The sequence below is a fragment of the Halorhabdus salina genome (assembly GCF_013839425.1).
Lineage (GTDB): Archaea > Halobacteriota > Halobacteria > Halobacteriales > Haloarculaceae > Halorhabdus > Halorhabdus salina.
In genome coordinates this window covers 1-56,381 of the sequence record NZ_JACDNP010000006.1, presented here as the reverse complement: position 1 = coordinate 56,381, position 56,381 = coordinate 1, and the positions used below count along the sequence as shown (strand labels likewise).

General features: G+C 61.8%; 58 protein-coding genes, 1 tRNA gene and 2 pseudogenes (1 of these 61 running past the window's edge). 36 read left to right on the top strand and 25 right to left on the bottom strand.

The window, feature by feature from the left end:
- The 11 genes and pseudogenes from HZR20_RS09545 to HZR20_RS09495 form a co-directional block, all read left to right on the top strand.
- Positions 1-587 carry the final stretch of an ABC transporter ATP-binding protein gene (locus HZR20_RS09545; RefSeq protein ID WP_181686362.1) on the top strand. It extends 751 nt beyond the left edge of the window, so the window shows 587 of its 1,338 coding nt (coding positions 752-1,338); its start codon lies beyond the left edge, outside the window; the stop codon is at positions 585-587.
- Complete coding sequence (locus HZR20_RS09540) at positions 577-984, top strand: DUF7555 family protein (RefSeq protein WP_181686361.1); 408 nt, start codon at positions 577-579, stop codon at positions 982-984. Before HZR20_RS09545 ends, HZR20_RS09540 begins: the two co-directional genes overlap by 11 nt.
- Before the next feature lie 51 nt (positions 985-1,035).
- On the top strand, positions 1,036-1,581 hold the full coding sequence (locus HZR20_RS09535) for a DUF7529 family protein (RefSeq protein WP_181686360.1): 546 nt from the start codon (positions 1,036-1,038) through the stop codon (positions 1,579-1,581).
- A 108-nt stretch (positions 1,582-1,689) separates the two neighbouring features.
- Positions 1,690-2,321 (top strand): annotated as a pseudogene (locus tag HZR20_RS09530) (aldo/keto reductase).
- A 44-nt stretch (positions 2,322-2,365) separates the two neighbouring features.
- Positions 2,366-2,641: a hypothetical protein gene (locus HZR20_RS09525; RefSeq protein ID WP_181686359.1), complete on the top strand. Its 276-nt coding sequence runs from the start codon at positions 2,366-2,368 to the stop codon at positions 2,639-2,641.
- Positions 2,642-2,738: 97 nt separating this feature from the next.
- On the top strand, positions 2,739-3,455 hold the full coding sequence (locus tag HZR20_RS09520) for an ABC transporter ATP-binding protein (protein ID WP_181686358.1): 717 nt from the start codon (positions 2,739-2,741) through the stop codon (positions 3,453-3,455).
- Positions 3,452-4,699, top strand: a complete 1,248-nt coding sequence (locus HZR20_RS09515; protein ID WP_181686357.1) for an ABC transporter permease — start codon at positions 3,452-3,454, stop codon at positions 4,697-4,699. Before HZR20_RS09520 ends, HZR20_RS09515 begins: the two co-directional genes overlap by 4 nt.
- Before the next feature lie 90 nt (positions 4,700-4,789).
- Entirely contained in the window at positions 4,790-5,350 is a 561-nt protein-coding gene (locus HZR20_RS09510) for a DUF1684 domain-containing protein (protein ID WP_181686356.1), read from the top strand.
- A gap of 80 nt (positions 5,351-5,430) precedes the next feature.
- Positions 5,431-5,727: a hypothetical protein gene (locus tag HZR20_RS09505; RefSeq protein WP_181686355.1), complete on the top strand. Its 297-nt coding sequence runs from the start codon at positions 5,431-5,433 to the stop codon at positions 5,725-5,727.
- 267 nt (positions 5,728-5,994) lie between these two features.
- The gene (locus tag HZR20_RS09500) at positions 5,995-6,162 is read left to right on the top strand and encodes a ferredoxin (protein ID WP_181686354.1); all 168 of its coding nucleotides are present in this window, start codon (positions 5,995-5,997) and stop codon (positions 6,160-6,162) included.
- A gap of 298 nt (positions 6,163-6,460) precedes the next feature.
- Positions 6,461-6,886, top strand: coding sequence for an FAD/NAD(P)-binding oxidoreductase (locus HZR20_RS09495; protein WP_181686353.1), 426 nt, complete (start codon positions 6,461-6,463; stop codon positions 6,884-6,886).
- Positions 6,887-6,916: 30 nt separating this feature from the next.
- Here the strand turns inward: HZR20_RS09495 and HZR20_RS09490 are convergent, their stop codons facing one another.
- Positions 6,917-7,759: a polyprenyl synthetase family protein gene (locus tag HZR20_RS09490; RefSeq protein ID WP_181686352.1), complete on the bottom strand. Its 843-nt coding sequence runs from the start codon at positions 7,757-7,759 to the stop codon at positions 6,917-6,919.
- A gap of 81 nt (positions 7,760-7,840) precedes the next feature.
- Positions 7,841-9,022, bottom strand: coding sequence for a helix-turn-helix transcriptional regulator (locus HZR20_RS09485; RefSeq protein WP_181686351.1), 1,182 nt, complete (start codon positions 9,020-9,022; stop codon positions 7,841-7,843).
- A gap of 186 nt (positions 9,023-9,208) precedes the next feature.
- Here HZR20_RS09485 and HZR20_RS09480 point away from each other — a divergent pair, with 186 nt between their 5' ends.
- Together HZR20_RS09480 and HZR20_RS09475 are read left to right on the top strand one after the other, a co-directional pair.
- Positions 9,209-10,426 (top strand): DUF7094 domain-containing protein, encoded by a 1,218-nt coding sequence (locus HZR20_RS09480; protein WP_181686350.1) that lies wholly within the window; start codon positions 9,209-9,211, stop codon positions 10,424-10,426.
- A gap of 62 nt (positions 10,427-10,488) precedes the next feature.
- Positions 10,489-10,953, top strand: coding sequence for a type IV pilin (locus HZR20_RS09475; RefSeq protein WP_181686349.1), 465 nt, complete (start codon positions 10,489-10,491; stop codon positions 10,951-10,953).
- Positions 10,954-10,996: 43 nt separating this feature from the next.
- Here the strand turns inward: HZR20_RS09475 and HZR20_RS09470 are convergent, their stop codons facing one another.
- Positions 10,997-11,617 carry a methyltransferase domain-containing protein gene (locus HZR20_RS09470; RefSeq protein WP_181686348.1) on the bottom strand — a complete coding sequence of 207 codons (621 nt, stop codon included), beginning with the start codon at positions 11,615-11,617 and terminating at the stop codon, positions 10,997-10,999.
- A gap of 132 nt (positions 11,618-11,749) precedes the next feature.
- Between HZR20_RS09470 and ahaH the strand changes: the two genes are divergently transcribed.
- From ahaH to HZR20_RS09410, 12 genes are all read left to right on the top strand, one after another.
- On the top strand, positions 11,750-12,082 hold the full coding sequence (gene ahaH / locus HZR20_RS09465; protein ID WP_181686347.1) for an ATP synthase archaeal subunit H: 333 nt from the start codon (positions 11,750-11,752) through the stop codon (positions 12,080-12,082).
- The gene (locus tag HZR20_RS09460) at positions 12,069-14,261 is read left to right on the top strand and encodes a V-type ATP synthase subunit I (RefSeq protein ID WP_181686346.1); all 2,193 of its coding nucleotides are present in this window, start codon (positions 12,069-12,071) and stop codon (positions 14,259-14,261) included. Before ahaH ends, HZR20_RS09460 begins: the two co-directional genes overlap by 14 nt.
- A 203-nt stretch (positions 14,262-14,464) precedes the next feature.
- On the top strand, positions 14,465-14,725 hold the full coding sequence (locus tag HZR20_RS09455; RefSeq protein WP_181686345.1) for a hypothetical protein: 261 nt from the start codon (positions 14,465-14,467) through the stop codon (positions 14,723-14,725).
- 18 nt (positions 14,726-14,743) lie between these two features.
- Complete coding sequence (locus HZR20_RS09450; RefSeq protein ID WP_181686344.1) at positions 14,744-15,346, top strand: V-type ATP synthase subunit E; 603 nt, start codon at positions 14,744-14,746, stop codon at positions 15,344-15,346.
- Complete coding sequence (locus HZR20_RS09445; RefSeq protein WP_181686343.1) at positions 15,343-16,416, top strand: V-type ATP synthase subunit C; 1,074 nt, start codon at positions 15,343-15,345, stop codon at positions 16,414-16,416. Before HZR20_RS09450 ends, HZR20_RS09445 begins: the two co-directional genes overlap by 4 nt.
- On the top strand, positions 16,413-16,745 hold the full coding sequence (locus HZR20_RS09440) for a V-type ATP synthase subunit F (protein ID WP_181686342.1): 333 nt from the start codon (positions 16,413-16,415) through the stop codon (positions 16,743-16,745). Before HZR20_RS09445 ends, HZR20_RS09440 begins: the two co-directional genes overlap by 4 nt.
- Positions 16,742-18,505 carry an ATP synthase subunit A gene (locus HZR20_RS09435; RefSeq protein WP_181686341.1) on the top strand — a complete coding sequence of 588 codons (1,764 nt, stop codon included), beginning with the start codon at positions 16,742-16,744 and terminating at the stop codon, positions 18,503-18,505. Before HZR20_RS09440 ends, HZR20_RS09435 begins: the two co-directional genes overlap by 4 nt.
- A complete protein-coding gene (locus HZR20_RS09430) occupies positions 18,502-19,917 on the top strand; it encodes a V-type ATP synthase subunit B (RefSeq protein ID WP_181686340.1) in 1,416 nt (471 codons plus the stop codon). The genes HZR20_RS09435 and HZR20_RS09430 overlap by 4 nt, the downstream gene beginning before the upstream one ends.
- Before the next feature lie 39 nt (positions 19,918-19,956).
- Positions 19,957-20,166, top strand: a complete 210-nt coding sequence (locus HZR20_RS09425; RefSeq protein WP_181686339.1) for a hypothetical protein — start codon at positions 19,957-19,959, stop codon at positions 20,164-20,166.
- Between the two features lie 372 nt (positions 20,167-20,538).
- Positions 20,539-21,573, top strand: coding sequence for a Brp/Blh family beta-carotene 15,15'-dioxygenase (locus tag HZR20_RS09420; protein WP_181686338.1), 1,035 nt, complete (start codon positions 20,539-20,541; stop codon positions 21,571-21,573).
- Between the two features lie 87 nt (positions 21,574-21,660).
- Positions 21,661-22,341: a V-type ATP synthase subunit D gene (locus HZR20_RS09415; protein WP_154550875.1), complete on the top strand. Its 681-nt coding sequence runs from the start codon at positions 21,661-21,663 to the stop codon at positions 22,339-22,341.
- A gap of 68 nt (positions 22,342-22,409) precedes the next feature.
- Entirely contained in the window at positions 22,410-22,802 is a 393-nt protein-coding gene (locus HZR20_RS09410; protein ID WP_181686337.1) for a DUF6276 family protein, read from the top strand.
- Positions 22,803-23,007: 205 nt separating this feature from the next.
- Here the strand turns inward: HZR20_RS09410 and prf1 are convergent, their stop codons facing one another.
- Complete coding sequence (gene prf1, locus HZR20_RS09405) at positions 23,008-24,261, bottom strand: peptide chain release factor aRF-1 (RefSeq protein WP_181686336.1); 1,254 nt, start codon at positions 24,259-24,261, stop codon at positions 23,008-23,010.
- A gap of 214 nt (positions 24,262-24,475) precedes the next feature.
- Between prf1 and HZR20_RS09400 the strand changes: the two genes are divergently transcribed.
- The gene (locus HZR20_RS09400) at positions 24,476-25,291 is read left to right on the top strand and encodes a MinD/ParA family ATP-binding protein (protein ID WP_181686335.1); all 816 of its coding nucleotides are present in this window, start codon (positions 24,476-24,478) and stop codon (positions 25,289-25,291) included.
- Positions 25,292-25,352: 61 nt separating this feature from the next.
- On the opposite strand, the gene argS is transcribed toward HZR20_RS09400, so the two are convergent.
- Positions 25,353-27,104, bottom strand: a complete 1,752-nt coding sequence (gene argS / locus HZR20_RS09395; RefSeq protein WP_181686334.1) for an arginine--tRNA ligase — start codon at positions 27,102-27,104, stop codon at positions 25,353-25,355.
- 151 nt (positions 27,105-27,255) lie between these two features.
- On the opposite strand from argS, the gene twy1 reads away from it, so the two are divergent.
- Positions 27,256-28,254 (top strand): 4-demethylwyosine synthase TYW1, encoded by a 999-nt coding sequence (gene twy1, locus HZR20_RS09390; protein ID WP_181686333.1) that lies wholly within the window; start codon positions 27,256-27,258, stop codon positions 28,252-28,254.
- 343 nt (positions 28,255-28,597) lie between these two features.
- Positions 28,598-29,299: a DUF120 domain-containing protein gene (locus HZR20_RS09385; RefSeq protein WP_181686332.1), complete on the top strand. Its 702-nt coding sequence runs from the start codon at positions 28,598-28,600 to the stop codon at positions 29,297-29,299.
- Between the two features lie 261 nt (positions 29,300-29,560).
- Here HZR20_RS09385 and fer read toward each other — a convergent pair whose 3' ends face one another.
- Positions 29,561-29,959 (bottom strand): ferredoxin Fer, encoded by a 399-nt coding sequence (fer, locus tag HZR20_RS09380; RefSeq protein ID WP_181686331.1) that lies wholly within the window; start codon positions 29,957-29,959, stop codon positions 29,561-29,563.
- 237 nt (positions 29,960-30,196) lie between these two features.
- Between fer and HZR20_RS09375 the strand changes: the two genes are divergently transcribed.
- Entirely contained in the window at positions 30,197-31,120 is a 924-nt protein-coding gene (locus HZR20_RS09375; protein ID WP_181686330.1) for a branched-chain amino acid transaminase, read from the top strand.
- 38 nt (positions 31,121-31,158) lie between these two features.
- On the opposite strand, the gene HZR20_RS09370 is transcribed toward HZR20_RS09375, so the two are convergent.
- Entirely contained in the window at positions 31,159-31,800 is a 642-nt protein-coding gene (locus tag HZR20_RS09370; protein WP_181686329.1) for a DUF502 domain-containing protein, read from the bottom strand.
- 130 nt (positions 31,801-31,930) lie between these two features.
- Here HZR20_RS09370 and HZR20_RS14805 point away from each other — a divergent pair.
- A pseudogene (locus HZR20_RS14805) lies at positions 31,931-32,265 on the top strand (hypothetical protein); the annotation flags it as partial.
- A 23-nt stretch (positions 32,266-32,288) separates the two neighbouring features.
- On the opposite strand, the gene HZR20_RS09360 reads toward HZR20_RS14805, so the two are convergent.
- From HZR20_RS09360 to HZR20_RS09345, 4 genes are all read right to left on the bottom strand, one after another.
- Positions 32,289-32,537: a hypothetical protein gene (locus tag HZR20_RS09360; protein WP_181686328.1), complete on the bottom strand. Its 249-nt coding sequence runs from the start codon at positions 32,535-32,537 to the stop codon at positions 32,289-32,291.
- Positions 32,538-32,782: 245 nt separating this feature from the next.
- Positions 32,783-33,256 carry a metal-dependent transcriptional regulator gene (locus HZR20_RS09355; protein WP_181686327.1) on the bottom strand — a complete coding sequence of 158 codons (474 nt, stop codon included), beginning with the start codon at positions 33,254-33,256 and terminating at the stop codon, positions 32,783-32,785.
- A gap of 103 nt (positions 33,257-33,359) precedes the next feature.
- Positions 33,360-34,058, bottom strand: coding sequence for a TMEM165/GDT1 family protein (locus HZR20_RS09350; protein WP_181686326.1), 699 nt, complete (start codon positions 34,056-34,058; stop codon positions 33,360-33,362).
- Positions 34,055-34,753, bottom strand: coding sequence for a metal-dependent transcriptional regulator (locus HZR20_RS09345; RefSeq protein WP_181686325.1), 699 nt, complete (start codon positions 34,751-34,753; stop codon positions 34,055-34,057). Before HZR20_RS09345 ends, HZR20_RS09350 begins: the two co-directional genes overlap by 4 nt.
- Positions 34,754-34,977: 224 nt before the next feature.
- Between HZR20_RS09345 and HZR20_RS09340 the strand changes: the two genes are divergently transcribed.
- Complete coding sequence (locus HZR20_RS09340) at positions 34,978-35,349, top strand: MarR family transcriptional regulator (RefSeq protein WP_181686324.1); 372 nt, start codon at positions 34,978-34,980, stop codon at positions 35,347-35,349.
- A gap of 95 nt (positions 35,350-35,444) precedes the next feature.
- Here the strand turns inward: HZR20_RS09340 and HZR20_RS09335 are convergent, their stop codons facing one another.
- The 4 genes from HZR20_RS09335 to HZR20_RS09320 form a co-directional block, all read right to left on the bottom strand.
- On the bottom strand, positions 35,445-36,266 hold the full coding sequence (locus HZR20_RS09335; RefSeq protein ID WP_181686323.1) for an Nmad3 family putative nucleotide modification protein: 822 nt from the start codon (positions 36,264-36,266) through the stop codon (positions 35,445-35,447).
- A 427-nt stretch (positions 36,267-36,693) separates the two neighbouring features.
- Positions 36,694-37,170: a 6,7-dimethyl-8-ribityllumazine synthase gene (gene ribH / locus HZR20_RS09330; protein WP_181686322.1), complete on the bottom strand. Its 477-nt coding sequence runs from the start codon at positions 37,168-37,170 to the stop codon at positions 36,694-36,696.
- A gap of 25 nt (positions 37,171-37,195) precedes the next feature.
- Positions 37,196-38,434: a 3,4-dihydroxy-2-butanone-4-phosphate synthase gene (ribB, locus tag HZR20_RS09325; protein ID WP_181686321.1), complete on the bottom strand. Its 1,239-nt coding sequence runs from the start codon at positions 38,432-38,434 to the stop codon at positions 37,196-37,198.
- Complete coding sequence (locus HZR20_RS09320) at positions 38,434-39,168, bottom strand: riboflavin synthase (RefSeq protein ID WP_309484921.1); 735 nt, start codon at positions 39,166-39,168, stop codon at positions 38,434-38,436. The genes ribB and HZR20_RS09320 overlap by 1 nt, the downstream gene beginning before the upstream one ends.
- A gap of 1,229 nt (positions 39,169-40,397) precedes the next feature.
- Here HZR20_RS09320 and HZR20_RS09315 point away from each other — a divergent pair.
- Positions 40,398-40,649, top strand: coding sequence for a hypothetical protein (locus tag HZR20_RS09315; RefSeq protein ID WP_181686320.1), 252 nt, complete (start codon positions 40,398-40,400; stop codon positions 40,647-40,649).
- 548 nt (positions 40,650-41,197) lie between these two features.
- Here HZR20_RS09315 and HZR20_RS14560 read toward each other — a convergent pair.
- Complete coding sequence (locus HZR20_RS14560) at positions 41,198-41,677, bottom strand: type IV pilin N-terminal domain-containing protein (RefSeq protein ID WP_258560412.1); 480 nt, start codon at positions 41,675-41,677, stop codon at positions 41,198-41,200.
- A 390-nt stretch (positions 41,678-42,067) separates the two neighbouring features.
- Here HZR20_RS14560 and HZR20_RS09305 point away from each other — a divergent pair, with 390 nt between their 5' ends.
- Positions 42,068-42,253, top strand: coding sequence for a hypothetical protein (locus tag HZR20_RS09305; RefSeq protein ID WP_181686319.1), 186 nt, complete (start codon positions 42,068-42,070; stop codon positions 42,251-42,253).
- A gap of 86 nt (positions 42,254-42,339) precedes the next feature.
- On the opposite strand, the gene HZR20_RS09300 is transcribed toward HZR20_RS09305, so the two are convergent.
- Both HZR20_RS09300 and HZR20_RS09295 read right to left on the bottom strand, forming a co-directional pair.
- Entirely contained in the window at positions 42,340-42,519 is a 180-nt protein-coding gene (locus HZR20_RS09300) for a hypothetical protein (protein WP_181686318.1), read from the bottom strand.
- Positions 42,520-42,895: 376 nt separating this feature from the next.
- Positions 42,896-43,030: transfer RNA gene (locus HZR20_RS09295), tRNA-Met, on the bottom strand.
- 177 nt (positions 43,031-43,207) lie between these two features.
- On the opposite strand from HZR20_RS09295, the gene HZR20_RS09290 reads away from it, so the two are divergent.
- A complete protein-coding gene (locus tag HZR20_RS09290; RefSeq protein WP_181686317.1) occupies positions 43,208-44,305 on the top strand; it encodes a DUF7115 domain-containing protein in 1,098 nt (365 codons plus the stop codon).
- 19 nt (positions 44,306-44,324) lie between these two features.
- On the opposite strand, the gene HZR20_RS09285 is transcribed toward HZR20_RS09290, so the two are convergent.
- Positions 44,325-44,654: a DUF5830 family protein gene (locus tag HZR20_RS09285; RefSeq protein WP_181686449.1), complete on the bottom strand. Its 330-nt coding sequence runs from the start codon at positions 44,652-44,654 to the stop codon at positions 44,325-44,327.
- A gap of 212 nt (positions 44,655-44,866) precedes the next feature.
- On the opposite strand from HZR20_RS09285, the gene HZR20_RS09280 reads away from it, so the two are divergent.
- Entirely contained in the window at positions 44,867-45,544 is a 678-nt protein-coding gene (locus tag HZR20_RS09280) for a TVP38/TMEM64 family protein (protein ID WP_181686316.1), read from the top strand.
- Positions 45,545-45,564: 20 nt separating this feature from the next.
- Here the strand turns inward: HZR20_RS09280 and HZR20_RS14730 are convergent, their stop codons facing one another.
- From HZR20_RS14730 to trpD, 6 genes are all read right to left on the bottom strand, one after another.
- Positions 45,565-45,684 carry an HVO_2523 family zinc finger protein gene (locus HZR20_RS14730; RefSeq protein ID WP_309484920.1) on the bottom strand — a complete coding sequence of 40 codons (120 nt, stop codon included), beginning with the start codon at positions 45,682-45,684 and terminating at the stop codon, positions 45,565-45,567.
- 90 nt (positions 45,685-45,774) lie between these two features.
- Complete coding sequence (locus HZR20_RS09275) at positions 45,775-50,022, bottom strand: LAGLIDADG family homing endonuclease (RefSeq protein WP_181686315.1); 4,248 nt, start codon at positions 50,020-50,022, stop codon at positions 45,775-45,777.
- Between the two features lie 318 nt (positions 50,023-50,340).
- The gene (trpG, locus tag HZR20_RS09270; RefSeq protein WP_181686314.1) at positions 50,341-50,967 is read right to left on the bottom strand and encodes an anthranilate synthase component II; all 627 of its coding nucleotides are present in this window, start codon (positions 50,965-50,967) and stop codon (positions 50,341-50,343) included.
- A complete protein-coding gene (trpE, locus tag HZR20_RS09265) occupies positions 50,964-52,577 on the bottom strand; it encodes an anthranilate synthase component I (RefSeq protein WP_181686313.1) in 1,614 nt (537 codons plus the stop codon). The genes trpG and trpE overlap by 4 nt, the downstream gene beginning before the upstream one ends.
- Positions 52,574-53,212 (bottom strand): phosphoribosylanthranilate isomerase, encoded by a 639-nt coding sequence (locus HZR20_RS09260; RefSeq protein WP_181686312.1) that lies wholly within the window; start codon positions 53,210-53,212, stop codon positions 52,574-52,576. Before HZR20_RS09260 ends, trpE begins: the two co-directional genes overlap by 4 nt.
- Complete coding sequence (gene trpD / locus HZR20_RS09255; RefSeq protein ID WP_181686311.1) at positions 53,209-54,219, bottom strand: anthranilate phosphoribosyltransferase; 1,011 nt, start codon at positions 54,217-54,219, stop codon at positions 53,209-53,211. Before trpD ends, HZR20_RS09260 begins: the two co-directional genes overlap by 4 nt.
- A gap of 135 nt (positions 54,220-54,354) precedes the next feature.
- On the opposite strand from trpD, the gene HZR20_RS09250 reads away from it, so the two are divergent.
- The gene (locus HZR20_RS09250) at positions 54,355-55,974 is read left to right on the top strand and encodes a S1C family serine protease (protein WP_181686310.1); all 1,620 of its coding nucleotides are present in this window, start codon (positions 54,355-54,357) and stop codon (positions 55,972-55,974) included.
- Positions 55,975-56,381 lie beyond the last annotated feature (407 nt).

Genomic DNA, 56,381 nt, shown 5'->3' with positions numbered 1-56,381 from the left:
AGGCGGTCTATGCAGACGCCCACAATCCCTATACGCGGTCGCTACTCTCAGCGATCCCACACCCGGATCCGTCAACATCCTCCCACCGGATCACGCTGCCGGGTACCCCACCCAGTCCCCGCGATCCACCGACTGGCTGTCAGTTCTCGACGCGGTGTCCAGCCAAGATCCGGCCGGAGGGCTACAAGCATGTCGACGAGGCAGTCTGGGACGCGATCGAACGCTTCCGGGAAGTCGTCCGTGAACGGTCACGAATGAGCCTCAGTACCGTCGATCGGCTCAAACGCCAACTCGGTAGCTTCTCGGCGTACGACGATATCGATGAGACAGTCACGGATCTCTTTGGCGACCTCGACGTCCCGACGGACGTCAGCGAGCACATCGAAACAGCTGCCGGACTGGTCAAAGAGGGACGGCCGGCGGATGCACGTGATCACCTGAACGACACGTTCAACGGCGCCTGTGATCTCAAGCGACCGGACTTTCACCCCGTTGGAGAGCACAATCACATGAGCTACTGTCACCGCCACGAGTCCGACTACGAGGACGTAACGCCAGTCATCACGCGTCGTACCAGTGACTCCTAACCGATTGCGGTACGTCGAGTTCGTGCTCTGGGTCGGGTACGTCTCGACAGCCGTGATCCTCATTCTGGCCATCCCGTCGCTGGCGTTTGGCAACGGGCTGGTGACACTCAAGTACGCGCTGTTCGTGGTCGGATTTCTGTTGTTCGGCGTTGGCACCTTCGCCATCCAACCGACACCACACGGACGCGGACCAGTCTCCCGGTTGTTCGGGATGAGCCTCGAAGGAGAGCAAGCATTCGGCTTCGAGCGACGGATCCGCACGCTGCCGCCGCTTGAGGGCAACCACGTTCCAGACGGAGGCCGCGTGAGCCGCGACGTGAAAGTGTTTGTCGCCAGCCTCGTCTTGCTGGGCGTTTCGATCCTGCTCGAAGTCGGACTCGGCGTTACCGTCAGGTGACGGTTCCAGTCGATGGGCACGCCTTAATGGTGTGGGGCTGTAACAGTGACCATGGTCAAACTCGGTCCCGGCGACGTGTCTCTGGACGACGGCGAACAATTGCTCGCGACTAGTGGAGAGGCCCACAGCGGGTGGGAACAGACCGTACAGGATGTCGAGGCGATGGCGAGAGACCGGGCCGCGGACGGCTTCGAGACGCTCATGCTCACGTCCGACGATACGACGCCGAAACCCCCCGACGCGGGCCAGGACGAAGAGTGGGGCCTGGTGTACATCGTCCCAAGCAACCAGGCCGAGGAGTTGCAACCGTTCGCTGATCGGGCGTCTTTCGAGGAGACGGTCGTCTATCAGGCAACGAGTACCGGACACGCCTTTATCGTCACTGAATGCCTCGACCTCGATAAACAGCTGGCACTGTTCGTGGCCGGAACCTACCGGATGCAACACGCCCCGCCGCTGGTCCGGGCGGCCATCGAGCACGGAAAGATGTTCACGCACGTCAAGCAACTCGATGGCACGCTGGTGAGAACGATCGAACACGACGACCCCGAGCAGTTCTTCCCCGATCCCGAACAGTTCTACGCCTACGAGGTGTAGCCCCTCAATCCACATATTCGTGAGGACATAATCATTCGCACGTGACGGATTTGATGCTGGACAGCAAACAACCACTGCACGGAGTACACGACACTCGGTTCGACCGGGATGGAAATCAGTGAGCTGTGCCTCGGCACGATGAGTTTTGGCGACGAGGAACCATGGATGTTAGACGAGGAAGACAGTCGGGAGATCATCGAACGGGCGATCGACCGGGGGGTGAACTTCTTCGATACCGCAAACTCCTATCAGCTGGCCGAACGCTTGGGCGTAAGCGAGCGCGAAGAGCTGGTCAACTATGAGACGATGCAAAACCACTACCACCTGGCCTATCGCGAGGAAGAGCGCGAAATGCTCCCACTGACCCAGGAAGTGAACATCGGCGTCATTCCGTGGGAGCCGCTGGGCGAAGGTTTCCTGACGCGCCCGTTTGACGAGCTCGAAGCGACCGATCGCGGCGACCCCGAGAACTCCCATAATCTGACCGACCAGTACACCCGCGGCGGCCGTGAAATCAACGAGCGCGTGCAGGAACTGGCCGCCGAGCACGGCGTACCATGGCCCAGATCGCCCTGGCCTGGCAGTACCAAAACGAGCACGTCACGGCCCCGATTGTCGGAATGACCAGCGTCGAGCACTTGGAAGACGCCGTCGAGGCCATGGAGATCGGTTTCAGCGAGTCGGACATCGAGTACCTCGAAGCACCCTACGAGCCCCAACCGATCATTGGTCACGAGTGAGCGCAACTCGGAGGCTTCAAGAGGAGAGGGCCGAACCCTCCGACGTGGACCGACAGCGCTTACAGGCCCGGCTGATCGAACGATTCGAGATCGATCCGGACGTTGCACGGATCGTCGCTCGGGAGGCGGCCGACCTAGCGGATCGAGGGGTGTACGCGGCCGATTTCGACGAGCCACTGCGCGTCGAGATCGTCATCACAAACCTGGCCGACGCGCCCGAGGGATCGACGCTCGTCGAACGCTGGAACTGGTGGCTTGGCGCACTGGAACTCTCCCACGGCGAGTATCAGCGCTTTCGCGTTCGGCCCGACGTAGTCTGAACTGGCTGCCAACCAGGGGCTCGTGTTTGCCAGCGGTCAATTCCGCCAGGATCGAAACGGTGATTTATCCGGTCTGAGACTGCCCCTACGAGCGACGATGAGTCCCACGGCAGTGCAGGTGACTGACCTGCAGAAACGATACGACGACGTACAGGCCCTCCGTAGTGTCTCTTTCAGCGTCGACCCCGGCGAGATCTTTGGATTGGTCGGCCCCAACGGCGCTGGCAAGACCACGACCCTGCGGACGCTCTCGACACTGTTGACCGTCGGTGGCGGAGAGGTATCCGTCTTCGGCGCGGACGTCGAGAGCGATCCCAACGAGGTACGCAAACGCATCCGGTATCTACCCGAAGATGCCGGATCCTACGACAACCTCACCGGCCGGCAATACCTGGAATTCGTCGCAGACTTTTACAGCGACTCGCCCCAGGAACTCGTCGAGCACGGTATCGAGATCGCCGATCTGGACGAGCGTATCGAGAGCAAGACCAGCGAGTATTCGAAGGGGATGACCCGGAAGCTCCTGCTGGCGAGTACGATCATGACCGAACCTGACCTGGCGATCTTAGACGAGCCCACGTCGGGATTAGACGTCGAAAACGCCCGGACGATCCGGGAGATCGTCAAGGAGTTTCCCGGCCAGGATCGCAGTGTCTTGCTGTCGAGCCACAACATGCTCGAAGTCGAATACCTGTGTGATCGGATCGGGCTACTCAACGAAGGCGAGATCGTCGCCGAGGGTACCCCCCCGGAATTGATCGATCAATACGACGCCGAGAATCTCGAAGAAGCCTTTCTGGAGGCGGTCGCATGAATCACTTCTGGCGGCTTCTCTGGAAGGAGACTCGCGAATTGCTCCGGCCACGATACCTCCTGCCGATCCTCTTGATCCCCGTGATGTTTATCGGGCTGGGCCAGGGGATCGGGGGCATCGACGACGCCGCGGCCGGGCAACCCGATATCGGCATCCTCAACGAGGACGACGGCGAATACGGCGAGCTGGTCAATGCCTCGCTCTCGCAGAACGCCGCAGTCGTCTATTACGCCGAATCCGGGGACCCCTCGGCCACCATCGAGGCAGTCTCGGAGGCAGGGGGGGACACACTGATCGTCATCCCCGACGGGTTCACCGAACGCATCCAGCAGCGGGCAGCCGGGAACATCGGGATTCACTCGGTCGTACGCTCGCTTTCCCTCTCGGGCATCACATCTTCGACCCAAATAAAGAGACAGGTCGATCAGGCCGGCACGGCCCTGACGCTGAACGTCACCGGAACGACGCCAGCAATGCTCAATCCGATCCGGCCGGAGTACACGACCTACCTGGAGGACAAAACCCTCGAAAACACCTCACCAGGGGCACTCTCGGGATCATTTGCCACGCAGTTCATCTTCATCCCCGTGGTCATCATGTTCGTGATTATCTTCTCTGGCCAGATGGTGATCAACTCGATGGGGGCCGAAAAAGAGAACAAAACTCTCGAAACCCTGTTGACGATGCCTGTGAAACGGTCGACGATCGTCGCGGCGAAACTCATCGGTAGCGCCTCGATCGGGCTGCTCGGGGCGGCCCTCTATACGGTCTCGATCTACTACTACCAGTCGTCGTTCACCGACGGGGCGGCGAGTGCCGCCCTCTCGCTGGGAATCGTCGACTACGCAATCGTCGGCGTCTCACTGTTCCTCTCACTGGTCGGCGTCCTCGCGCTTGCGCTCGTGTTGGGCATTTTCGCCGGCGACCGTCAGGGTGCCCAAATGCTACTGTTCCCAATCTCCATCCTGGCGATTGTTCCCATGTTCGCGACGATGTTTACGGACGTCGCCAAACTGTCACTACCGATTCGGGCGATCCTGCTCGCGATTCCGTTCACTCACCCCGCGATCGCCCCCAAACGGCTGCTGTTGAACGACACCACGATGGTTGTCGGCGGGATCATGTACGAGGCAATCTTCGCCATCGTGATGATCTGGCTCGCGATTCGGGTGTTCAACTCCGACCGACTCGTGACGGGCAGTTCCGGTCGGGTCGGTCAGTGGTTGAGTCGACTCCAACAGTAAGCGAAGACGATAAGATCGCGGGGGCTTCCCTCTCGGTGTTGATTGACTTGCGCAATACCGTTAACTATCCGGGGGCCGTATGAGAGCGTGATGAGTACCGAAGACTACAGCCAGCGAATTCGCGAGCAACGAGGGGAAAAAGAGACGTATTTCGCCGACAATCCGCGATCACCGATCCCAAATCACGCCGACTTCCCCGGACTCGACTACTACGACGTAGACCAGGCCTATCGCTTCGAGGTCCCGCTTGACGAACACGATGAGAAAGAGGAGATCACCGTCGAAACGACCGCCGACGGCAAGCAACGATACGTCCGCTACGGCGAGCTCACCGTCGAGATCGACGGCGAGCGCGTCACGCTACAGGCCTACCGGCCGGCATCGGGCGAGGACCGGTTCTGGGTACCGTTCCGCGACGAGACGAACGGCGCGGAAACGTATGGAGCTGGACGGTATCTCGACCTCGAACCCAAGCGCCAGCAGACCGACAACGGCGAGTGGATCCTTGACTTCAATCAGGCGTATAACCCGACTTGTGCGTACAATGGGGCCTACGAGTGCCCGCTCATTCCGATGGCAAACTGGCTCGATATCCGTGTTGAAGCTGGCGAGAAAGACTATCCGGGCCAAACTATCGGTCAGGACAACTGACGGGCAGGCAGACGTGACGAGCGAGTGCCGAGCGATCGGGACCGACAGTTCCTTTGAGCCTGGTCCCGCGATGGTATACCATGGACATCGATCGTTCCGAACTTGCGATATACGTCTACAACGTGGCCCTCGTCATGTCCGGTGCATTCCTCGTTGTGGAACTCGGAATCGAGGATCCGCTGGCGATGGGTGGAATGGCCGTCGTGGTCGGCCTCGTCTGGAGTGTCTACTACCATTTCAGTATGATGCCGCGGCTCGAAGCAATGCGTCAAGGCGTGTTCATCCCTGAAGACGAGGAGTTCCTCGACGAGGAAGACGACGACAGTCCGGACGAAGATGAAGATCACGACGGCGCCCAAGCGCCCTGGGAAAGCTAGTCTCGACGGTCCGGAACGATACAAACTTCGACCCACAGGTGTCTTGGATCGTACCCCAAGACCGCTCTTGTGGCCGAGTAAAGTAGCTCACAGCCACATCGCACGGAAGGTGACGCCCCACAGTAGCCGACACCATCGGACCGATATCGCGCTCTCCGTGCCGACTAGACAGAATTCTGCCTGGATGTTCACTTCCGTTTCCAGCACGTGGGAACACTCGTCTGAACTAAACAGCACGAGTAAAAAGACACAGTTGGAAGTGATACGATGGTAGAAGTCGATCAAAACCTCTGTACGGGCTGTGAGATCTGCGCGAGCGTCGCGCCAGAAACGTTCGAAATGGACGGCGGACTGGCCAAAGCCGTCAGCGACGAAGTGACGCCGGAGGCCGAACAGGCCGAACAGCAGTGTCCGGTTGACGCGATCACGCTGTAGCGGCACTCGGTATTTTCCCTTCGAGACACGACGTCGAGCGGCAAGACCGGAAACTGCTCAAGCTGTCCGATCAGAAGGCACGCCCGGACCGGAAGAACCACCTCGGCTCGTGCCACCATATCGTTGCCCGCACACGAGACTTGTCTATCCAGTCCAATACTTTCGCGTGGTCGGATCGAACACCCGAGATGGGTAAGACACTCGTAGGTGTGGGCGGCGACGCGGCCAGGATGAGGGCGGCGAGTAAGGCAAAGTGAGACGATCCAGCTCGTGAGATTGTGGTCCTCGAACGTGGCGAGTGAGTCCGCTACGGAGCTTGTGGTCCCCAGACTACGTCAGCGACGGGATCGATCGCCTCGAAGAGCTCGTGGCGATCCCGACCAACTGGTTCCCGAAAGAACGAGACATCGATCTCCGGACCGGCCCAAAGGCAACAGCAATCGACCCCGATCGACAGGAACTGACAGAGACGAGCGAAGACGGTGAGACGTACCAACGATCCTACGGCGATCTACTGGTATCGACGGGCGCGATGTCGACCGACGAGTACAGGCAAACGAATGTGGAAAACGCCCATCCCGCGGGCGATTGCGCCGAGATGACCCATGCAGTCACCAGTCAGCCCACATCCCGCTGGCACCGACAGCAAACCGGGCCGGCCGCGCCGTCGGGCCGACGTGGGATCCCGACCTCACGGTGGCGAATGTTCTCGGAAGAAACGTGAACGAGTGAACGAACGCGTCCGGCCGGCGACTCAGCGCTGTCGGGCTACAACAAACTTCGCCAGATCTCGTAAGTACTCCAGTGCCTGCTGGTTTTCAGCCGCGAGCGCATCGAGTTGATCGAGGGCTGCCTGTGACTCTCCACGAGCCCGTTCGTCGGCTTCTCCGGGCGACAGATCGGTCACCTGCACGATCGAAGGTCGTTCCATCGCGGCGTCGTGGCCAGCAGGTTTTCCCAGTTGTTCGGCATCGGCCGTCGCATCGAGGACATCGTCACGCATCTGAAAGGCGACGCCAACGCGTTCGGCATATTGCCCGAATGCCTCGACAGTGTGGGCATCCGCGTCAGCAGCAATCGCGCCCAGTTCAGCCGCGGCCCGAAACAGTGCTCCCGTCTTGCGGCGCGCGAGTTGACGATAGCCCGCTTCCGAGCCGGGCCTGGCAACGAGTTCGGTTGCTTCGCCTTCGCCGAGATTGACCATCGCCTCAGAAACCGCTCGCATTGCGCGTTCGTCGGTCGAAAACATGGCAAAGGCCTCACCGAGTAATCCGTCGCTGGCGACGATCGCCGGCCCGTGACCGAACGCCGACCACGCGCTAGGGGCGTCGCGTCGCAACTCGGATTCGTCGATGATGTCGTCGACAACCAGCGAGGCGTTGTGGACAAGTTCGACGCCGACGGCATAATCGACCGCGTCTTCCGGATCGCCACCGGCCGCCTCACAGACCAGCAGCGTCACCGTCGGTCGGACCCGTTTGCCGCCCGAAAGCACGACGTGTTCAAGTTCCGCCGAAAGCGTCTCGGGATCGACCCGTGACAGCACCGCTTCGAGTCGCTCTTCTACGAGGCCCCGTCGGCGCTCCAGGTACTCCATTGGGGGGTCTAGCGGGCTGGTTGACCAAGTACGTGACGAAGGCGTCTATCTTCCAGAAGCGATACGCACGGACCAAAGCAGCTACTCTTCGTTTCCGAAGTCCGGCAGCGAGATGAGATTTTCGCGACCGATCCGGAGTTTCTCGACGCGACCATCCTCGGCCATCGAAGAGAGCAATTGAGAGACCTTCGCGTTCGACCAGTCGGTCTCGGAGACGATGGCCGCCTGTTTCATCCGGCCGCCATTGTGCTCGAGTAACGCCTCGACGTACTCTTCGTCACTCAACAACTCGCGGTCCGGAAGTGAACCGGGGCCGGATTCGTCGTCAGTTTCGTCGGCCGGTTGCTCGTCAGTTTCGTCGGCCGGTTGCTCGTCAGTTTCGTCGGCCGACGCGCCTGCGGGTTCGTGAACAGATGCCTCGACCGCCTGGTCGTCGGTGGCGGTCGACGACGAACTAGCAGATGTATCGGTACGATCAGACAGCGGGAACTCGCCGCGGCGGAACACGTAGATAGCACCGGACCCCACGATCAACAGGAAAAAGACAATGGGCAGTGGACCGATGCTATCACCACTATCCACTGAGCCAGCAGTCGTTTCAGTCGCGGTTGGTGTGTTCGTCGTCGCGTCTAAATGATACGTGATCGATAGATACGACGGCTCGAATTCAGTCGGCCCGTCCCATCGGATTGTCTTGTTGGTAAACCCCTTGGGGGCGCTGGTAATCTCGAAGCTATCAGGTGCCTCGATTACGAGTTGCTGGTGGGCAGCCAGTCCATCGAACCACGTTCCGGTCGGCGATTCGAAAACGTCGTCGACATAGAGGTACGCCCCTTCGGCGCGCCCGAAGTTCGTCCAGGAGAACGATAACGCGAGCCGTCCGGTCGCATTGTCGACGCTCGCCTCGCGAGTGACGGTCTCGAGTCTCATCTCCCGATCGGTCGCCTGGCTGGCGAGCGAACTAAATTGCCGGAACGTCTCGATTGAGAGGACATCGCTGTCGCCGGCTTCGAACGTCTCACCCGTCTCCTGGAACGACTCGATAGCCGCCTGGTGTTGAAGGGGGACAGACAGTACCACGGTCCAGCGCGCGTCGCCGTCAGCCTGGAGATCGATCGTCATCGTCGTATTCCCGTCAACAGCACCATCAGCGACAGCGTATCCACTACTGGGGCTGAATACGGGCGCACCCGCGACGAGCCCGACCTGAAGGACGAAGACGGCACCCAGGGCCAGGACCGCCGCGCGGGACAGCGGGGCCATGTACTGCTCACCTATCCTGCCTGGTGGAAAACCCTTTCTATCTGTGAAACGTTAGCGGGCGGGATAAATAGTCTCGCGGCGTTAGACCGCGTCCCAAAGCGACCTCGGCATGCCGAAACGGCGACTGAACGAATGGTGACGTCGGTGTAGCTGGGTTTTTGTATCCCGCCGTATAATCGAACGCTGATGCGACGACGTTCGGTTCTCGTGACGCTTGGCCTGGTTGCCCTCCTACTGGTCGGCACTGTCGCTGCCGTCCCAACTCCCACAAGCACCGCGACGGCCAATTTCCAGACAGTCAGCGCCGAAAACGAGACCATCAACCGATTGCAACTCCAAAACGGTGCGACCAGCGGCCAACACACCGTTGACGCCGACCTTTCCGGCGCGCTGTCGAGCGAGCGTGAGCAGCTCCAGAGTCGTGTAGATAGCCGGACATTCCAGCGGCAGTTTGCAACCGCCGAGAGTCGATCTGCCCAGATCGATACGGTTCGGGAAATCGTCGAACGGTTGCGCACCCAGGGCCAAACATTACGAACGGCACGCATCGACGCGGTTCGGGCGTACAACCAGGGAGAGATGACCGCAACGAAACTGTTCCGTGAGCTCACGCGGATCGAAACAGCGGCTCACACCGTCAGAATGCGCGCAGATACCGTCAAGGGCGTCACACAACGACACGATGTCTCATTGCCACCGGCTCTGGCCGTCAGTCTCGCACGAGTCGATGCCGAGATCGTGTCGTTGACCGGGCCACTGATGGAAACCGTCGCCGGGGCGACGCAGGGGGATCGGGATCCGGCCCGTGTCGCGACCAGTACGGCTAATGGCGGGATCGTCCTAGCAACGATCGACGGCGGCGCGTACATCCGGGAAGCGACACGGTGGACAGCGCGCGCCGACAGCGGGACGAACGAGTTCGCAACGAACGGCTCTTCGCCGTTGGTCAGCGCCCATCAGCGCGCCCAAGAGATCTATCCGTGGGCGTTCGACAACCTGGTGTCGAACCCGAGCATCAGTGGATTCGGTGACTCGGCGATCTATCCGGTCAGACTCAGCCACGCCCACGGCACACTGGACGCCTACTTCGATGGCCGGACCACAGGCGTCTTCCACGAAGTCCATCGCCTCCAATTATCCCGATTGCCGACAACCACCGTCGCCGCCAACAAAACCGAGGTACTGGCGATCGAGATCAACCGAACGACGGTTGACGGACCCGCAAAGATCGTAGTCAGTACCCCCGATAGGAACGAGCCAGTGGCCGCGACCCTTTCAGTCGGAGAAGCGACCGTCGGGACAACTGGATCCGACGGACAATTGTGGCTCGCTCAACTCGACGGCCAGACAGTGACGGCGACAACAGGCGGCGACAGCATCTCAGTCACGGTAGGCAGCGGCTGACTGGCGACGTACATTCGGACAATCCTCTCGTTGAAGTACCAGAGTGGGGCCACCCCCCGCCAATGGCACAGCGTGCGATATCGCCGGTCGTCGGGACTGTGCTCTTATTGGCGATAACGATCGTGCTGGCGGGGACGATGAGTGCAGTCATCCTCACGCCGGACGTCGAACCCTCGATACCGACGACCCGGTTCAGCGCCACGGCGGACGCAAGTACTGACAGTATCACGCTCACACACGAGGGAGGCCAAGCATTAGATCCGGACTCCGTGGACGTCCAAATCAAAGTCGACGGTCAGTCGCTCGATCACCAGCCACCGATTCCGTTCTTTGCAGCCAAGGGGTTCAAAAGCGGGCCGACCGGACCGTTCAATAGCCAAACGCGCGGGAACTGGACCGCGGGCGAAGCCGGGACCGTCGAACTTGCGACCTCGAACACGCCGCTGCTCAGTGATGGCGCGACCGTCGAGATAACGATTAGTCGGGACGGGCGCGTGCTCACGGAACTCGAGCCCATCGCTGAGTAGCTGACAGGAGGGTGGCCACTCTGCTCGGACCGCAGGGGAGCTGTTACTCGGGAACGCGAGCGACGGTCGTAATCGCGATTTCCGGGTTATAGGAGGGGCCCATCGTCACGTGCTCGACCGACTGGAAGCCGGCTGCCTTGAACATCCGGTCTGCCTCCTCGGCATCGTAAAACAGCATGATCGCGTCGGCGAGTTTCTGGAAGATCGTCGAGCCGGGGTAGTTCGGGCCAACGATAAGTACTTGTCCGCCCGGGCGCGCGACGCGACGACACTCTTTGAGTGCATCGACGGGATTGGGCCAGTATTCGATCGAGCCCGACGACCAGACGAGGTCGAAGGTAGCCTCGGCGAACGGCAGCCGCTCGGCATCACCTAGACAGAACTGGACGGGCCCGCGGGTCCCGAACTTCTCGAAGGCTTCGTCGAGCTGGTGGGGACTCTGATCGAGCCCGTAGACGTTCTCGGTGTGTTCGAGGAGACCCTCCGTGGCGAATCCGGTCCCGCAGCCGACGTCGAGGACGCGGTCGTCAGCCTCGATGTCGAGCAGATCCAGCGCGTCGGTGCGCATCTCCTCGTTCCAGATGAATGGGTTGATCCGGTCATACACCGTCGAGAGGTACTTGTAGAACAGCCGCGCGCGGTCCTTATCTTCGAGCAGCCCCATTAGAGCGTAATTAGGGCCACATCGGGTTAATTCCCCGGATCGAACGAAGCAACCCTTGCCGGGAATCACCAGTGATCGAGACAGATACTTCGCAACGCCCATATAGGCGCTCTGGCAAACGACGACTGATAGATGCCCAGGCCCGAGGTTCTCGACCGTATCAAGGAGGCCGAGCGCGAGGCAACGGAGATCGTCACCGACGCCGAGACAGAACACGATCGGCGTCTCGAAGAGGCCCGCGAGGAGGCCGAACAGATCCGCGCCGACGCCAAGGCGGCGGCCGCGGAGTCGGCCGAACAGCGTCTCGAAGAAGCCCGCGAGGAGATCGATGCCGATCGCGAAGAGATCCTCGAGGAAGGGCGCGAGACGCGCGAGCGCCTCGAAGCCCACGCCGACGAACGCGTCGACGAGGTGGTCAACTACGTCGTCGAGTCGTTCGAGGAGGCGGTACATGCTCAGACCTGAGCAAATGAGCCGGATCTCGGTGACCGGCTCGAAGACCGTTATGGCCGACGTGATCGAAGCCGTCCACGACATCGACCTGCTACACATCACCGAGTACGATGGCTCCTTCGAGGGGTTCGAACCAGGAGATCCGACAGAAGGGGCCGACCAGGCATCGGATAAACTGGTCACCGTCCGCGCTCTGGAGTCGACACTCGAAATCGAACCCGAAGACGCCGGGCCGACCCGGCTCGTCACCGACGAGGCCCTCGAGGAGGAACTCGAAGAGATCCGCCAAGAGGTGACCGAACTCGACGACAGACGCGAGGAACTCCAACGTGACCTACGAGAGGTCGAAGACGGGATCGATCGCATGGAGTTTTTCGTCCGGCTCGGGATCGACCTTGACCTGCTGTCGGGTTATGACGCCCTGTCAGTCGCCGTCGGCGAAGGCGATCCGGACGCAGTTCGGGGGGCGCTCGCCGACGCCGACGCGGTCGAGGAATTTGAGGTCTTCGCCGAGGGAGCAGCGCTGGCTGCCTTCTCTTACCCTGCCGACAACCAGGCGCTTGACGACGCGATGGTCGGGGCGGAGTTCGCGGCCGTCGAGTTACCCGACGGAGAAGGCGACCCAGAGACGTACCTCGAAGAACTCCACCACCGTCGCCAGCAACTGGAGTCTCAGCTATCGACCGTCGAAAACGAGATCGAGGAGCTGAAACTCGACGTCGCGAGCTTCCTGCTTGCGGCCGAAGAGAAGCTCACGATCGAGGTCCAAAAGCGCGAGGCACCGCTGACCTTCGCGACCACCGAGAACGCCTTCGTCGCCGAGGGATGGATCCCCACCGACGAGGTTGAGGCCTTCGAGGCCGCGCTCCGGGACGCCGTTGGCGAGCACGTCGACATCGACGAACTCGAGCGTGCCGAGTACGACGAGGATGGCCATCCGACCGAGAGCGAACCAGTCGAGGCGACGCCCGGCGCAGACGAGGGTGACGCCACCGAGGTAGCCGCCGACGGTGGCGAATCAACGGCGGCCGCCGATGGAGGCACGAGCGGGATCCTCCCGATGAGCACGGGGATGCCGCCTGTGGTCCAGGAGAACCCTGGGCCGGCCCGTCCCTTCGAGTCGCTGGTCGAAGTCATCAACCGGCCGAAGTACACAGAACTGGACCCAACGGTGGCGCTGTTCCTGACGTTCCCGCTGTTCTTCGGGTTCATGATCGGTGACCTCGGGTACGGGCTTCTGTACGTCCTGCTGGGCTATGCCGTCTACTCGCGCATGGAAAACGACGTCTTGCGGAGCCTCGGTGGCGTCGGCATGTGGGCCGGGGGCTTCACGGCTCTGTTTGGCGTCCTCTATGGCGAGTTCTTCGGCCTCCACCAGCTCGGAGAACTCGTCTGGAACGGCCACCCGCCGATCCACAAGGGACTCCAACCACACTACATCGCGTTCGCCCAGGCGTGGCTGCTGGTCAGTATCATCGCCGGTGTCTTCCACTTGGCCGGTGGTCGGGCACTGGATTTCATCAACAACGTCAGACACGGCGTCGGCGAGGCATTCGTCGAGAGCGGTTCGTGGATTATGCTCACCGTGGGCCTCTGGGTGTGGGTCTTCAGCACGCACGTCAGTGGCCCCAAGCCGGACTTCATGTTCACCGTCCTCGACAGTGGCGGAGCGCTGCCGCTGGGCTTTGCTGGCTTCTCACCCATGGTCGGTAAAGTCGGTCTCGTCGTCGCTCTCATCGGGTTGGCCCTGGCAGTCTACGCGGAAGGGGGCATCGCCCTGATCGAAAGCATCACGCAGGCGTTCGGCCACGTCGTGTCCTATACGCGGCTGGCGGCTGTCCTGCTCGCCAAGGCCGGGATGGCCCTCGCGGTGAACCTGCTGGTGTTCGGTGCGTACATCCACGAAGGTGAGTTCCACCTCATCTTCTTCAATGGCTTTCCCGAACACGGCACGGTCATCTTTTCGGGGCTGGTCAACGGGAGCGGTCCCGTGATGCTCGCGCTGGGCTGGCTCGGCGGGATCGTCGTCCTCCTGCTTGGCCACTTACTCGTGCTGGTGCTCGGTATCTCCTCGGCGGGTCTGCAGGCGGTCCGTCTGGAGTACGTCGAGTTCTTCAGCAAGTTCTACGAGGGCGGTGGCAAAGCCTACAATCCGTTCGGGCAGGAACGGACGTACACGGCCGAAAGCTAAGTCACCGCTAGCGTCGCCGTCGGGGAGAGTTCTCGATCGCATACGTTACAGAGAGTCCCCGTTCGAGACAGTCTCGCTGGGCTGACCGGTAGATAGCAGCGATACCCAGAGATTACGACGGAATAGCGACGTGGTTTGAGAAGCTTTATGAACGTGCTGGGGCGAAGTCACGCCTGTTCGGATACACCATACGGAATCCAATCATGAGCGTACTACCAACCCTGACGGACGTGCTACTCCAGACGTACGAATCGGATCCTGCAATCCCGGCCCTGGCCGCGGCGGCACTCGCCGTCGGGCTGGCGTCGTTCGGTGCGGGCTACGCCGAGCGCGGAATCGGCTCGGCAGCCGTCGGCGCTATCGCGGAAGACGAGAGTCTGTTCGGTCGTGTTCTCATCCTGACGGTTATTCCCGAGACGATCGTCATCCTAGCACTGGTCGTCGTCTTCCTGACGTTGTCGTAGTAACGAGGTTCTCGAAGTATGAGCCTCGAAACGGTCGTCGAAGACATCCGAGAGGAAGCACGCACGCGCGCGGAAGAGATCCGTGCTGAGGCCGAGGAGGAGGCCGAAGGGATCCTCGCCGACGCCGAAAGCGACGCCGATGAGATCCGCGACGAGCGTGAGCAGGAGGTACAGCGCCAGATCGAACAGGAGCGCGAACAGCGCCTCTCCAGTGCGACCCTCAAGGCAAAACAGGAGCGCCTGAAGGCCCGGCGAACGGCACTGTCGACGGTCCGCGAGCAGGTCGAAGACGAACTGGTCGCGTTATCGGACGACCGCCGTGAATCACTCACCCGCGAGTTGCTGGAAGCTGCCCTCAGAGAGTTCGATGGCGGCGAGATCGAAGTGTACTGCCGACCTGGCGACGAAGCGTTAGTCGAGGAGATCCTCGAAGACTACGAGGCAACACATGCGGGACAGCGAGAGTGTCTTGGCGGCGTCGTCGTCGAGAGTACTGCTTCGCGGGTCCGGGTGAACAACACCTTCGACTCGCTGCTGGAAGCCGTCTGGGAGCAGGAGATTCGCGAGATTAGCGATCGCCTGTTCGCAGGCACCGACGTCGAGGGCGAACCCGAGCAATGAGTCCGACTACACGGACTTCCGGTGAGTCGAGCAACTACGAGTACGTCGTCGCGCGAGTCCGGGCCCGCCGAGCCGCGCTCTTTGACGAAGACGACTACCGCAAACTGGTCCGGATGGGGACCAGCGAGATCGCCCGCTTCATGGAGGAAACCGAGTACGAGCGGGAGATGAACGACCTCGGGGCCCGGTACTCGGGCGTCGACCTTATCGAGTATGCCCTCACCCGGAACATGGCCAAGCACTTCGAGGACCTGTTGCGGTGGGCCGAGGGCGGGCTATACGAGAACGTCGCCCGCTACCTGCGGCGCTTTGACGCCTGGAACGTCAAGACAATCCTGCGTGGCATTTACTCGGGTGCCGACGCCGAGGCCATCGAGTCGGACCTGATCAAAGCGGGGGAACTCACCGAAGCGACACTCGATCGGCTGGCCGCCAAAGAGTCGATCGAGGGCGTCATCGAGGGGCTTGACGGGACGATCTTCCACGAACCCCTAGAAGCGGCTCTCGACGATTTCGAGGTCGAGGAACTGCTCGTGCCCCTCGAAAACGCCGTCGACCGGACGTTCTACGAGAAACTGATGGAGGGGCTGCCCGACGCCCAGTCGGCAGACCGAGCCACCCAGCTGTATTTGGAGTTCCTTCGGGCCGAGATCGACTTCCGGAACCTCCGGAACGCCCTACGGATCGCCCGCAGCGGTGCGGACATTGACCCGTCAGAATACTATATCGAAGGAGGAACCCTCTTCGACGCCGAGGAAGTCAGACAACTGGCTGGTGATACGGATCAGCTCGTCGACCACGTCCGGGACAGCGAATACGGCGAGGATCTCGAGGCCGCGATCGACGACCTCGAGGCGGCCGCGGATCTGATCGGGTTCGAGCACGCGCTCGACGCTGCGTTGCTGGAATACGCCGATACGCTGTCTTACCGGTACCCAGTGTCGATCACCGCTGTGCTGTCGTACATTCTGGCCAAAGAGCGCGAGATCGACAATATCCGGGCGATCGCCCGTGGCCGTGAGAGCGGTCTCGGATTGGACGAGATCGAACGTGATCTGGTGATGCTATGAGCAAGGAGATCGCGGTCATCGGCAGCGGCGATTTCACGACTGGCTTCCGGCTGGCCGGCGTCCGCAAGTTCGCGAACGTCCCGGCCGAGCCGGACCGCGAGGAAATGGACGCGGCCGTCACGGAGCTACTCGAGGACAGCGAGGTCGGGATCATCGTCATGCACGAGCCGGACCTCGAACACCTGTCGCGTGAGGTGCGCGAGCGCGTCGAGACGAGCGTCGATCCCGTCCTGGTGACGCTGGGCGGCGGTGCCGGCAGCGGCGGGTTGCGCGACCAGATCAAACGCGCCATCGGCATCGACCTGATGGAGGAGGACGAACAATCATGAGTCAAGCTACACATTCCGACGTCCGTGAAGACGGCGTCATCGAGAGCGTGAGTGGTCCCGTCGTCACGGCGACGGGCCTTTCCGCCCGGATGAACGACGTGGTCTACGTCGGTTCAGAAGGGCTGATGGGCGAAATTATCGAGATCGAGGGCGACCTGACGACGATCCAGGTCTACGAAGAGACTTCGGACGTCGCCCCTGGCGAACCTGTCGAGAGTACGGGTGCGCCACTCAGCGTCGACCTCGGGCCGGGGATTCTGGACAACATCTACGACGGCGTCCAGCGCCCCCTTGAAGGCTTAGAGGAGAAAATGGACTCGGCGTTCCTCGACCGTGGGGTCGACGCCCCCGGGATCGACATCGAGAAAACCTGGGAGTTTACGCCCACTGTCGAGGACGGCGACGAAGTTGCCGCCGGTGACATCGTCGGGACCGTTCCCGAAACCGAGAGCATCGAACACAAAGTGATGGTGCCGCCCGATTATGACGGCGGCGAGGTTGTCGACGCCAAGAAGGGGAACTTTACCGTCGACGAGACGGTGGTCGAGCTCGACAACGGCGAGGAGATCACCATGCACCAGGAGTGGCCGGTCCGCCAGGCCCGGCCCGCCGGTGACAAGGAGACGCCGACCGATCCGCTGGTGACCGGCCAGCGCATCCTCGACGGCCTGTTCCCCGTCGCGAAAGGCGGGACGGCCGCGATTCCGGGGCCCTTCGGGAGCGGGAAAACCGTGACCCAGCACCAACTGGCCAAGTGGGCCGACGCGGACATCGTCGTCTACGTCGGCTGTGGCGAGCGGGGCAACGAGATGACCGAGGTCATCGAGGACTTCCCCGAACTGGACGATCCCAAGACCGGCAAGCCGCTGATGAGCCGGACGAGCCTCATTGCGAATACGTCGAACATGCCCGTCGCGGCGCGTGAATCGTCGGTCTATACGGGCATCACGATCGCCGAATACTACCGGGACATGGGCTACGACGTCGCGCTGATGGCCGACTCGACCTCACGATGGGCCGAAGCCCTGCGGGAGATCTCCTCGCGACTTGAGGAGATGCCCGGCGAAGAGGGGTATCCTGCCTATCTCGGGGCGCGCCTCAGCGAGTTCTACGAGCGGGCCGGGTACTACCAGAATTCGAACGGTACCGAGGGATCGGTGACAGTCGTCGGCGCCGTTTCCCCGCCGGGCGGAGACTTCTCGGAGCCGGTGACCCAGAACACCCTGCGGATCGTCAAGACCTTCTGGGCGCTTGACGCCGACCTGGCCGAACGGCGGCACTTCCCGGCGATCAACTGGGACGAATCCTATTCGCTGTACCGCGATCAGCTCGATCCGTGGTTCACTGATGCCGTCGCCGACGACTGGCCGGAGATCCGCCAGTGGGTGATCGACACCCTAGACGAGGAGAGTGAACTTCAGGAGATCGTCCAGTTGGTCGGCCAGGACGCCTTGCCCGCCGACCAGCAACTGACCCTGGAAGTCGCCCGGTACATCCGGGAGGCCTACCTCCAGCAGAACGCCCTCCACGACGTCGACACCTACTGTGAGCCGGCAAAGACCTATCGGATGATGGAAGCCATCAAGACCCTCAACGATGAGGCGTTCGATGCGCTTGATGCCGGTGTACCGGTCGACGAGATCACGGACATTGACGCCGCTCCGAGACTCAACCGGATCGGCACGACCGAAGGGTACGAGGCGTTCATCGAGGAGATCGAAGCCGACATTGCAGAGGAGCTACGGGGGATGTACCAATGAAAGAGTATCAGACGATTACTGAAGTCTCAGGTCCGCTCGTGTTCGTCGAGACGGACGAACCGGTCGGCTACGACGAGATCGTCGAGATCGAAACCGGCGATGGCGAGATCCGCCGGGGACAGGTGCTGGAGTCGACCAGCGACCACGTCGCCATTCAGGTCTTCGAGAGTACCCAGGGAATCGATCGGGAGTGTTCGGTCCGGTTCCTCGGCGAGACGATGAAGATGCCCGTCACCGAAGATCTGCTGGGCCGGGTGCTCGACGGGACCGGCCAGCCGATCGACGATGGCCCCGACATCGTCCCGGACGAGCGCCAGGACATCGTCGGCAAGGCGATCAACCCGGTCTCCCGGGAGTATCCGCGTGAGTTTATCCAGACAGGGATTTCTGCCATCGACGGCATGAACACCCTCGTTCGGGGGCAGAAACTCCCCCTGTTCTCCGGGTCGGGGCTGCCCCACAACGAACTCGCCTTGCAGATCGCTCGCCAGGCAGAGGTGCCCGAAGAGGAAGAAGAGGGCGAGGAAAGCGAGTTCGCCGTCGTCTTCGCGGCGATGGGGATCACCGCCGAGGAGGCCAACGAGTTCATGGACGACTTCGAGCGCACGGGTGCACTCGAACGCTCGGTCGTGTTCATGAACCTCGCGGACGACCCCGCAGTCGAGCGGACGATCACGCCGCGGCTGGCGCTGACGACCGCCGAATACCTGGCCTTCGAGAAAGGGTATCACGTCCTGACGATCATGACGAACATGACCAACTACTGTGAGGCCCTGCGGGAGATCGGGGCCGCCCGCGAGGAAGTCCCAGGTCGTCGGGGCTACCCCGGGTACATGTACACCGATCTAGCGGGTCTGTACGAGCGGGCCGGGCGGATCGAGGGCGTCGAGGGATCGATCACCCAGATCCCGATCTTGACGATGCCAAGCGACGACGACACTCACCCGATCCCGGACCTGACAGGCTACATCACCGAGGGCCAGATCTACGTCAACCGCGACCTCAACAGCCAGGGCGTCCGGCCGCCGATCAACGTCCTCCCCTCGCTGTCCCGGCTGATGGACGAAGGGATCGGCGAGGGACTGACCCGTGAGGACCATGGCGACGTCTCAGACCAGATGTTCGCTGCCTACGCCGAGGGTGAAGACCTGCGCGATCTGGTGAACATCGTCGGTCGCGAGGCCCTCAGCGAGCGTGACAACAAGTACCTGGACTTTGCCGATCGCTTCGAGAGCGAGTTCGTCGATCAGGGCTACAACACCGACCGGACGATCGACCAGACGCTAGACATCGCCTGGGATCTCCTCTCGGATCTGCCAAAGGAGGAACTCAACCGGATCGGCGAGGAGTACATTGAGGAAAACTACGGGGACGAAGAGACCGAGACGTCCCCAGAAGCGACGGCCGACTGATCCCCAGCGGTAAGTACCCGCTGTGTGAACGCCTTCGTCATGGTCGAAGCCGACCCGGTTATGCGCGGCGCCCGGAACGGATTTCTCGTTACTGTCGTGGTCTTAGTCGCGATCGGTGGCTATCAGTTCGCGACGAGCGGCACCGTGACACCCCCGATCGTCGTGACCTGGATCGTCGCCGTGCTGACGTACTACGGTTCGCAGTACTACTATCGTCGCAGCGACGAGTCGGGAGATGCCGAGCGCTGAGCCGCCACCCGCGGTTTCCCGCCGAGGCTCTTTCCGAACCCAATGAAAGAGGAGTCTGTATAACAAGTCTGAGAGGATGTGCAATGCAAGATAGAATGCGCAGATCTCGCACAGGAGCATTCGTGCGACCAAGCGGTCCGAAGGACCCGTTTGGTCGCTCGATTCACCGGACGAGCGAAGCGAGTCCGGCCTTTTTTCACCCATGTTTTTGCCACGAGCGGTTCGCGATCTGCGCGAACCCGAGTGGGAAAAAGATGGTCTGCATCTTGTACGCCAACCCAGTGCACTGTCAGCAGGCTGTATGTTGTTTCACCGAGTTAGCCGAGAGCCCCCGCCGAAACCTTCCTGCCGAGCGGTCACCAATCATGAGGCGTGTCTCTCCTCGCCCGCGATTCGATCGCGACACGGGCCGACGATCCGCGTCGGCTGGCCGGTCTGCTCCAGTGGAGCGGGTGGCTCCCCCTGGCTGGACTCGCGGTCATCTTTCCCCTGATAGGGCCTGTTTCTGACTCAATTCGGTATCTGCCCTTGCTCGCGAGCGTTGTCGTATTCGGGTTGCCACACGGCGCACTCGATTACGTCGCGTTGCCCCGGGCGCTCGACGGGCGGGTAACCCTGCGGGGGCTCGCTATTGTCGGTGGCCTCTATGCGGTGCTGGGTGTCGGCTACCTGGCGCTGTGGTGGCTCACACCAGTGCTGGCCGCAGTCCTGTTCATCGGACTAACCTGGTTTCACTGGGGCCAAGGCGAACTGTACGTTCTCCGGGACGTCTTCGGAGCCACGTATCTCGATCGGACCCAGCAAGGGCTGACGACCGTCGTTCGGGGCGGGTTGCCGATGCTTGTGCCGCTGATTGGCTTTCCCGAACGCTACCGGGCCGTCCTCGACTCGTTTGTCGCGCCGTTCGGTGGGGCAGTCGGGACGTGGCCACTGTTCGAGCCGAGTGGCAGAATCGCACTGGCAGCGGCCTTCGGCATCGTGACGATCGCGACGCTCCTGTGCGGCCGTCATCGCTCGGGTGGCGGGCATGCTTGGCGACGCGATGCTGTCGAAGTGACGTTGCTGTGGGTCGTCTTTCTCGTCGTCGAACCGATCCTGGCGATCGGCGTCTACTTCTGTCTGTGGCACTCGGTCCGGCACCTCGCTCGCGTCGGCTGGCTCGACGGGCGCGTCCGGACGGCCGTCGAAGACGGTCGGTGGTGGCGAGCGATCGGCCGGGTTGGCCTGGAGGCGGCACCGCTTTCGATCGCAGCACTCGCCCTCATCGGCGGTCTGTTCAGGCTGGTCCCGGCCGGCGAGTCGATCGGCGGGGCCGTGGGCCTGTATCTCGTCGGGATCGCCGTGTTAACGCTGCCCCACACGGTAATCGTCACCTGGATCGATCGCGAACAGGGCCTCTGGCTGTGACCGGCAAGCGATGCCAGAATCGGAGGGTTCGGCGGTTGGCGCACCGACTGAAAAGGATTAACTGGATGGGTTGGATAGGCCTGGGTAATGGCACAGGACGTCAAGCCGACCCGGAAAAACCTCATGCAGATCGAGGACCGGATCGAGCTCTCAGAACGGGGCCACGACACCTTAGAGAAGAAGCGTGACGGCCTCATCATGGAGTTCATGGATATCCTCGATCAGGCCCAGGACGTCCGGGCGGACTTAGAGGACACCTACGAGGACGCCCAGGAGCGCATCGACATGGCACGAGCGATGGACGGCGACGTCGCCGTCCGTGGGGCCGCTGCCGCGCTCAAGGAGCATCCTGAAATCTCGACGCAGTCGAAGAACATCATGGGCGTGGTCGTCCCGCAGATCGAATCGACGAAGGTACGCAAAAGCCTTGACGAGCGTGGTTACGGCGTTCTCGGGACGAGCGCCCGGATCGACGAAGTTGCCGAGTCCTACGAGAAACTGCTCGAACAGATCATCCTCGCCGCGGAAGTCGAGACCGCAATGAAAGAACTCCTCGAAGAGATCGAGACGACCAAGCGGCGGGTCAACGCCCTGGAGTTTACGTTGCTCCCACAGCTCAACGAGAACAAGGAGTACATCGAGCAGAAACTCGAAGAGCAAGAGCGCGAAGAGATCTTCCGGATGAAAAAGATCAAGGCCAACAAGGAAGCTGCCGAGAAAGAAGAACGCGAGGCAGCCCGCGAAGCCGAGCAAGCGGCGACCCAGTGAAACCGGCCCCATCCCGGCCGGCCACGTGACGACGTAGTTTTTTGTCGCTCAAGCACTCAGGCAGGGGTATGGACTGTCCGGATTGTGGTGGGGCATTGCTCGCGTTTCAGGTCCCGCCGGACCAGCAGGAATATTTGCCGGGCGAAGAGCCGGGTGCGGCGATCTGCTCGCGATGTCTCCGATTGCTCCCGGTTGAGGATCCGCCGGCGGAGCCGCCCGACTTCCGGGCGATCGACGATTCCTTTCCCGGGGAAGCCGAGGCGGCGATCCCGATGGCGCTGGTGGTCGGCCTGCTGTCCTCACTGGCCGTGTATCGCCAGGAGATTTCGGCACTGCTCGAAGTTGTTGAACGCGCCGGCGTCGATCCGTTACTCGTCGTCGATCGCCTCGCCATCGCAGAGGGCATCGAGACATCGATCGACCTCGAGGGGCGACGCCGTCAACTCGAACAGCTGTTGTGAACGATACCCAACTGATTGGGTACAACAGGTTTTCAAGGGGGATTCTAACTATTGCCTTGCAGTGGCTCCGCCACTGTAACTGTACCGAACGCCCGGACACCACCCGGTGTCATTCCCCCATTCCCACTGGCGTTTCGATGGCGCGTCGCCGGGAAGTCCCGGCGACGGCCCCTACCATCACGCTCAGCACTCTGTCCGCTGGCAGTTAGATGCCGGTCGAGTACCGGAGAATACCCGCGATGCCGCCAAAGGCCGTCAACAACTGTTCGCCCTTCTCGAAGTCCGTCGAGACGAAGACCGTCTCGGTCCCGCGCTGTTCAGCCAGTTCGATGAGGTGTTCGATGGCATCCTGGCGGTCCGTGGCATCCATCGACTCGCCGCAAGTCGAACACGTCCGCTCGGGGGCGTTCGCGTCCGGATCGACGAGTTCGTACTCGTCGTGCCCGTTTGGACATTCATACGAGAGGGCCTCCTTCCGGAGGTCTTCGCTGATGAGGAGTTGCTCGACCGAGCCCATGTTGAGGTTCTGTCTGGTTTGCTCGAAGCCGTATGTCGCCAGGTCGCCGTCGTGCAGTTCCTTGAAGAACTGCTCCATGACCTGCTTGTCCTGAAGGATCTCGTGTTCAGCGAGGATCTCCTCGGCAGCATCCACGAGGTCGTACAGCCCCGATTCGTCAGTGTAGGAGACGTCGAACTTCCCCAGGACCATGTCTCCAAGTTCGTGGTGGAGGTAATCGCCGTCGAGGAATTCGTCTTTGGTCGGGGAGGGGCCGCCGACGAGGATCCCGTCCAGGTCGTGGCGTTCGGGCACGAACAGCTCGTTTGCCATCTCCGCGACCTCCTGATAGAAGTTGTCGATGGCCTCCAGGCGCAGGCGGGCGAACCGCTGGGCGGACTGGCCACCTTTGCGCTGTTTGCCCGGCACCAGCGAGGAAGCGGATTTGACAGGATCGACGCGTTTGCCCCGCAGCCAGCCGACGTTTGCCTCGCGGCGATCCAGGACAACCAACCCGAATAGGCCCTTGTCGGTCAGCATCTCTGCGAGCGGTTCGGTCAGGAATTCCGAATCGCAGTGATAGCGGAACGACTGGATCGGCTGGGGCGGATTCTCGAGGACGCGCGTGATCATGTCCGTCCGCCCGCCACCGGTGTCGACCGCACCGGAAAACAGTACCATGCCATTGTCCGGCGGATAAGTGTCGTAGTATCGCAGCCGGTCCTTGATACTCTTGAGTGCGTCCTGGACGTTCGTCCGGGTGTCCTTGGACTTGATATTGCTGGCCTCACTGTGTTCCTGGGTCACGTGGGCCACGACTTCGCTCACCTGGGTATCATCCGGGACGTAGATCGTCACGAGCTGGGTCCCGGATCCCCGGTAGTCTTCCAGCTCCTCGATGACCTTCCGGAACTCGTATTTCTGCCGGTCGGTCTGGTCGCCTTCCTGTTCCTGGCTACTCATTACCCGTATTAGCCGGATGCCGGGTAAGTATCCTTTGCCCTCCAGGTTTCGATCTCGGTTCGACCGATAGATACGCACACGGGAGGAACGTCGCTGCCACCAGATTGGCAGCTGTCTGGTGATCTTCGGTGTCAATGGGAGCCATAACGTCGTACGCCAGTCTGACGGACAAACGGCTTTATATGTATGCCACGAGAGTGTTCTGACAGCAGAGATGACGGGACACGTCTTTACGATCGCTGGCGGCAAGGGCGGGGTCGGGAAGACCACGACAGCCGTCAACGTCGGGGTCGCACTCCAAGAGGCAGGCCACGACGTCGCCGTCGTCGACGCGGACCTGGGGATGGCGAACCTGGCAGCCATGCTCGACGTCGAGTACGACCACAGCCTCCACGAAGTCCTCGCCGAGGACGCGACAGTCAGCGATACCCTGACTGGAGCACCGGGCGATATTACGGTGGTGCCAGGCGAGCAGAGCCTGGAGGCGTTTGCCGACGCTGATCCAGCAAAGCTCAACAAAGTGATCCGGACGCTGATCAACGCCTACGACGCGGTGTTGATCGACACCGGGGCGGGCCTGAGCCACGAGGCGACAGTCCCGCTCGGCCTCGCAGACAGCGTCGTGCTGGTGACAACCCCGGACAGCGTCGCGATCGGGGACGCAAACAAGACCGCCGACCTCGCAGCCCGGGTCGACGGAAAGGTCATCGGATCCATTTTGACGCGGGCGACCGGGCCGGAAGACATCAAAGCCGTCGCCGCCGAGATCCAGCACGACATGCTTGCGGTCATCCCGGACGATCCGGAAGCGACGACACGGGAACCGCACGTGATCAACGCGCCAGACAGTCCCGCCGCCGCGGCCTACCGTCGGCTGGCAGCTTCGCTCAAACGCGTCCTTCTGGGAGAACCGGTCGAAACAATCGCCCCCGAGGATACCGACTGGTTCCCCGCAGACGAAGCGAACGAGGACACAGACAATGAGACCGATAACGATTCGGGCGGCGTTTTCGGGTTGTTCAATCGCTGAATAGTCGATTTTCGATTGCGTCGTTGTCCCAGCCGCTCGCCACCCCTCATTGCTGGCGCGCTTACATCGAGTCAGGCGCGGCGACGCCGAGGGCGTCGAGTGCGTTCGCAATCGTCGTTCGTGAAGCGGCGACCAGCGCCAGTCGCGCCTCACGGCGCTCCTCGTCGGCGGTCAGTACCGGACACTCCCGGTAGAAGGCGTTGAACGCTTCCGCGAAGGCCCGCGTGTACGTCGCGACGACGTGCGGACGGAGTTCGTCGGCCGCCTGCTCGATCACGGCCGGGAAGCGAGCAATCTCCCGCAAGAGGTCGCGTTCCTCGGGAGCCGATAACAGGCCGGCGTCGATCGAATCGGGAACCGCATGTCCTGCCTCACTTGCTTCGTCCAGAATGCCACAACAGCGGGCGTGAACGTACTGGACGTAGGGGGCCGACTGAGCCTCGAAGTCCAGCGCACGATCCCACTCGAAGGTGATACCCTTGGTGGGCTGTTTGGCGACGATGTCGAAGCGAACGGCTCCAATGCCGACCTGGTGGGCGATCCGATCGAGATCGTCCTCGGTGAGATCGTCGTCCCGGAGGCGGTCGTCCAGTCGGTCCTCGACCTCCTCGCGGGCGCGGTCGATCGCCTCGTCAAGCAGGTCGTCGAGGTCGATCCCAGTCCCTTCGCGGGTACTCATCCCGCCCTCGGGCAGGTTGACCCACGAGTAGAACACCTGATCGAGACAGTCGGTGTCGTGGTCGAGGAGATCGAGTGTCGCCGAGAGCTGGTCGGCCTGAAGCTTGTGATCCTCGCCCAGCACCGTCACGGCCCGGTCGTAGTGCTCGAACTTCCACTCGTGGTGGGCCAGATCGCGGGTCGTGTACAGCGAGGTGCCGTCCGACCGCAAGAATACGAGGTTCTTCTCGAAGTCCGGCAAGTCGAGTTGCCAGGCATCCGCTTCGTAGACGGCGGCATCGAGGGCCTGCAGGCGATCGACGAGGGCGTCGGTCGACCCGTCGCGCATGAATCGCGTCTCCTTGATGAACTGGTCGAAGGCGGCCGGCAACCGCTGGAGCGTGTCGCGCATCCCACCCAGGACCGTGTCGACGACCTCGCTGACGCGTTCGTAGGTGTCTTCGTCGCCGTTTTCCAGTCCCTGGAGGATCGCCTGGATCTCGGCTTCGGCAGCCTCGCTGTCGGCCGCATCAGCGTCCTCGAGGTAGCTGTTGCCTTTCCGGTAGTACCGGACCATCTCATATTCGAGGGAGTCCCGTTCGGGTTCGGGAAGGTCGTCCTCCGAGAAGGTCTCGTAGGCCCAGGTGAACAGCGCGAGCTGGCGGCCGGCGTCGTTGACGTAATAGTGAACCTCGACGTCGTTGCCGGCATATTCGAGGACGCGAGCCAGCGAGTCGCCGACGATCGGATTGCGCGCCCGCCCGACGTGAACCGGGCCGGTCGGGTTGGCGCTAGTGTGTTCGACGACGACCGAGTCACCGGTCGCGGGCAAGTGGCCGTATTCGTCATCCTGGGCGGCTTCGAGCGTCTTTTCGAAGTACGTCTCCTCGGGCAGGAAGTTGACGTACGGGCCTTGCGTCTCGACACTCCCCAAGTGGGCGTACTCGGCCGGGTCGATCGCCGCGGCGATGTCGGCAGCGATCTTCGGCGGCGGTGCGCCGGCCGCCTCAGCTAGCCGGTAGGCGACGCTGGAGGCGACCACCGCGGGGACATCCTCGGGTGGGCGTTCGATCCCGAGATCATCGACCGGGAGATCCAACGTCGCGAGGGCGTCTTCGAGCGCGTCGGCGACCGACGCGCGGAACTCGCGGAACATACTCCTGCTTCCCCACCGGCGACTAAATGGATTACGAGATGGGAAGGGAGTCCCAGATGTCCCAAGTACTCACGCCGACGACTCCCGGACAGGTGCCGCGTCGTTGTGGGTATCCGTATGCTTTTCCGGATCGGTAGGCTATCAGGCGTCGATGAGCGACCAGGCCCGACAAGTGTCCGATCCCGACTATCACAGCGAGGGCCACACCGCCGCTCAGACCTGCGGGTGGACCGACAACGCACTCCGGGGAGAAGGGCGCTGTTATAAGTACGCGTTCTACGGCATTCGCTCCCACCGGTGCATCCAGATGACGCCCGTCGTCCGGTGTAACGAGCGCTGTGTCTTCTGCTGGCGCGATCACGCCGGCCACACCTACGAACTTGAGGACGTACAGTGGGACGACCCCGAAGCGGTCGTTGCGGCCTCGATCGACCTCCAGCGGACGCTCCTCTCGGGCTATGGCGGCAACGACGAGGTTCCCCGGGAACGCTTCGAGGAGGCGATGGAACCCCGACACGTCGCAATCTCGCTGGACGGCGAACCGACGCTGTACCCCCACCTGCCGGAACTCATCGAAGCCTTCCATGACCGCGGGATTACGACCTTCCTGGTCTCGAACGGGACCGATCCCGAGATGCTCGCCAAGTGCGATCCCACCCAACTGTACGTCTCTGTCGACGCCGCCGACCGGCGGACCTTCGACGACGTGGTCAAACCCGTCGACGACGAGGCCTGGGAGCGGCTGATCGATACGCTCGACGTTCTAGCTACGAAGGACGACACTCGAACAGTGCTTCGGACGACACTGATCGACGGGTACAACATGCATCGGCCGGCGTGGTACGCCGGCATGGCCGCCCGCGCGGACGTCGATTTCTACGAGCTGAAGGCCTACATGCACGTCGGGCACTCGCGGGGTCGCCTCGATCGGTCGTCGATGCCCGACCACGCTGACGTGATCGAGTTCACCGAGGCGGTCGGCGGGCACCTGCCTGATCACGACAGCCTGAAAGAGTCGGCCGACTCCCGGGTCGCCCTGCTCGCCAGGGAGGAAGATACTTGGGTCGAGGAACTCGCGCCCGAGAGCGACTTCTGGGAACAGAGAGCGGCCCAGTGGACGCCGAAGGGCGGCCAGTCCGGCGGTCAATAGATTGCAGAGTGGCCCACAGACGGGCCACCGTCACAGATCTCCAAGCCAGTTAAAATCGGCATGCTGCATGGAACGTGAAGTCAGCAAGTCGATCGGATGCTGTTCGTTTACCTGACAAACGTGCTGATTCGCGGATCTCCAGATGGCGGATTCTCCGCGCTTTGTATGCCGGATTCGACGCTGAATATGCGCGTTCTATCTCGCCCAACAGTCTTTGCTGGACACAGAGAACTGTGAGAGCGAACAAACAAACTCGTTTGGGACTCCCCACGAGAGCGGCCGCCGGGACAGTTCTCGCCCGGTCCCGGTGTGCTTATCTGTCGGCCCGGCCAATCACCTGGCGATGGTCGAACTCCCGGACGAGGACATCGGGTACGCCGAACTGGCGACGCTGAAGCTGCTGGCGCTGGCCGGGGCCGTCGACGGCGACGCCAAGATCTCCTGTGCCGGGCTCGCATCGAAACTCGACGCCTCGAATCAGACCGCATCCCGCCGATTACAGCGGCTTGAGGATGGAGATCTGCTGGCACGTGAAATCGTCAGCGACGGCCAGTGGGTCCGGGTCACCGATGACGGCGAACGCCTCCTGCAAGAAGAGTATGCCGAATACCAGCGTATCTTCGAACACGGCATCGGTGTGACACTATCGGGTGACGTATCCAGCGGTATGGGCGAGGGCCGTCACTACGTCTCGCTGTCGGGCTATCACGACCAGTTTATCGAAAAGCTGGGCTATGAACCCTACCCCGGGACGTTCAACCTCGATCTCGACGATAGAAGTACGCGCGCCCGAGCGCGGATGAACGCGCTGGATCCGGTCGAGATCGAAGGGTGGGAAGATGGTGACCGGACCTATGGGCCGGCGTACTGTTATCCGATCACACTCGAAAGCGAGAGCACAACCTACGACGACGCCCATGTCATCACGCCCGAACGAACCCACTACGACGACGCGGAACTGGAAATCATCGCCCCGGACCAACTCCGGATCGCCCTCGACGTCGAAGACGACGACATCGTGACGGTCCACGTCCACGAGCGGTGAGGAGCAGGCACATTCTCGAGTGCGATGTGTTTGGCTGCTACTGACCAGGGTGGACGCGGATAGTCAGCAGCCGACGTCTTCGTCTCCCCACGTGTGCCCGATCTCAATCGGAGAGCCACAGCTTTGACCACGTATCCCAGTGACACCGCCAAATGCGGAGAAGGAGACTGCAACGTCTGCAGACGTGTCTGTCAGGCCACGATTCTCTTCATCCACAAAAAGGGCGTTCTGAAGGCCGATACGACAGCACTCCCGACTATCTCAGCTATCGTACGAATAGTCGTACCAATCCAAGTTCAGATGTTTGGCGTTATAGATGATCTTGATGTCCTCTTCGACTGTCGTCCCGACGCACGTCAGTCGGACGTTTTCGTCCGCCATCTCATCGTCTGAGATGACTTCCTGGGTGTCCATGTCGATGTCACCCTCGACGACCTGTGTCGCGCAAACGGCACACTTGCCCTCACGGCAGTAAAATGGCCAGTGAAATCCCTGGTCTTCGGCCGCATCGAGAATGTACTCGCCTTGATCGAGCTCCAGAACGCCGTAATCCTCGTCGTCGAGGTCGGCGGCGTCAGCCTTCTCAAACAGGTCTTCATCCTGGATATCCCAACCGTTCTCGGCCATGGCGTCGAAATTGAGGTATTCTACTGATGGCATCATCAGATGAGTGAAATCCACGAATAAAAACGGTATAACCCAATTCCCACGTCTCGGGATCGTACTCGAGTGAGACGAATATTCGTCGTCCAAACCGAAGTGAGAGATGGCGCAGGTTCCGTGTCCGGGGAAAGATAGCGGCGGGGTCAAATAACACGAAACGGACCGACAGACCAGGACAGACCTCCCACCGACAAACCGTGAAGACTCTTAACGGAGGGGTGCTTTGAAGCGGGTATGAGTTTCGACGACATGGATGTCGGGACAATCTGGATGGACGGAGAGTTCGTCGACTGGGAGGACGCCCAGGTGCACGTGCTCACCCACGGCCTCCACTACGGGACCGGTGTCTTCGAAGGGGTGCGCTGTTATGACACCGACAACGGGCCGGCGATCTTCCGATGGGAGGAACACCTCGATCGGCTCTACCAGTCAGCCAAACCCTACGGCATGGAGATTCCCTTCGATCGGGATGAACTCACCGAGGCGACAATCGAGTTGATCGACCGCGAGGATCTCCCGTCGTGTTACATCCGCCCGATCGCCTTCTACGGCTACGACATGCTCGGACTGGATCCCGGCGATGCTCCGGTCAAGGTGTCCATCGCGGCCTGGCCGTGGGGGACGTATCTGGGTGAAGATGCCCTCGAAGAGGGTGTCGACGTGGCGGTCTCGTCCTGGCGGAAGTACGCCTCCAGCCAGATGCCGACCAACGCCAAGACCACGGGCACGTACGTCAACAGCGTGCTAGCGAGTCTGGAAGCCGACAGCAACGATTACACCGAGGCCATTCTGCTCAACAAGGACGGCCAGGTCGCCGAAGGGCCGGGTGAGAACCTGTTTCTGGTCCGAGACGGCGAGATCTACACGCCCGGCCTCGCCGAATCGAACCTCGACGGCATCACCCGCCAGACCGTGATCGAGCTGGCCGAAGAACAGGGCTATACGGTCCACGACGACGCGACGATCTCCCGTGGTGAACTCTACACCGCCGACGAACTGTTCTTCTCGGGGACCGCCGCGGAAGTCACGCCGATCCGAAGCGTCGACGACGTCGAGGTTGGTCCGGGCACGAAAGGGCCAGTCACCGACGAGATGCAGCGGACATTCTTCGATATCGTCGAGTCAGGCGAGCGCGACGAGTGGTTCACCTACGTCTAAGCGGTCGGTCGCTGCTGAGAGAAAACGCACCCACGCAGTCAGGACGACTTGCTTTCGGCTAGTTCTTCGACGTCAATCTGGGCGGCCTGCTCGTCACTCTCGCCGAACCCAGCCGAGAGAATCCGCGTGAGTGCTTCCTCGACACGTTCGTCGGTTTTCGTATACTGTTCGGGTTCAACCTCGATGACGAAGCCAGTGGTGATGTTCGGTGCCGTGGGTAAGAAGAGCACCTCACGCCCATCTTCAGTCGTTTTGCCGGTCAGAAATGCAGTCATCCGCATGCCATTCCAGGGTTCGAGCTTCACCGGTGCCTGCAACTCGTCGGTCCCAGTCAGGGCAGTCTCGGCAGCCATCTTCGAAGCGTTGTAGACGACGCGCAGCCCCGGCAATCGGTTCATCAGATCGTCGATCGCCGATTCGACGATCGCACCAAAGGCGGTTCGCATCAAATAGCCGACGGCAAACACCAGAAGAACGAACACGACGATCGTCAGAACCACACCCAGTGGCTCCGGACTCAGATCGATCTTGGTACCGAAGACGAAAAATGGGTCAGGATCGATTCTGATCGGGACTGCCTTCAAACGGTTGTACAGCCACAGAAGGACGACGATCGTCACGAGCAACGGAGCCAGGACGATCAACCCGCTGGCGAAATCACGCTTCCACGTCGAAGCCATCGATTCATGCCTGTAGGGGCATCGTAATCAGCCTTCTTGTTGGGCTCGTGACGGTCACACAGGAGTTGCCTCGATTGTCGTGAACTGTCAGAAGTGAAATGCGTAGAAGTCACCGATTCAAATCCGAACTGTGCGCTATCGGAACGCCCTGTTGTTCGTCGTGCTGGCAGCCGTCTGGGGCAGCGTGTTCGCCGCGATCAAGGCCCGACTGGCGACGTTTCCGCCGGTCCTGTTCGCCGCGATCCACTACAATATCGCTGGTATGAGCTTCGGCGCGGCGTTGAGCTTCGCAACTGGAAGGGTCCTGACGCGCTGGCTCGATCCGATTTGCCGATCGAGACGATAGAAGCGTGGTCGATGGTTGGCGGGGCGATATTGATGCACGTGCTTAGTCTCGGTATGGGGAAGTCTCCGGTTGCGATCACGTGGACGCCACGTGCGATCGCCGCGCTCGTTCACAGCAGTAGCGGCGACCGAAAACAGGAGAGTCACTCGCGCTGGTAGGCGTGGCCGACGTACAGCATAAACACGTTCAGGGCCAGCAGGGCAAGAAACGCCGCGGCGGTCGAGGGCTCTTCCAGTCCCGAGACCAGTAGCGGGAGCTGGACGAATGGAAGGGCAATCGCAGCCCAAAACGCGATACCACGGACTGGTTCGAGCAACCAGCGCCGCGAGCGGGTAGGCTGTCCGTTGGCGGGCGGTCCGTGATCCGAGAGTGGGGGCGTGGAACTTGACATCGGGGACACCGTCTATCTACTCCATTGGACGGGGTGTCCTTATAGATGCCAGAGCCTTCGGATGCTTTCAGCCCGTTTCACGCCCTCAACGTCAAGTGGTGTGTCATTTTATAACGGCAGCTACGACGGCGAAACGTTTTATCGACCCCTATAATGAAGTTTCGCGGAAATACAGTGGACTATCCAGCAGTATGGAATTCTCGGGAGAGAACCCAGAGGCTGTCCGAGAAGCGACGACAGACAGGTCACGCCGTGGCGACCGTGAGTCGCGGGCACTCGGCGGCGTCGCTCGCTTGACACAGCCGATCACAGGGGTGGTCGATCAGCGACGCCAGGCAGTCGACGCCCTCGTCGGGCAATTCGAACCCGATTCGATAGGCGCAGTCGACGTCGAGATCGAGACCGAGTTCCCCCTCGAAGAAGCGTTCGGTCACGCACCGACGCCACTGGAGATGGCGTGCCAGGGTCTCTCCCTCGGCCGTTAACGTTGCGCCGCGGTAGTGTTCGTGATCGACGAGTTCGCCGGCACCGAATTTCTCGACCATTTCGGTGACGCTTGCACGACTCACGCCCAGGCGAGTCGCAAGCGTACCGGTGGCAACGCGATCTCGACCGGCCAGCGCACACCTGAGCAGGCCACAGAGATACTTCCCGCCAGTCCGCGTGATCGAGTGATCTCCAAGCGATACGTCGTTAGTCAGTGCGCGAGTGTCAGTCATGATGAGCCCCCCGTTCGTGACGCCGGCGACGTATTTCGAACTACAATGAACCAACCGATAATCTTTCGGATGATCCTCACAGCGTTGGAACACACTCGATGGTTCAGACGAGCGCGAGGACGAAACTGGAGGCCCCTTCGATGATCGTCTCCCAGACTGAGAATCCAGTCGTAACGGCGAGGACGGTATCCGCGGCGAAGAACACGAAGATCGCCGCACCGGCAAAGTGGGCCTTCCGGAGGTTCACCAGGTGGGCAAAGCGGTGGAAGAAATAGGCGTTGAGCAGGCTAATGGGGATGATCGCCAGCATCTCGCCGACCCAGATTGCCGACGTCGCGCCGTAATCCGCTGCCAGACCGATCGTGACTAATTGGGTCTTGTCACCGAACTCGCCGGCGGCCATCATCGCGAAAATGGGAACCCAGCCACCCAGCAGTGGCGGTATCTCCCGGCCGAAAATCGAAACGTCGAGATCGCTCACGCCGGCCGTGACGCCACCGTCAGTCGTAGCCGTGTCCGAACTCGGCTTTGGTGCCGACCGGACCAGCAGGATCGCAAACAGGACGAACAATCCCGCAGTGAAGGCGTTGAGGTACAGTTCCGGGAGTGCACTCTGTATCGCCTCGCCGAAGAGGATCTCCAGGGCCGTCCACCCGGCGAAAGCTGTCCCGGCCGCCGAAACGACCACCAGTGGATGGTACCGCGTCGACAACCCCGCGATGATGAGTTGCACCTTTTCGCCGGGCAACACCGACAGCTGGAACGCGAAGGCAACGATGAGAATCTCGACGTACTCGCTCACAGTCCCGGCACCTCCTTAGTGGCAGCCTCCTCGCCGGTCGATGCCGAGCGAACGTAGATCCGCTCGGCCGTCGACTCCGGAAGCTGGCGGCTGTCACACTCACATTCGAGGACGTACGTTCCGACGGGCGTGATCTCGACGATATCGAGTTCGCGTCCGGGGACGATACCCTCCGCTTCGAGATAGCGCAAGGTCTCGACATCGCGTTCACGGACGCTCGCGACGACAACAGTGTCGCGTTCCTCGTGGGCCGAAAGCGGCTTGACACCCTCTTCGACCGGGGGCTCCAGGTCTGCATTCGGGATCGGCTCGCCGTGTGGATCGACCGGCGGATGGTCGAGTTCGCTGGCGATCCGTTCCTCGAAGTCCTCGCTGATGTGGTGTTCGAGTCGCTCGGCCTCGTCGTGGACCTCTTCCCACTCGTACCCGAGATGCTCGACGAGATAGGCTTCCAAGAGTCGGTGGTGGCGGATCGTCTCGATGGCGATCGCCCGGCCGTGTTCGGTCAACTCGACGCCGCTGTATTTCTCGCGTTCGAGGAGGGCTTGTTCGGCCAATTTCTCCAGCATGCGCGTGGCCGTCGGCGGTGTCACGCCGAGCGCGTCCGCAATCGCCGACGTCCCCACCGGCGGCCCCCGATCGCGTTCGAGTTCGTAGATCACCTTGAGGTAATCTTCCATGACAGCAGTATCCATGTTGGCCGAATTTAGCTGTGTCTAACTCTTAAGTCTGCCGGCTGAAAATAAATGATTGTGGGCACAGAAGCCAAAGCCAACGGTGCCGCCGCGCTCAGTCTTTGAGCCCCGTTTGGGAAGGACAACCGCCGCGTTTCGAATGATCTCAGAAAGATCGCTTTCAGCATTTTCGTTGTTTACAGGCATAATACTCTTCACGTCGAACGACATACGTTCGGACAGCAATGTCAATTGACCGGGATACCTTCGAGAACACGAGCGAGGAGGAACTCGCACGTCTCTCAGTGCCGGATCGTGTACTCGGGTTTCTCGCTGTCAACGACGATCGCGCGTTCAAGGCACGCGAACTCGCCGCCCAGATCGACGCAGACGCGGGTGCTGTCAGTACCGCACTGTCGCGGTTGAAGGACCACGATCTCGTCGAACACAAGGCCACATACTGGGCAGTTACTGACGATTCCGAGCGACTCGACGGATACGACGGCTACGAACGAGCGACGGCACTGTTCAACGAGCAACTCGGCGCGGAAGACAAAGAGACGTGGCGCGAACACACCCCCGAGGAATCCCACCCGAGCGTGGAGGACGAGCGGTGACGGACGAACTCGTGGACAAAGCGGTCGATGCTCTCGTTGAAGAACTGCAGTGACGGCCCACTGGCATTCAATTTTCTGGATAGAACCAGGAGCTGTCAGCGCTCGTCCGGAATCCCGACCCGATCGACGAACGCCTCAGTGGAGAGATCGAACTGCATTGCCGGTTTCCGTGTCAGCGCGACGGGGTCGGCGTCCGGACCGGCCAGGTTCCAGTCCGCGGCGATCAGATCGCGGAGGTAATAGCCGGCCCGTTCGTTGCCCGGTTTGACGTATTTCTCGCTCAGACGGATGGGATCGCGCTCGAACAGCCCGCCCGGTCGCCGGCCCTCGACGATGACGACGTACTTTCCGTCGGCGCCGATGCGATCGTAGTAGAGTTCGCCGTCGTCGGCCCGTTTGGCGTGGGCGTTATCGGCGTGGTCGGCCAGGAGTCGGCGCTGTTCCGCCTGAGACAGCCCCTGGGTGGTGACGACCGACTCGACGGTGAAATACCCGATTAGGTACCGGTGTGGGTCGCCACCATCGGCCGGGGCCAGTCCGGCGTAGAACCCGACGATATCGCCCGGCTCCAGCGCTTCCAGAAAGGGGACGTAGCGCTGTCGCCGGTCGACACTTCCGCGGTGTTCGCCGTAGGTCAGCGCCTCGAAGTTCGGATCGCGATGGAGCGGCCAGTCGGCGATCCGGTCGGGATCGGTGATCCAGGCCGCCTCGCGACCGGGCGCGGGGCGGATTTTCGAGAGAAGATCGGCGGCAACGTCACCCGTCCGGAGGGACCAGGTTCGGAACGTCTCGGATTCGCCGGTCTCGGAACACTTCTCGGGGATCGGGATGTACTCGAAGGTCCCGTCGTCGTACAGCGGGAGGTTGCGGCCGACGTTGGACTGGTCTGCGCCGACGCCGGCGAGAACGACTGTCATCGGGGGCTACTACAGCACCCGCCGAGAAAAAAAGTCGCGACTGGTCACAGAATGGCATACAACAGTTCACGAGTCGGTTGGTTTCACCGACTTCGGGAATACCTAGCCACTCAGTGTTACGTCACGTCTTGACTTTCGAGTTCACACTACTTCGGTACTGACCAATATATCAACCCCTGATAGAATCGCGTGGAAGATATAGACCATCTTTTTCCCGCTCGGGTATCCTCGCTCGCTGCGCTCGGCGGACGTTTTTCGTGCTCATAACCAGGCGAAATTCGCGCCTTCTATCTTGGGCGCGTCAAGAGAACAATCCCCCGGAAGTGAACTAGTGGAACTCAGAAGTCCACGGTTGGGGAACCACGCGGTCTGTCTGCCAATCGAGCGTCGGTCAGACGACCCTGCGGTCGAAGAACCTGACGCGCCCTCAGAACTCGCCGAGCAGATCGGCCATCTCGATGGCGCTCTCGGCGGCTTCGCTGCCTTTGTTGCCCTGTTTGACGCCCGCGCGGTCGATCGCCTGCTCGGTGGTGTCTGTTGTCAGCACGCCGAAGGCGATCGGCACGTCGGTGTCCAGGGTCGCCTTGGCGACACCCTTCGTCGCTTCGTTGGAGACGTACTCGAAGTGCGGTGTTTCTCCCCGGATGACCGCACCGAGGGCGATCACGGCATCGTAGTCGCCGGACTCGGCCATGCGTTGTGCCACCAATGGAATTTCCCAGGAGCCCGGCACGCGGGCCACGTCGATGTCGTCCTCGCTAGCGCCGTGGCGCGTCAGCGTGTCCAGGGCGCCATCGAGTAGTTTGCCCGTGATGAGGTCGTTGAAGCGGCTGACCACGATACCGAATTCGCGGTCGCTCGCGTCCAGTTCGCCTTCCAGTTCTGTCACGTCGTAGTCTGTCATGGATCGGTGTTAGGTCCGTTTTGTGTTAGTCCGTGTTGAACACGTCGAGTTGATGGCCGAGCTTTTCGGCCTTCGTTGCGAGGTACGATTCGTTTTCCGGATTGGGTTCGATCTCCAGGGAGTCGGTCTCGACGTCGAAGCCAAACCGCTCTAAGGCCGTGATTTTCCGGGGATTGTTCGTCAGCAGACGCACCCTGTCGAGGCCGATATCCTTGAGCATCTGGGCGGCGGCATCGAAGCGCCGTTCGTCGGGCTCGAACCCGAGCTCACGGTTGGCCTCGACAGTGTCATAGCCCTCTTCCTGGAGCTGGTAGGCTTTGAGTTTGTTCAGCAGGCCGATCCCTCGCCCTTCCTGATCGAGATACAGCAAGACGCCACCCTCCTCGCTGATTCGTTGGAGGGTCTGATCGAGCTGGAAGCCACAGTCACACTTCAGCGAGTGGAGGGCGTCACCGGTCAGACACTTCGAATGGATCCGCACGAGTGGGCGGTCCGTCCCGGGATCGACGTCCTCGAAGTTGACCAGGGCGACATGAGTCTCACCGCGATAATCGTACCCATAGAGGTCGAACTCGCCGAACTCCGTGGGAAGGCGCGTCTCGACCTCGCGAGAGACCAACGTCTCGGTCAAATATCGGTACTCGACGACATCCGCGACGGTCACGGTCGGCAAGTCGTGTTCCTCGGCAAATTCCAGAAGGCGGTCCTCGCGGGCCATCGTCCCGTCGTCGTCGACGACCTCGCAGATCACGCCCGCGGGCCGATAGCCAGCGATCCGGGCCAGATCGACCGCCGCCTCGGTGTGACCGGCTCGATCCAGAACGCCGTCAGCCCGCGCTTCCAGGGGGAAAATGTGGCCTGGTTTCTCCAAGTCCGTGGGGGCAGTCTCGGGATCGGCCAGGGCCTGGATCGTCTCCGCGCGGTCGTACGCCGAGATGCCCGTGCCCGTCGAGACGGCGTCGACCGAGACGGTGAATGCGGTGCCCATCTCCTCGGTATTCTGGGACCGGGGCACCATCTGTTCGAGCCCGAGGTCGTCGGTCAGCTCGGGACCCATCGGTGCACAGACCAGCCCGCGCCCGTCCGTGAGCATGAAATTGATCTGTTCGGGCGTGACTGCCTCGGCCGGCACGTAGAGGTCGCCCTCGTTTTCCCGGCCCGCCTCGTCGACGATCAAGATCATCTCGCCGGCTTCGAGTGCGGCGATCACAGCCTCGATGTCGTCATAGCGGGATCGGTCGCGGTCGGAATCGACGATACTCATTATGTACCCTCCATTGATGCTAATTTCTCCATCAGATCACCAGCACCGGCATCGGCGCTGCCGGCCAGTCGTTCGAGATATCGGGCGATCACGTCGACTTCGATGTTGACCGTGTCGCCGACACTCGTCTCCCGGAGGAGCGTCTCCTCTTCGGTGAAGTCGGTGATCGAGACGCTGAACGTGCGATCGACGTCAACGACGGTCAAACTGACGCCGTCGACGGCCACCGACCCTTTCGGAGCCAGGTACGGCAGCAAGTCTTCGGGCGGCCGGATCGAGTAGATCCGGGCTTTCTCTTCCCGGCGGAGATCCGTCACGACGCCGGTCCCGTCGACGTGGCCCGTCACGAGGTGGCCGCCAAGTTCATCTGCCAGCGTCAGTGCCGATTCGAGATTGACCGGGCTGTCCGGGCGGAGTTCTTCCAGCGTCGTCCGTCGGTAGGTCTCGGGCGTCACTTCGACGGTGAACGTCTGGGCCGCCCGGTCGATATCGACAACAGTCAGGCATGGGCCGTTGACGGCCACGCTATCGCCGAGTTCAGGCGCGATCTCCTCACTGTGAATCGTCAGAACCAGCGCTTCTGCCCGTCGGTCGATCTCGACGATGGTGCCGACGTCTTCAATTATACCCGTGAACATCGCTCGCTCCTGTTGCTGTACGATCCGGTCCGCGGACGGTGCCGCCGACCGACTGTCCTCGGTCGCCATCCGTCGCGTCGTTCCATTCTGCTGCACGTTGGTCGCTCACCCGTATAAAATAATTGGAATGGATCCCAATTGTGAAGGGCAGACAGGATCAATCGTGATTGATAAACTATGGCCGGGCGATGAGTACCGGAACACGCCGTTTCCCGGTGCTGTCTCCGTGGCCAAGGCGGCAACTACGACGGTCCCATCCCTGTATTGGGCGATTTCGTCGTCCGGACGTTCGTTGACGGACAGACAAGCAGAAGCTTGGCCCAATTCTGAGTGGGATCACGTGTTCTCCCGGTAGCCAGTTGTTGAAGCGCCAAACCCACAAACAACAGGTTCGTTTGCGGCGCAGATCGCAGCTCGAAATTCCGGGCCCGCGAGGGCGTTCAAAACACGCCTGATGAATTGCCGAAACCCGCTCCCGTCCGGGAGAGGTCCCTGTTCTTTGTGTCTCGAGTTACCGACTCTGATCACGAAGGCGAGACTCCACCGTAGTGCATGTGTGGTGTCAAAAGGGCCGCAGGCACAGGATGCCTGTTGTGGACTATGGGTGGACAACCTATAACTCGCGGCCATGAAATCATTCTTTACCCCAATACATGAAAGTTTCGAAATAGTTTCTGGGACAGGTTCACACACTCACGCCGATCAGACGGACGCGTTCTCGATTACTACACCCAGCCCCAGAGGATCACTGGCCCCGCCGTGACCGGTTCAAGTCGCCTCCCGGCCGCTCCCGAGGAGGTTCGACCGAGCGTGAGCGGTGGGAACAAGCGGTTAGAAGGGGAATCACTGGGCAGTCGGGGCATGCTGGGAGCCGGGGTCGTCGGTGCAGTGTCCACTCGTGCCTCGAGAGCCAAGCGAATTGCTGCCCCGAACGGACGGTCCAGCCGTGGAAACGGTAGAGATTGCCAGCAGACGATCCACACAGGAGCGGGTTGATCCGGCTTGTCGCAGACGCCGACAGAGAAACCTCCGATAGCGATTCGGACGGACTCGAACAATTAAATACGGTCCGGTAAAACGAAGGGAAGATGCCCTCCATACGCAGACGTCGATTCCTCGCATCGCTCAGCACAGTCACGGTTGGGGCCCTCGCTGGCTGTAGTGCGTTCACAGAGGAGGCCCCGCCAGCGGGAAGCCTTCGATTCGAGAACGATCATCACCTGCCGCATGCGATTGGAGTTACCGTAACGGATGTAGGATCGGAGCCGGGGACGGATGCCGGCGACGTACCTGGCACAGCCACTGTGCCAGCATCCCAACGCAATATGACTGCAGCAACGACGGTAACACCCGGTGACAGCCAGACGTACGACGGGATCTTCACTGAGTCCGCCTGGTACGAGATCGAATTCACCCTCGATGGGGAATTACTGGACAAGAGCTTGGGGACGACGCGTTTCAATCCAGCCGCAGTTGTGGGCGGTAGCTACGAATATCTCACCGGCCACGTCTACGAGTCCGGCGAGTTTTCGTGGGAAGTGCGGACGACGGACACCGCAGGCCCGTTCGATCACTAAGCACGCACTGCTGACTGCCACGCCTCGTGCAAAGTGTCGGAGAAAGAGTGGCCGATCCACTGGAAAGCTCGCGGCCCCTGTCTGCAGAGGCAGACGCCGTAGCGTGCAACCGGAAGAGTTGACCCCGTACGTGCATTTGTCAGCGTCGCCACTCACCATCGTTCGTGGCTCCGTATAAATCCCCGGGGAAAGCTGCCAAACGACGTGAAATCGGCGGGTCCCAACCCTCGCGCTCACAGACCCACGTCAGTCCGTCGCCGTCGCGGGCCGGTTCGTGACACCACGGACAGCCCAGACCGTCAGTTATCGCCGACCCCTCCCCGGCGATCGAGGCGCATCCCTGGGGACGGGCGTCGACATACTCGCGCCCAGCGTGGGTCCGCACAACGTATGGACGCTTGAAGTCACACTCACAACACGGACTGTCCGCCCGCAGTACGATCCGCGCTGGCACTCGCGTAGGTGCTGTTCGGGAGGCACGGCCCCGGGACACGGGCTACCACGTAATCGCGATGCGTGAAAAAAACCGCGAAAAGACACCTCGTCGGTCAGTTCTCCCAGGTCTTTAGCGTCCTCGACTTGTCGGCGCTGCTGGACTCCCAGACAATTTCGATCGTTGCGTTGCCGAATTCAACGTCTTTCGCCGAAAAAGTGTCTGTACTTGCAATAGATCCAGCACTCACGTTCACACTCCCGCTTGCGCCGACATCAGATGGGCCTCCGAGTTCTTCCCATCCGAAATCACCGTCGTATTTACTGTCGCTAGCGCCAGACACCGAAACAGTCAATTCTTCACCGCTGATGTCTTCCCCGCCGCCGTAGGAGAATACCACACTGTGGTTCGACCCGGACAGATCAGAACTCGTGTCCCAACTCCCCGTCGGCGCCGTATCCTCGGGCGGCCCCATGTTCATCACGAACGTCGCGATGACGGCTGCCAGGATGACTGTAATCGCTACCATCAGGATGACGCCGATGACCGGCGACACCCCGCGATCCTCTCCATCGAATAGTTGCTTTATCTGCATGCGACACCCGCAACAATGACCGGTTGTAGTTTAACCATTCCGGAATGTTCATCGGCGAATAGCGTCTTCTGAGTTTGAAAGAGCCGCGCTTGCTGTCGATTATCTCAAAACCCATCTCGGAACCCACAGCCCGGACATGTAGGACGCACGTCAGACACTCGCGAGTCGGGTGATCGCCGATTCCACCCCGACGTACGTCTGCGTCGAGGGGGTTCAAGTCCATGCTTTGGGCCGTGCCCACTTCGGCGCTCCACCCGCGATGTCGACACCGACGAGTCCAGCACTGATCACGACGGTCGTGACGACCATGTAGGAACCGAAGCCGGATCTCAGAGCGAGCGGCTTCATGCCGACTCACCCCCCGCCAACCGCACGCGCGAGCGGCCCGCGATGATACGCAAGCGGATCCTCCCGCCACTGCAACCAGTCACCGTCGACGGCGTCACTGCTCTCGCACCGGACACGCCGCTGCCCGGACTCGACGGCCAGGACCCTTTTCGATCTCCGCCCGAAAGTCGGTATCCCGCCCTCGATCACGGCGACGACGGCCACATGGCAGGCCTGGATTCGAAGTGAACGGTTCAGTAACAGACCTGAACAGATATGGCCACGCCGGTGATGATCGCCGCCGAAACACACCGGGTTCTGACAGAGGTCGCAGGTCAGTAGATTCCCGGCGCGATCTCGCGAGAAGCACCGTCGTAGCTGACCGTCGCCTGGTCACAGGCCGGTCGCAGCACCTCGCTGTCGGGGTCGGGCCAGTGCAGTGTGTCGGCGTCCTGCGAGCGCTTACCGACGGTCCACTCGACGCGGAGATCGGTGGCCGTGAGCGCCTGACTCACGCCGGATCACTCACGTATCCAGCAGGTGAAGACACACCACTTACTATCGGTCCTACGTAGCCAGATGATGTTTCAGAGGAGTGCCAGAAGAGTGCTGCCGAACGACAGCCAGACTCCGTCTGGCCTCCTCTGCACTCGCTGGCGCTCGCACAGACCCTCCCGGATTCTCCGCCCTCCACAGCGCATTCTTGGAGGTATGGCTCGCCGACGCGAGCCACGAATAAAGTATGCCCGGGGAGGGCTCCGAACAACGGGAAATCAAAGATTTCCCACCCTCGCGCTCACTGGCGTTCGCGCGATACCTTTCAGGGTTCGTCGCCCTCCGCAAATCATTCGCAGGGCTGTCGCTCACAGATAGTTCGCGACGGGTTGAGAATGCCCGGGGAGGGCTCCGAACCCTCGATCTCCGCATAACCCAGGTCCGAGGGGACGACCCTCGACAGGCATGCAGACGCACACACGTGGAAAGACCCTATGAGTGCGGCGCTATGTCCAGCTAAGCCACCCGGGCGCAATCCCGAATTGCGCGAGGGGAGCCTTTAACCTTCTCATCTTCGAGTCGCCGGAGGGAACGCCGACCGAAACGCGATCAGTGTCCACCGGCCAGCGACGACGACAGCGAAACTGGAATTGCCGACCGACGCCGTCTACCCGCGGATTTAAGCCGCCGGACAGGCACACCTTGAGCATGGAGATTCCAGCCCTCGTCCGGGAGGAACTCGGTGACGAGGAACTTCGGGCAGGCGTGCCGATCGGCGACGAGGACGTGGTCTGTGCAACCCCCACACGGACGCTCGTCTACAACGCAGAGGGACTGCTGAGCGACGAAGGCATCGATGCGTTCCCCCACGACGCCGACCGCCTCGAACTCTCTGAGGGGCGGCGAAAAACGACATTCAAGCTCACCTACGTCGACGGCACGCGCTCGTTTTCCGTGCCCGGCGATCACACGCGAGACGTCCTGACACTCCTGCTTGAGGGGATCCTCGGCGCACACGGCGTCATCGCTGATGGAGAGTCGGTCGTCGGGGCCTTCCGGTTCAGTGAGTTGACGCTCGTGATTGCCGAACAACAGTTGGTCAGACACATCGGCGCGACCGTCTGGGACGACGACTTCGAAACCTACGCCTACGAGGACCTCACGGGCCTGGCCTTCGAAGAGGGCAGCGTCGCCACCGAAGTCGTCATCTCGATCGACGGCCGCCCACAACGCATCAAGACACCACGCGACGACGCGCGCCTCGTCGAAGAGACACTCAAGAAGGCCGTCTTCGAGTACTACGACGTGGCGACGCTTGCCGAACTCGATCGCGTCGTCGGGCTGGACGAGGATGATGACAAGGCCCCGGACGGGAACGACCTCACGCTCGGCTCGGACATCGACCCACTCGTGACCGACGCCGAAGTCGAGGACCCGCCGGCAGAGCCAGCGACCGAACCGGCTGCCGGGACAGCCGTCGAATCGACCACTCCCGAATCTGCGTCCGATCAGCCAGAACCCCAACAGACGGAGCAATCTGTGGTCGATTCGAACAATGACACAACCGACGAAGCCCGGTCCATCGACACCGATATCGGTGACAGCGAGATGGGAGCAGCCGACCGCGGAGACGAAACGCTGAACCTGTCTGCCGACTCCGATCCCGACGTCGCAACCGCCGAGGAGGTCGAGGAGCTACGAGAGCAGATGGGCGAACTCTCGACGGCAGTCAAACGACAGAACCAGCTACTCAAAAAACAGCACAACGCCATCACGGAACTCGTCGAGCAGTTGCGCACCCAGTGATCGCTTGCCCGGGAGCCAGTCACTCCCGTCCGGTCACCTTCCGAATGCACGACGAGCCAAAGGGACCGAGTTCGCCCGCGTCGAAGTTGACGAAGTGCCCCGTCGAGATCTCGGCCCCACACCGTCGACAGGTGAATTCGCCCTCTCGGGTGATGACCTGGCTCTCGAAATTGACGTAGTTGCCACCGACGGGTTCGATCGTCGTCTCCTCGCGCTTGATGATCCCGTTTGCCTCGGCCGTCTCCAAGATTTCGCGAGTGACGCGGGGATCCGTCGTAATCGTCTCTAAGCGATCGACCGCCTCGGCGACCGATAGCGCTGGATCCTCACAGTGGGCCAGCAATGCCATCCCGAGGGCGACTGGATCCGGGTCCCCAGGGTCTGGCCCCCCAGATTCGGCTGGCTTCCCCGGTTTGGCAGAGCCGGCCGTACCGCGATTCGCTGGCTCGTTCGCGTCGTCGTCGCGGTCGTCGGTCACAGTCGACAATTCGGGCGCGAGCGCCAAGAATCATCGGGCGACGACCACAAGAGGTTTGCCGGACTCAACCCCACTACAGAGTGATGCACCCGGCGGTCCGACGGCAAGCGATGGTACTCGGGGTCGTGCTCGTGGTCGCTGCGATCGCGACCGTGACGAGTTCACCAACAGACGTGATCACTACCGTCGAAACCGTCGCCGGATCGCCACTCGCGTTCGTCGGCGTCCTCGCCGTCCTGTATACCGTCCGGCCGCTCGTCCTCTGGCCGATCTCGCTCCTCTCGATTCTCGCTGGGTACGGACTCGGCGTGCCACTCGGCGTCCCGGTCGCACTCGCGGGCGCGGTACTCACGTGCATTCCGCCCTACGTCCTGGCCAGGCGGGCCCCGCGGGAGGCTGGTCTATTCGGTCGACTCTACCGGCGAAGTCGCGACGTCGTCACGGCAGTGGGTGAACTCCGTGGAGTCGTGGCCGCCCGACTGTTCCCCGTTCCTGCCGACGTGATCTCCTACGGCGCTGGCCTTTCGACGGTGTCGGCCAGGGCGTTCGTCACCGGAACTTTCGTCGGCGAGATTCCGTGGGTGGTTGCGGGCGTCCTGACTGGGTCGTCGATGCGAACACTCACGCTATCGGGAGCCAGCGAGAGCCTGCCGCTACTCCTCGGTGCCGGTGGGCTAGGACTCCTTGTCCTGGCTGGCCCAGCGATCCGACACCTCCAGCGCCGGGATCGACTCCCGACGCTCGACTCGCTGAGTTCCTGACCGGTGAGACGGTCGCGAATTCAATAGAACGTGTCCGCACAGTCGTAGATGACCCCGTGGGCCGGACAGACGTACTTGCAGTGGCGCGAAAAAAGTGGCCGACCACAGCGCGGACAGGGGCGACCGCCTGTCTCGCTCATACAGACGCATCGACAGCCGGGCGCTTGACGGTTCGGGTGGCGGAAAACAAGTCGACCAACGGAAAATATCAGGTAGTGCCAGTCAGCGCGTCAGCACTCAGACCAGCCACAGGACTCGCAGGTCTTGCAGCCTTCGGAGTAGTACAGCGACATCGAGCCACATTCGGGACACTCGGGACTCTCGCCGTTCGCGATGATGTCCTGCTGATCGGCCAGCGAAGGCGAATCAGTGGCTGTGGCCCCGCCATCGGTCGAGTGGTCCTCCGAACTGGACATCGCGGCCGTGTGCTCAGCGGGGCGGTCTTCGTCAGCCGTTTCCTCTAAGGTGCGCTGCTGTGGGTACGTGCGGTCGATCTCGTCGTCGAGATAGCGCCGCAGAGCCGTTCCGAAGGCGTCCGGGATGGAGTTGATCTGCTCGCCCTTGTCCCAGGCGACCTTCGGCGATCGGATGCCCTGGAGCTTGTCGACGATCTCGTAGGGATCGACGCCCGAGCGCAGTGCCACCGAGATCGTCTTCGCCAGCGCGTCCGTGAAGGAATTGGTGAACCCACCGGAGTGACCCGTGTTGGCGAACAGCTCGAACGGTTCGCCTGTCTTGGGGTCCTCGTTGATCGTCACGTACAGTTTGCCGTAGCCAGTCTCGATGCGCTGGGTGACGCCGTGCAGTTGGTCGGGACGCGGTTTCTTCTCGGCGTACTTGCGTGCGGTGTCGCCGTTGAGCAGGTCCTCGATATCCGTGGTAAGTCGATCCCGGACGCCATCGTTGTCCAGGAACGCCTCCAGCCCGCCGAAAACGTCGTCGATCTGTGCGACGATGGTTTCGGCGGCCTCTTCCTCGTCCATGTCGGCGAAGTCGGTGTTGTCAGCCCGCGTGGTCAGCACCTGCTTGCTCCGGGTGCCGTCACGGTAGTAGGTGACGCCCTTGCCGCCGTGTTCGTAGATGTACTCGAAGACGTCCTTGGCGTCCTCGACGTCGGAGTCGTTGGGCGCGTTGACGGTCTTGCTGATGGCCGAGTCCACACCGTCCTGTAGGGCACACTGGATCGAGGCGTGCTGCTTGGGCGAGAGGTCGCCCGTCGTGACGAACAACTCGCCGATGGCGTCTGGCACCGTCGACAGCCCTTCGACGCCGTCGAAGTCGTTTTCGGCCATCTGCTCTTGGGCTTCTTTCTTGACGGCCTCGACGTCGATGCCGTTCTCCGTCAGAACCCGCAGGAAGTAGTCGTCGAATTCGACGAGCATCTCATCGCCCTGCACGTCGTCGGAGACATTCTTGTAGTAGGCGACGTTGTAGACTGGTTCACACCCGCCGGTCGTGTTGCCGACCATGCTGGTCGTTCCGGTCGGTGCAATCGTCGTCGTGTTGTGATTGCGAATGGCGAACCCGTCATCGAAGTCAGCAGCGTCCGTGCCGACGTAGTGTTCGAACCACTCGTTGTACTCGGTTGGATCGGCGTACTTCGAGTCGTCCCACTCCGCAAAGGAGCCCCGTTCCTCGGCGAGTTCGTGACTCGCCCACTTGGACTCGTAGTTGATGTGCTGCATGACCTGGCGGGCGATCTCGTCGGCTTCGTCGCTACCGTATTTGACACCGAGCTGGATGTACAGCTGGGCCAGCCCCATGATGCCAAGCCCGATCTTGCGCATATTCCGGACCTTCTCCTCGATCTCGGCGACCGGGAAGTCCGACATCGTGACGACGTTTTCGAGGAAGCGCGTCCCCATCTCGATGCGATGGTCGAGTTCCGCGAAATCGATTGCCTCTTCGAGATAGGCGTCGACCGCATCCTCGAAGTCGTCGTACTCGTCGGCGTGTCGATCAGACCAGACTCGCCAGTCCGGCGCGTCCGTGTCGGCGACCGTCGAGAGATTGATGTGCCCGAGGTTACAGGCCTCGTACTCTTCGAGCGGTTGCTCACCGCAATTATGGGTTACAAGCCCGTTCGCGACGAACGAGTGGGTTTCCGGCTCAGTCAGGTCGTACACTGCTTCATGATCGTCGTACTCGACGGACTGGACAGTCGCCTCGAACCGCTCGCTGTACGGGCCCCGATCGTAGTCAGCGAGACGGTCTTCAAGGGACTCCTGCTTGGTGTCGAGCAGGAACCCGATCTCGTCGCGGAACCGGACCAGATTGTCCTTGACAATGACGAGTTCGTGGAACCCTTCGGTTTCGTATTCGGCCGTACCGCCGGTTCCGTCGGGTAATTCTCTTGTTCCGGCTTCCTTCCGGTCCTCGTAGACCTTGCTCGCGATGCCGAAGTTGATCAGCAGTCGCTGGACATCCTTGAGGAAGTCCGCGTCGACGCTCGCCAGTCGGACGGAAACACCCTTCTCGACGTTGCCCTGAACGCCCCCATCGGCGGAGAACAGCGCCCGCAGGAACCCGCGAGCCATCTCCTCGCTCCCGCGCATGACAGCGTCGGGAACCTGGAGTTTCGCCTCGGCGAGGCCAGCCTGTTCGGCGTACTCATAGAGGCGCGCCGAGCGGATTCGCTGTTCGACGGCCTGGGCACCGCGGTACTCGTCGCTCCGCGCGATCTCGTTGACGCCGATCTCGTAGTCGGCGTTGCCAGTGGGCGCACGCACGATCTCGTTGACGTCGTCGGCGAACTGCCCGGAGACCTGCGCGTCCTCGTCGTAGAAGTTCAGGACTGCTCGCTCTTCGCCGTGTTTGAGATGCCCATCACCGACCAGCCAGCCGAGGACGCGTCCCTCTTCAGCCGAACCGTGCTTCCCGAACTCACCCTTGCGATCCTGAACGTGGACCGTGTCGCCGGGTTCCAGGTTCTGTGCTTCGGTCCATCCATCGTCGGTCATCAATCGATGGTCGGCCGTCAGATGGAGTTCGTACCCCTCCTCCGTTTCGAGCTTGTACACGTCCTTCTCGCCGGTCTTGAAGACGCTACTGGCCTCCTTGACGCGGTCTTCGCTCAGACGTCCGTCGACGACAACGTCCCGCGCGACACCCTGTTCGTACAGTTCCTCGGCCGGCACGAGACCGTCCTCGGTACTGATCAGCGTGTCACCGGTGACACACGGGTTCGTCGCGAGAATCTGATGATCTGGATTCGCTTCGACGTCGAAGGAGTGTTCCTTGTTGACGCGTTCCAGATAGATGACGCCCGGTTCGCCGTTCTCGTGGGCGCCCTCGACGATGTCGTCCCAGAGTTCTTCGGCGGGAACGGACAGTTCCTCGCCGACCGTGACGTACTCGCCGAGGCCGAACATGTCGTACAGTTCTTTGGTTTCCTCGGTGACGATGTGGGCCTCGCCAGTCCGTGGGTTCGTGAAGGTAAACTCCTCGTCGTTCCGGAGGGCGTCCATGAAGTCGTCGGTGATACCCACCGAGATGTTGAAATTCGAGAGGTGGCCCTCGACGGCGTTGCGGAGGTGTTCGGGAACTTTGCCCTCGTCGTCGATTAGTTCACGGCCCTCATCCAAGGCGTCAGCAAAGGAGGTGTGGGTGAAGTCGTCAGGATCGTTCAGCCGTAGGGTGTGAGCCAGGGAGACGTCCTTGTTCTTGGCGTGAATGAACTGGATGACGTCCGGATGGGAGACGCGCATGACGCCCATCTGGGCACCGCGCCGCGCGCCACCCTGGGCGATCGTCTCACACATCTGGTCGAAGGTACGCATGAACGTGATCGGCCCGGAGGCAATTCCGCCCGTCGAGCCGACTGCGTCCCCGTACGGGCGGAGTTTCCAGAAGGCATAGCCCATGCCGCCGCCGGACTGGAAGACCTGTGCGGCTTCTTTTGCTGTCTGATGGATGTCGTCGATGTCGTCGGCGGGACTATCGACGAAACAGGCAGACAGCTGCTGGAGTTCGTCGCCGGCGTTCATCAGCGTCGGCGAGTTCGGCATGAAGGAGAGATCCCCCATCAGCCGCTGGAACTCCGCGGCGGTGTCCTCGACGTGTGCACGGACAGCCTCGGGGAGTTCAGGGACGACCGTCTCGTAGGCGAACTTGTTCACGTTGTACTGGGTGAGAGTGGTCTCCGCGTCCGCATCAGCCGTCGTCCCTTTCCCGAAGACCTCCGCGGCGAGTTCGTCCCGCCGCGGGTGATCGGGTTTGAGCTGGTCGGGCGTGACCGTGATCTCGACGTCCTGGTTTTGGGCCTCGTAGACCGCCTCGGCCAGGGCGATGTTCTTGGCAACCCGTTCGAAGAGATCCTCTTGGTCCTCGACGAGGTCGCCGTCGGCGTCCTTCCGGAGATACCGCGCCGGCAAGATGTTGTGATAGGCGTTATCAGTCAGTCGGTCGGCGAGCGTCTCGCCGTCGGTCCGCTTGATCGGCAGCGTCACCTCGTCGACGCTCAATTCGGCGTCGCTCACTGCTCGGCCCCCCCGGTAATGGCGGGCGACTGACCGTCGATCCGTCCTGTCGATCGGCGCTGCGTTCGTGTCATTTGTGTCGAAATTCGATTGGCTCGGCTACGGCATAACCCCTTGGTTTGGTTGATTGCGTGCGATTCCAGTCAGTGTCACGGTAGAGAGACGTGACCGCGAAAGCCCCGGCTCGCGGGGTACTCGCGCACGCTGAAATGGAAGGAGGTGGGACCACATAAGACTTCCCAGACCGGAGTGAAAGTGATCGAGTAGAAATAGATAGCGGCCCCGTCTGGTGGGTCGGAGTCGAACGCGGGGGGTGGGTCACACCCCAGCGAGGAAGTTCCGGATCACATCATGTCCGACGGCAGTCAACACGGACTCGGGGTGAAACTGGAGGGCCTCGATTGGATGCTCGCGATGGCGGACCCCCATGACCAGTTCGACCACCCCATTCTCGGTCTCGGCCGCCGTTGTAGCCGTCACGTCGAAACAGTCCGGGACGTCACTAGCGACGAGTGAGTGATAGCGCCCGCCCTGAAAGCCCTGATCGAGACCGGCGAAGACGCCCCTGCCGTCGTGCTCGATCGACGCCGCTTTCCCGTGAATCGGCTCAGGGGCGTGGCCGACCGTGCCACCGTACTCGTAGACCGCGGCCTCCAGACCGAGACAGACACCCAGTGTCGGCACCTCGGGGCTGACCGCACGGAGGACGTCCATCGTCACGCCGACATCGCGATCGTTCTTCGGGTGACCTGGCCCCGGGCTGATGATGATGGCGTCAGGGTTGGCCGCCCGCACGTCCGCAAGCGAAGCCGTGTTCTTCAGGACGGTCGTGTTGGCGTGTTCGGACGTGTACTCAACCAGGTTGTACGTGAACGAGTCGAAGTTGTCCACGAACAGGACCTCGGTGGCCGCGTCGACGCGGCTTCCGCTCGCCGACTCGCTCATCGTGACACCTCCTCGATGGGCGTCTCGCGCTCGATCCGTTCGATAGCATCGATCACGCCGCCCATCTTCTGTTCGGTCTCTTCGTATTCGCTTGCTGGATCGCTATCGGCGACGATCCCGGCCCCGGCCTGGACGGTGATCCGATCGGTGCCCCCGTTGGCGTCGGTGGCATCGACGCCGTGTTCGAGTGCCGCCGACCGGATGACGATCGCGAAGTCGGCGTCGTCGTTCCAGGAAAAATACCCCACGCCACCGCCGTAGACGCCGCGCGGATTAGGTTCCAGGTCCTCGATGATTTCCATGGCACGGATCTTCGGCGCACCGGAAAGCGTTCCCGCGGGGAACGCCGCCCGCGTTGCGTCGAAGGCGTCAGCGTCCTGGGCAAGCGTCCCTGTCACCGTCGATTCGATGTGCTGGACGTGGCTGTACTTCAGGACGTTCATGAACTCCTCGACGCGGACGCTGCCCGCCTGCGCGACCCGGCGGACGTCGTTGCGAGCCAGATCGACCAGCATGGTGTGTTCGGCCCGTTCTTTCTCGTCGGCGAGCATTTCGCCAGCAAGTCGGCGGTCTTCGACGGGACTGGTCCCGCGGGGGCAGGTGCCAGCGATCGGATTCGACGTGATTCGGTCGCCGCCGACCGAGACCAGCGTCTCCGGACTCGCGCCGACGATCGTCAGGTCGCCGTAGCCCAGCAGGTACATGTATGGCGAGGGGTTGATCGTCCGGAGGGAATCATACAGCGCCAGCGGATCGACGTCGCCGTACAGCTCCCGTTTGCGAGAAATCACGCCCTGGTAGATCTCGCCGTCGAGGACGCCTTCCTTCGCGCGTTCGACCGCTTCCTCGTAGGTGTCCTGCGGGCCAGCGACTTCGTTCGTCCGCCTGAATCCGCCCGTTTCCGGTTGCCCAGCGCTCGCGAGCAGTGACTCGACGCGCTCGGCCTCCGTCAGCAGTTCGTCGTATCGCGCCCCGGCGTCTTCCTCGGGCCGGACGACTGGCGTGAACACGAGCGAGAGCGTGTCCGTGCCGTGATCGAATACGAGCGTTTGCGTGTTCAGGACGAACTGGGCGTCCGGGAACCGCGAGTCCGGCCGGTCGAGACCGACCTCCTCGAGCCAGAGGTCATAGACCGCCTCGTAGGCCAGAAAGCCGACGAGCCCACCCTCGAGGGTCTGGCGATCGTGGTCCGGGAAGCCGCGCCGGGGCACGTCGGGAAGCGTCGTCCGCAACTCGTCGAGGACGTCGCCGCCGTTGGTATCGATCAACTCGGCGTAGCGGTCGTCGATCGTCTCGACCGTGGTTTCGTCCCCCTCGACCGTCGCGACAGCAACTGGATCGTACCCCACGAAGGAATAGCGGGCGTGACGGTCGTCGGTCGTCGGGGCGAACGCCCCGTCCGGATCGCTGGAGGCGACCTTCTCGGCGCTTTCGAGCAGGAACGCGTAGTCAGCTGTCTCGGCGTCCGTGTTGGGGCCGGTCAGGGCCGCGTACGCCGTGAGTGGATCGACGTCGGCGTCGAGGTCGATCGCCACCCGGATCACACCCGGCTCGTCGGCGTCGGCCAGGTTCAGGAACTCCGTTCTGGCTAGGGACGGGTCGCCAGTCATGCGACCACCTGTTCGGATCTGGCCCGGTCGACGAACGCGGCGACGGCCTCGTGGTCCTTGATGCCGCCGTCGCTCTCGACGCCGCTTGCCGTATCGACACCGTACGGTTCGACCGTCTCGACGGCCTGAGCGACATTTTCGGGTGTGAGGCCGCCCGCGAGCACGATAGGAACGTCAAGTGACTCGACGACCGCCGCGGTCTGCTCCCAGTCGTGGGTCTTCCCGGTCCCGCCACCACCGTCCGCAGCGAGCGTGTCGACGACGAGCGCGTCGGCCGCGTCGGCGTAGGCTTTGAGATCTGCTTCGTGGTCGACGGCGACCAGTACGGGCTGGGCAATCGCCGCCCCGAGGTCGGCAACCTCGCCAGGATCGAGCGTTCCGTGGATCTGTACCGCGTCCGGTTCGGTCGCCTCGACGAGGTCACGGGCGGCGGCGACCGTCTCTGGCATCGTCACGAGCGTCCCGGCGACGAACGGCGGGACGGCGGCGAGCAACGTCGCGGCTGTCTCCGGGGTGACTTCCCGGGGCGTCTCGATAGGGACGTCAGCGATGACGCCGATGGCGTCGACACCCGCGTCCACGCTCGCACGCACGTCATCAACTCGTGTGTGGCCACAGATCTTCACCCGCGTCATGCGCCCACTCCGCGTAAGTCATCGAGCTTCTCGCCGGCCGCCCCCGAGTCGATTGCCTGGCGCGCTGCCTCGACGCCGTCTTCGATCGAGGACGCGTCGCCGGCGACGTAGACCGCCGCGCCAGCGTTGGCCAGGATGATGTCGCGCTTGGCGCCGTCCCTGGATCCCTCGACGATGCCGCGAAGCGCACTCGCGTTTTCACTGGGCGTGCCGCCCGCGACGTCGTCGATGTCGTGACGCCCCACGCCGAGATCATTCGGGGAGAGCGTGTACTCCGTGACGTCCTCGCCGTCGACTTCGGCGACCGTCGTCTCGTCGTGGACGGCGATCTCGTCGAGTCCGGCACCGTGAACGACCAGCGCATGCTCGACGGGCATGTGGGCGAGCGACCGGCCGATCAGTGGGACGAGTTCGGGATCGTAGACGCCCAGTACCTGTGCGTCCGCGCCGGCAGGGTTCGTCAACGGGCCGAGGATGTTGAAGATCGTCCGCATCCCGAGTTCCTTTCGCGGCCCGATGACGGCCTTCATCGCCGGGTGAAACACCGGCGCGAGCATGAAGCCGATCCCCTCGCGCTCGATAGCGTCTTCGACGGCCGGCGGTTCGGCATCGACGGTGACGCCGACCTCCTCTAAGACATCGGCACTGCCCGAGGAGGAGGACACCGAATAGTTGCCATGCTTGGCGATGGGGACGCCCGCACCCGCAGCGACGAGCGCGCTAGTCGTCGAGACGTTGATCGTGTCGTAGTCGTCCCCACCCGTGCCGACGATGTCGACCAGCGGATCCCGGTCCGGTTCAATCGTCCGCGCGGCCTCGCGCATTCCCTGAGCAAAGCCGGCGATCTCAGCTTCCGTCTCACCCTTCGCCCGGAGCGCGCTCAACAGCGCGCCGATCTGTGCCTCCGTGGCATCCTCAAAAACCGCCCGCGAGGCATCACGAGCCTGGTCAACGGTCAAATTCCCTCCGTCAGTGACCCGCTCGACGTGTTCTTGTATTGTGGTCATTGATGTACTCATTCGAGTTATAGTGTACAACTCCGTACACTAACTTAAGCGTGTTGGACCACAATTACCGACGCTGTAGAACTGTGAGCCTTCCTCTCCCGAACTACTATGTGTGTGAATTGACCACAATATAGCATGGGATCGAAAAGTGAGTACGGTCGGTCGAAGGTGTCCCGTCGTCGGGTTCTTCGGAGCGCAGCGGCCGCCGTTGCCGTCGGGATCGCGGGCTGCGCTGGGTCGGACGACGATACGCCGACCTCCACAAGCGGACCGACGGCAACGCCAACTGCGACGACCACGCCAACCGAGACGGTCACCGAAACAGTGACGCCGGAGGTACCCAACATCGAGAAACGGACTATCCAGCGGGATAAAGCTGCGATCACGCACATCAACAGTCGCGTTTCGGGAACGGTCGCGTGGCCCGAATTGACGACAATCTATCCGAGTGACGTCTACGGGACCTGGGACCTCACCAGCGGAGACGAGCAAATCCGATTCAACCGTGATAAGACATTCACGATCACCGGCGAAAACGGTGATTTCCAGGGCGAGTACGGCGTCAGGCAAGGGGCACGGATCATTCTCCAGACCGAAAGCGGGGGCACGGCGGGATACGACTACCAGCGGGCTGACCAAGGGGAGACGGCGATCCTCGAACTGTCTCGCAACGGGGAACTCGCCGGCCGGTACGAGCGGACGAGTACGCCGGATATCGAAGTGATCGATGCCGTTCAAGATGCCAAGCTCCGCCGTGACGAGAGCGAAAGCGCCGGCACCGAACGCGGCCACCTCCAGAACGGCGCGACCGGATCGGGCTTTATCGTCTCACCGGACGGGTACATCGTCACGAACGCCCACGTCGTGTTGGCCGACGACGACCCGGAACGGCTTCTGTACCAACACCTCGCATCGATCACTGCGGGGGCCATCCGCGAATCGCTAGCTGAGAGCTTCGCTGACTCGGGTCTAACAAATACCGAGAAAGGAGAGATCGAGAACACACTCTACGATAAGTTGATGGACTACTATCTGGAGTACAGTCAGCTATCCGGAGTCGACACCGAATTCAACGCGCTAAACGGGCGTGCGACGCCGGATGACGACATCGAGGTCGAAAGCTGGTCAGCCGAAGTGAGAGACCAAGGCACGGTTGTCACCGAAGTGGACGGAACCCCAACCTGGGGCCGGGACGTTGCCGTCCTGAAAGTCGACCAGACCAACCTGCCGTCAGTCACGATGGGCAGCGCCGAAGGCGTCGAAACCGGCGATGAGTTGTTCGTCATTGGCTATCCAGGCATTGGCATCCACGATCTCTTCGAGGATCGCGAACAGGCACTCCAGCCGACGCTCACGACGGGGATCGTCAGCGCCCGTCGCCGTCTTAATTCGGGCATCAACACGATTCAGACCGACGCCGCGATCAACAGGGGCAACAGCGGCGGACCGATGTACAACAGCGACGGCGAAGTGGTCGGAATCGCCACCTTTGGCCCGTCTGATGCCAATATTCAAGAGATTACGTTTGGGCTTCCCATCGAGGTCGCAACGGAAATGCTGGCCGGGCTCGGCGTCGAAAACGAGTCGGGCGAGATGGACACAGCCTTCGACGACGGACTACTGGCCTACTGGCGCGGAGACTGTGAGACCGCCACGGAAAAAATGGAGACGGCCCTCGAACTCTATCCCGACCACCCGTACGCCCAGGAGTATATCAACGACTGCGAATCCGGCGACGCCCCAGGACAGGGATAAGCCACCCCGCAGGATTGACTGGCGGGCTGTGAGCGAAACCGCGTTTTGGCTGTCGGTCAGAATGGTGAACACGCGAGGATGGCTGAGCGGCCAAAGGCGGCGGGCTTAAAATCCGGTCCCGAAGGAGTCTCGTAAGCGAGCACAGCAAGCGAACGAGCGCAGGGAAGTCGCAGGGCTGGGCGAAGCGAAGCCATCGTCTTCCCGTAGTCCATGGGTTCGACTTCCGATCGGTGCAAGCGCCGATCGACGTTCGCTCACGCCCATCCCCCGCATAGGGAGACGCGAACGGCGTGAGCGTCTCCATAATTGCGAACGGGAAGTGACACGAGCCGTGAGTAGCGAGACCGATCGGAGAGAGGTCTCGATTATCGTGAACGGCGACCAACGGAAGCCGTGAGTAGCGAGAC

Bases quoted from the DNA above. Each gene is read 5' to 3' on its own strand.
- HZR20_RS09535 (WP_181686360.1), top strand. From the start codon at position 1,036: ATGGTCAAACTCGGTCCCGGCGACGTGTCTCTGGACGACGGCGAACAA.
- HZR20_RS09520 (WP_181686358.1), top strand. From the start codon at position 2,739: ATGAGTCCCACGGCAGTGCAGGTGACTGACCTGCAGAAACGATACGAC.
- HZR20_RS09515 (WP_181686357.1), top strand. From the start codon at position 3,452: ATGAATCACTTCTGGCGGCTTCTCTGGAAGGAGACTCGCGAATTGCTC.
- HZR20_RS09510 (WP_181686356.1), top strand. From the start codon at position 4,790: ATGAGTACCGAAGACTACAGCCAGCGAATTCGCGAGCAACGAGGGGAA.
- HZR20_RS09505 (WP_181686355.1), top strand. From the start codon at position 5,431: ATGGACATCGATCGTTCCGAACTTGCGATATACGTCTACAACGTGGCC.
- HZR20_RS09500 (WP_181686354.1), top strand. From the start codon at position 5,995: ATGGTAGAAGTCGATCAAAACCTCTGTACGGGCTGTGAGATCTGCGCG.
- HZR20_RS09490 (WP_181686352.1), bottom strand. From the start codon at position 7,759: ATGGAGTACCTGGAGCGCCGACGGGGCCTCGTAGAAGAGCGACTCGAA.
- HZR20_RS09485 (WP_181686351.1), bottom strand. From the start codon at position 9,022: ATGGCCCCGCTGTCCCGCGCGGCGGTCCTGGCCCTGGGTGCCGTCTTC.
- HZR20_RS09480 (WP_181686350.1), top strand. From the start codon at position 9,209: ATGCGACGACGTTCGGTTCTCGTGACGCTTGGCCTGGTTGCCCTCCTA.
- HZR20_RS09475 (WP_181686349.1), top strand. From the start codon at position 10,489: ATGGCACAGCGTGCGATATCGCCGGTCGTCGGGACTGTGCTCTTATTG.
- HZR20_RS09470 (WP_181686348.1), bottom strand. From the start codon at position 11,617: ATGGGGCTGCTCGAAGATAAGGACCGCGCGCGGCTGTTCTACAAGTAC.
- ahaH (WP_181686347.1), top strand. From the start codon at position 11,750: ATGCCCAGGCCCGAGGTTCTCGACCGTATCAAGGAGGCCGAGCGCGAG.
- HZR20_RS09460 (WP_181686346.1), top strand. From the start codon at position 12,069: ATGCTCAGACCTGAGCAAATGAGCCGGATCTCGGTGACCGGCTCGAAG.
- HZR20_RS09455 (WP_181686345.1), top strand. From the start codon at position 14,465: ATGAGCGTACTACCAACCCTGACGGACGTGCTACTCCAGACGTACGAA.
- HZR20_RS09450 (WP_181686344.1), top strand. From the start codon at position 14,744: ATGAGCCTCGAAACGGTCGTCGAAGACATCCGAGAGGAAGCACGCACG.
- HZR20_RS09445 (WP_181686343.1), top strand. From the start codon at position 15,343: ATGAGTCCGACTACACGGACTTCCGGTGAGTCGAGCAACTACGAGTAC.
- HZR20_RS09440 (WP_181686342.1), top strand. From the start codon at position 16,413: ATGAGCAAGGAGATCGCGGTCATCGGCAGCGGCGATTTCACGACTGGC.
- HZR20_RS09435 (WP_181686341.1), top strand. From the start codon at position 16,742: ATGAGTCAAGCTACACATTCCGACGTCCGTGAAGACGGCGTCATCGAG.
- HZR20_RS09430 (WP_181686340.1), top strand. From the start codon at position 18,502: ATGAAAGAGTATCAGACGATTACTGAAGTCTCAGGTCCGCTCGTGTTC.
- HZR20_RS09425 (WP_181686339.1), top strand. From the start codon at position 19,957: ATGGTCGAAGCCGACCCGGTTATGCGCGGCGCCCGGAACGGATTTCTC.
- HZR20_RS09415 (WP_154550875.1), top strand. From the start codon at position 21,661: ATGGCACAGGACGTCAAGCCGACCCGGAAAAACCTCATGCAGATCGAG.
- HZR20_RS09410 (WP_181686337.1), top strand. From the start codon at position 22,410: ATGGACTGTCCGGATTGTGGTGGGGCATTGCTCGCGTTTCAGGTCCCG.
- prf1 (WP_181686336.1), bottom strand. From the start codon at position 24,261: ATGAGTAGCCAGGAACAGGAAGGCGACCAGACCGACCGGCAGAAATAC.
- HZR20_RS09400 (WP_181686335.1), top strand. From the start codon at position 24,476: ATGACGGGACACGTCTTTACGATCGCTGGCGGCAAGGGCGGGGTCGGG.
- argS (WP_181686334.1), bottom strand. From the start codon at position 27,104: ATGTTCCGCGAGTTCCGCGCGTCGGTCGCCGACGCGCTCGAAGACGCC.
- twy1 (WP_181686333.1), top strand. From the start codon at position 27,256: ATGAGCGACCAGGCCCGACAAGTGTCCGATCCCGACTATCACAGCGAG.
- HZR20_RS09385 (WP_181686332.1), top strand. From the start codon at position 28,598: ATGGTCGAACTCCCGGACGAGGACATCGGGTACGCCGAACTGGCGACG.
- fer (WP_181686331.1), bottom strand. From the start codon at position 29,959: ATGCCATCAGTAGAATACCTCAATTTCGACGCCATGGCCGAGAACGGT.
- HZR20_RS09375 (WP_181686330.1), top strand. From the start codon at position 30,197: ATGAGTTTCGACGACATGGATGTCGGGACAATCTGGATGGACGGAGAG.
- HZR20_RS09370 (WP_181686329.1), bottom strand. From the start codon at position 31,800: ATGGCTTCGACGTGGAAGCGTGATTTCGCCAGCGGGTTGATCGTCCTG.
- HZR20_RS09360 (WP_181686328.1), bottom strand. From the start codon at position 32,537: ATGTCAAGTTCCACGCCCCCACTCTCGGATCACGGACCGCCCGCCAAC.
- HZR20_RS09355 (WP_181686327.1), bottom strand. From the start codon at position 33,256: ATGACTGACACTCGCGCACTGACTAACGACGTATCGCTTGGAGATCAC.
- HZR20_RS09345 (WP_181686325.1), bottom strand. From the start codon at position 34,753: ATGGATACTGCTGTCATGGAAGATTACCTCAAGGTGATCTACGAACTC.
- HZR20_RS09340 (WP_181686324.1), top strand. From the start codon at position 34,978: ATGTCAATTGACCGGGATACCTTCGAGAACACGAGCGAGGAGGAACTC.
- HZR20_RS09335 (WP_181686323.1), bottom strand. From the start codon at position 36,266: ATGACAGTCGTTCTCGCCGGCGTCGGCGCAGACCAGTCCAACGTCGGC.
- ribH (WP_181686322.1), bottom strand. From the start codon at position 37,170: ATGACAGACTACGACGTGACAGAACTGGAAGGCGAACTGGACGCGAGC.
- ribB (WP_181686321.1), bottom strand. From the start codon at position 38,434: ATGAGTATCGTCGATTCCGACCGCGACCGATCCCGCTATGACGACATC.
- HZR20_RS09315 (WP_181686320.1), top strand. From the start codon at position 40,398: ATGACTGCAGCAACGACGGTAACACCCGGTGACAGCCAGACGTACGAC.
- HZR20_RS14560 (WP_258560412.1), bottom strand. From the start codon at position 41,677: ATGCAGATAAAGCAACTATTCGATGGAGAGGATCGCGGGGTGTCGCCG.
- HZR20_RS09305 (WP_181686319.1), top strand. From the start codon at position 42,068: ATGATACGCAAGCGGATCCTCCCGCCACTGCAACCAGTCACCGTCGAC.
- HZR20_RS09290 (WP_181686317.1), top strand. From the start codon at position 43,208: ATGGAGATTCCAGCCCTCGTCCGGGAGGAACTCGGTGACGAGGAACTT.
- HZR20_RS09285 (WP_181686449.1), bottom strand. From the start codon at position 44,654: ATGGCATTGCTGGCCCACTGTGAGGATCCAGCGCTATCGGTCGCCGAG.
- HZR20_RS09280 (WP_181686316.1), top strand. From the start codon at position 44,867: ATGCACCCGGCGGTCCGACGGCAAGCGATGGTACTCGGGGTCGTGCTC.
- HZR20_RS14730 (WP_309484920.1), bottom strand. From the start codon at position 45,684: ATGAGCGAGACAGGCGGTCGCCCCTGTCCGCGCTGTGGTCGGCCACTT.
- trpG (WP_181686314.1), bottom strand. From the start codon at position 50,967: ATGAGCGAGTCGGCGAGCGGAAGCCGCGTCGACGCGGCCACCGAGGTC.
- trpE (WP_181686313.1), bottom strand. From the start codon at position 52,577: ATGACTGGCGACCCGTCCCTAGCCAGAACGGAGTTCCTGAACCTGGCC.
- HZR20_RS09260 (WP_181686312.1), bottom strand. From the start codon at position 53,212: ATGACGCGGGTGAAGATCTGTGGCCACACACGAGTTGATGACGTGCGT.
- trpD (WP_181686311.1), bottom strand. From the start codon at position 54,219: ATGACCACAATACAAGAACACGTCGAGCGGGTCACTGACGGAGGGAAT.
- HZR20_RS09250 (WP_181686310.1), top strand. From the start codon at position 54,355: ATGGGATCGAAAAGTGAGTACGGTCGGTCGAAGGTGTCCCGTCGTCGG.